General features: G+C 67.2%; 48 protein-coding genes and 12 pseudogenes (1 of these 60 running past the window's edge). 33 read left to right on the forward strand and 27 right to left on the reverse strand.

Annotated elements, in window-relative coordinates:
• Positions 1–133 precede the first annotated feature (133 nt).
• Positions 134–539 (reverse strand): annotated as a pseudogene (locus OG978_RS46980) (type II toxin-antitoxin system PemK/MazF family toxin).
• A gap of 167 nt (positions 540–706) precedes the next feature.
• Here OG978_RS46980 and OG978_RS46985 point away from each other — a divergent pair.
• Positions 707–1,938, forward strand: a pseudogene (locus OG978_RS46985) (IS701 family transposase).
• A gap of 178 nt (positions 1,939–2,116) precedes the next feature.
• On the opposite strand, the gene OG978_RS46990 reads toward OG978_RS46985, so the two are convergent.
• From OG978_RS46990 to OG978_RS47020, 7 genes and pseudogenes are all read right to left on the reverse strand, one after another.
• Positions 2,117–2,635, reverse strand: coding sequence for a DUF6262 family protein (locus OG978_RS46990; RefSeq protein ID WP_326763291.1), 519 nt, complete (start codon positions 2,633–2,635; stop codon positions 2,117–2,119).
• Positions 2,632–3,240 carry a hypothetical protein gene (locus OG978_RS46995; protein WP_326763290.1) on the reverse strand — a complete coding sequence of 203 codons (609 nt, stop codon included), beginning with the start codon at positions 3,238–3,240 and terminating at the stop codon, positions 2,632–2,634. The genes OG978_RS46990 and OG978_RS46995 overlap by 4 nt, the downstream gene beginning before the upstream one ends.
• 12 nt (positions 3,241–3,252) lie before the next feature.
• Entirely contained in the window at positions 3,253–3,678 is a 426-nt protein-coding gene (locus OG978_RS47000) for a hypothetical protein (protein WP_326763289.1), read from the reverse strand.
• Between the two features lie 6 nt (positions 3,679–3,684).
• Positions 3,685–6,141, reverse strand: coding sequence for a site-specific integrase (locus OG978_RS47005; protein ID WP_326763288.1), 2,457 nt, complete (start codon positions 6,139–6,141; stop codon positions 3,685–3,687).
• Positions 6,138–6,479: a helix-turn-helix domain-containing protein gene (locus OG978_RS47010; RefSeq protein ID WP_326763287.1), complete on the reverse strand. Its 342-nt coding sequence runs from the start codon at positions 6,477–6,479 to the stop codon at positions 6,138–6,140. Before OG978_RS47010 ends, OG978_RS47005 begins: the two co-directional genes overlap by 4 nt.
• Positions 6,479–7,514: pseudogene (locus OG978_RS47015) on the reverse strand (tyrosine-type recombinase/integrase). The gene OG978_RS47010 and the pseudogene OG978_RS47015 overlap by 1 nt, the downstream one beginning before the upstream one ends.
• A 151-nt stretch (positions 7,515–7,665) precedes the next feature.
• The gene (locus OG978_RS47020) at positions 7,666–8,184 is read right to left on the reverse strand and encodes a tyrosine-type recombinase/integrase (protein ID WP_326763285.1); all 519 of its coding nucleotides are present in this window, start codon (positions 8,182–8,184) and stop codon (positions 7,666–7,668) included.
• A 115-nt stretch (positions 8,185–8,299) separates the two neighbouring features.
• On the opposite strand from OG978_RS47020, the gene OG978_RS47025 reads away from it, so the two are divergent.
• On the forward strand, positions 8,300–9,163 hold the full coding sequence (locus tag OG978_RS47025; protein WP_326763284.1) for a hypothetical protein: 864 nt from the start codon (positions 8,300–8,302) through the stop codon (positions 9,161–9,163).
• Positions 9,164–9,176: 13 nt separating this feature from the next.
• Here OG978_RS47025 and OG978_RS47030 read toward each other — a convergent pair whose 3' ends face one another.
• Both OG978_RS47030 and OG978_RS47035 read right to left on the reverse strand, forming a co-directional pair.
• Entirely contained in the window at positions 9,177–10,181 is a 1,005-nt protein-coding gene (locus OG978_RS47030) for an IS3 family transposase (RefSeq protein WP_326763270.1), read from the reverse strand.
• 20 nt (positions 10,182–10,201) lie between these two features.
• Positions 10,202–10,585, reverse strand: a complete 384-nt coding sequence (locus tag OG978_RS47035) for a hypothetical protein (protein ID WP_266726502.1) — start codon at positions 10,583–10,585, stop codon at positions 10,202–10,204.
• A 1,250-nt stretch (positions 10,586–11,835) separates the two neighbouring features.
• Here OG978_RS47035 and OG978_RS47040 point away from each other — a divergent pair.
• A complete protein-coding gene (locus OG978_RS47040) occupies positions 11,836–12,078 on the forward strand; it encodes a hypothetical protein (RefSeq protein WP_326763283.1) in 243 nt (80 codons plus the stop codon).
• Positions 12,079–12,344: 266 nt separating this feature from the next.
• Positions 12,345–13,394: an IS110 family transposase gene (locus OG978_RS47045; protein ID WP_326763282.1), complete on the forward strand. Its 1,050-nt coding sequence runs from the start codon at positions 12,345–12,347 to the stop codon at positions 13,392–13,394.
• A gap of 131 nt (positions 13,395–13,525) precedes the next feature.
• Here the strand turns inward: OG978_RS47045 and OG978_RS47050 are convergent, their stop codons facing one another.
• The gene (locus OG978_RS47050) at positions 13,526–14,614 is read right to left on the reverse strand and encodes a serine hydrolase domain-containing protein (RefSeq protein ID WP_326769876.1); all 1,089 of its coding nucleotides are present in this window, start codon (positions 14,612–14,614) and stop codon (positions 13,526–13,528) included.
• Positions 14,615–14,638: 24 nt separating this feature from the next.
• Positions 14,639–14,770 (reverse strand): hypothetical protein, encoded by a 132-nt coding sequence (locus tag OG978_RS47055; RefSeq protein WP_326763281.1) that lies wholly within the window; start codon positions 14,768–14,770, stop codon positions 14,639–14,641.
• A 171-nt stretch (positions 14,771–14,941) separates the two neighbouring features.
• Between OG978_RS47055 and OG978_RS47060 the strand changes: the two genes are divergently transcribed.
• A complete protein-coding gene (locus OG978_RS47060; protein ID WP_442817630.1) occupies positions 14,942–15,661 on the forward strand; it encodes an IS6 family transposase in 720 nt (239 codons plus the stop codon).
• Between the two features lie 335 nt (positions 15,662–15,996).
• Here OG978_RS47060 and OG978_RS47065 read toward each other — a convergent pair whose 3' ends face one another.
• Complete coding sequence (locus OG978_RS47065) at positions 15,997–16,350, reverse strand: nuclear transport factor 2 family protein (protein ID WP_326763279.1); 354 nt, start codon at positions 16,348–16,350, stop codon at positions 15,997–15,999.
• Positions 16,351–16,503: 153 nt separating this feature from the next.
• Between OG978_RS47065 and OG978_RS47070 the strand changes: the two genes are divergently transcribed.
• Positions 16,504–17,124 carry a TetR/AcrR family transcriptional regulator gene (locus OG978_RS47070; RefSeq protein WP_326763278.1) on the forward strand — a complete coding sequence of 207 codons (621 nt, stop codon included), beginning with the start codon at positions 16,504–16,506 and terminating at the stop codon, positions 17,122–17,124.
• 105 nt (positions 17,125–17,229) lie between these two features.
• On the opposite strand, the gene OG978_RS47075 is transcribed toward OG978_RS47070, so the two are convergent.
• Both OG978_RS47075 and OG978_RS47080 read right to left on the reverse strand, forming a co-directional pair.
• On the reverse strand, positions 17,230–18,261 hold the full coding sequence (locus tag OG978_RS47075; protein WP_326763277.1) for a nitronate monooxygenase: 1,032 nt from the start codon (positions 18,259–18,261) through the stop codon (positions 17,230–17,232).
• Between the two features lie 217 nt (positions 18,262–18,478).
• Complete coding sequence (locus tag OG978_RS47080; protein WP_326763276.1) at positions 18,479–19,192, reverse strand: SDR family NAD(P)-dependent oxidoreductase; 714 nt, start codon at positions 19,190–19,192, stop codon at positions 18,479–18,481.
• A gap of 202 nt (positions 19,193–19,394) precedes the next feature.
• On the opposite strand from OG978_RS47080, the gene OG978_RS47085 reads away from it, so the two are divergent.
• The 6 genes and pseudogenes from OG978_RS47085 to OG978_RS47110 form a co-directional block, all read left to right on the forward strand.
• On the forward strand, positions 19,395–19,697 hold the full coding sequence (locus OG978_RS47085) for a muconolactone Delta-isomerase family protein (protein ID WP_326763275.1): 303 nt from the start codon (positions 19,395–19,397) through the stop codon (positions 19,695–19,697).
• Between the two features lie 149 nt (positions 19,698–19,846).
• Positions 19,847–20,455, forward strand: coding sequence for an NAD(P)H:quinone oxidoreductase (gene wrbA, locus OG978_RS47090; RefSeq protein ID WP_326763274.1), 609 nt, complete (start codon positions 19,847–19,849; stop codon positions 20,453–20,455).
• A 266-nt stretch (positions 20,456–20,721) separates the two neighbouring features.
• Positions 20,722–20,910: a hypothetical protein gene (locus OG978_RS47095; RefSeq protein WP_326763273.1), complete on the forward strand. Its 189-nt coding sequence runs from the start codon at positions 20,722–20,724 to the stop codon at positions 20,908–20,910.
• A 1,032-nt stretch (positions 20,911–21,942) separates the two neighbouring features.
• A complete protein-coding gene (locus tag OG978_RS47100) occupies positions 21,943–22,170 on the forward strand; it encodes a hypothetical protein (protein ID WP_326763272.1) in 228 nt (75 codons plus the stop codon).
• A gap of 111 nt (positions 22,171–22,281) precedes the next feature.
• Positions 22,282–22,911, forward strand: coding sequence for a hypothetical protein (locus tag OG978_RS47105; protein WP_442817629.1), 630 nt, complete (start codon positions 22,282–22,284; stop codon positions 22,909–22,911).
• A gap of 435 nt (positions 22,912–23,346) precedes the next feature.
• Positions 23,347–23,544: pseudogene (locus tag OG978_RS47110) on the forward strand (ISL3 family transposase); the annotation flags it as partial.
• Between the two features lie 33 nt (positions 23,545–23,577).
• On the opposite strand, the gene OG978_RS47115 reads toward OG978_RS47110, so the two are convergent.
• Positions 23,578–24,582: an IS3 family transposase gene (locus OG978_RS47115; protein WP_326763270.1), complete on the reverse strand. Its 1,005-nt coding sequence runs from the start codon at positions 24,580–24,582 to the stop codon at positions 23,578–23,580.
• Positions 24,583–24,602: 20 nt separating this feature from the next.
• Positions 24,603–24,986 carry a hypothetical protein gene (locus OG978_RS47120; RefSeq protein ID WP_266726502.1) on the reverse strand — a complete coding sequence of 128 codons (384 nt, stop codon included), beginning with the start codon at positions 24,984–24,986 and terminating at the stop codon, positions 24,603–24,605.
• Positions 24,987–25,057: 71 nt separating this feature from the next.
• Between OG978_RS47120 and OG978_RS47125 the strand changes: the two are divergent.
• Positions 25,058–26,476, forward strand: a pseudogene (locus OG978_RS47125) (ISL3 family transposase); the annotation flags it as partial.
• A gap of 41 nt (positions 26,477–26,517) precedes the next feature.
• The gene (locus OG978_RS47130) at positions 26,518–26,913 is read left to right on the forward strand and encodes a GNAT family N-acetyltransferase (protein WP_326763268.1); all 396 of its coding nucleotides are present in this window, start codon (positions 26,518–26,520) and stop codon (positions 26,911–26,913) included.
• A gap of 189 nt (positions 26,914–27,102) precedes the next feature.
• Here the strand turns inward: OG978_RS47130 and ltrA are convergent, their stop codons facing one another.
• Complete coding sequence (gene ltrA / locus OG978_RS47135; RefSeq protein ID WP_326763267.1) at positions 27,103–28,557, reverse strand: group II intron reverse transcriptase/maturase; 1,455 nt, start codon at positions 28,555–28,557, stop codon at positions 27,103–27,105.
• 648 nt (positions 28,558–29,205) lie between these two features.
• Between ltrA and OG978_RS47140 the strand changes: the two genes are divergently transcribed.
• Entirely contained in the window at positions 29,206–29,469 is a 264-nt protein-coding gene (locus OG978_RS47140; RefSeq protein ID WP_326763266.1) for a hypothetical protein, read from the forward strand.
• Positions 29,470–29,515: 46 nt separating this feature from the next.
• A complete protein-coding gene (locus OG978_RS47145; RefSeq protein WP_326763265.1) occupies positions 29,516–29,644 on the forward strand; it encodes a hypothetical protein in 129 nt (42 codons plus the stop codon).
• A gap of 106 nt (positions 29,645–29,750) precedes the next feature.
• On the opposite strand, the pseudogene OG978_RS47150 reads toward OG978_RS47145, so the two are convergent.
• Positions 29,751–31,410 (reverse strand): annotated as a pseudogene (locus OG978_RS47150) (transposase domain-containing protein).
• A 186-nt stretch (positions 31,411–31,596) separates the two neighbouring features.
• Here OG978_RS47150 and OG978_RS47155 point away from each other — a divergent pair.
• Positions 31,597–31,812 (forward strand): annotated as a pseudogene (locus OG978_RS47155) (IS6 family transposase); the annotation flags it as partial.
• Positions 31,813–31,879: 67 nt separating this feature from the next.
• Here the strand turns inward: OG978_RS47155 and fxsT are convergent.
• Positions 31,880–34,159, reverse strand: a complete 2,280-nt coding sequence (fxsT, locus tag OG978_RS47160; protein WP_326763264.1) for an FxSxx-COOH system tetratricopeptide repeat protein — start codon at positions 34,157–34,159, stop codon at positions 31,880–31,882.
• 77 nt (positions 34,160–34,236) lie between these two features.
• Positions 34,237–34,665, reverse strand: a complete 429-nt coding sequence (locus OG978_RS47165; RefSeq protein WP_326763263.1) for a hypothetical protein — start codon at positions 34,663–34,665, stop codon at positions 34,237–34,239.
• Positions 34,666–35,030: 365 nt separating this feature from the next.
• Between OG978_RS47165 and OG978_RS47170 the strand changes: the two genes are divergently transcribed.
• The gene (locus OG978_RS47170; protein ID WP_326763262.1) at positions 35,031–36,053 is read left to right on the forward strand and encodes a DNA-directed RNA polymerase subunit alpha; all 1,023 of its coding nucleotides are present in this window, start codon (positions 35,031–35,033) and stop codon (positions 36,051–36,053) included.
• A 139-nt stretch (positions 36,054–36,192) separates the two neighbouring features.
• On the opposite strand, the gene OG978_RS47175 is transcribed toward OG978_RS47170, so the two are convergent.
• Positions 36,193–36,480 (reverse strand): hypothetical protein, encoded by a 288-nt coding sequence (locus tag OG978_RS47175; RefSeq protein ID WP_326763261.1) that lies wholly within the window; start codon positions 36,478–36,480, stop codon positions 36,193–36,195.
• A gap of 179 nt (positions 36,481–36,659) precedes the next feature.
• Between OG978_RS47175 and OG978_RS47180 the strand changes: the two are divergent.
• Positions 36,660–38,352, forward strand: a pseudogene (locus tag OG978_RS47180) (ISAzo13 family transposase).
• A gap of 1,023 nt (positions 38,353–39,375) precedes the next feature.
• Here the strand turns inward: OG978_RS47180 and OG978_RS47185 are convergent.
• The 3 genes from OG978_RS47185 to OG978_RS47195 form a co-directional block, all read right to left on the reverse strand.
• On the reverse strand, positions 39,376–39,954 hold the full coding sequence (locus tag OG978_RS47185; protein WP_326763260.1) for a hypothetical protein: 579 nt from the start codon (positions 39,952–39,954) through the stop codon (positions 39,376–39,378).
• 1,100 nt (positions 39,955–41,054) lie between these two features.
• On the reverse strand, positions 41,055–41,417 hold the full coding sequence (locus tag OG978_RS47190; protein WP_326763259.1) for a hypothetical protein: 363 nt from the start codon (positions 41,415–41,417) through the stop codon (positions 41,055–41,057).
• A 497-nt stretch (positions 41,418–41,914) separates the two neighbouring features.
• The gene (locus OG978_RS47195; protein ID WP_326763258.1) at positions 41,915–43,624 is read right to left on the reverse strand and encodes a GH25 family lysozyme; all 1,710 of its coding nucleotides are present in this window, start codon (positions 43,622–43,624) and stop codon (positions 41,915–41,917) included.
• Between the two features lie 223 nt (positions 43,625–43,847).
• Between OG978_RS47195 and OG978_RS47200 the strand changes: the two genes are divergently transcribed.
• The 5 genes and pseudogenes from OG978_RS47200 (at position 43,848) to OG978_RS47220 (ending at position 47,005) form a co-directional block, all read left to right on the forward strand.
• The gene (locus OG978_RS47200; RefSeq protein ID WP_326763257.1) at positions 43,848–45,026 is read left to right on the forward strand and encodes a peptidoglycan-binding protein; all 1,179 of its coding nucleotides are present in this window, start codon (positions 43,848–43,850) and stop codon (positions 45,024–45,026) included.
• 55 nt (positions 45,027–45,081) lie between these two features.
• A complete protein-coding gene (locus OG978_RS47205; protein ID WP_326763256.1) occupies positions 45,082–45,336 on the forward strand; it encodes a DUF6332 family protein in 255 nt (84 codons plus the stop codon).
• 382 nt (positions 45,337–45,718) lie between these two features.
• Positions 45,719–46,066 (forward strand): annotated as a pseudogene (locus tag OG978_RS47210) (Tn3 family transposase); the annotation flags it as partial.
• Between the two features lie 177 nt (positions 46,067–46,243).
• Positions 46,244–46,373: pseudogene (locus tag OG978_RS47215) on the forward strand (5-methyltetrahydropteroyltriglutamate--homocysteine methyltransferase); the annotation flags it as partial.
• Between the two features lie 209 nt (positions 46,374–46,582).
• Complete coding sequence (locus OG978_RS47220; RefSeq protein WP_266767452.1) at positions 46,583–47,005, forward strand: RICIN domain-containing protein; 423 nt, start codon at positions 46,583–46,585, stop codon at positions 47,003–47,005.
• Between the two features lie 221 nt (positions 47,006–47,226).
• Here OG978_RS47220 and OG978_RS47225 read toward each other — a convergent pair whose 3' ends face one another.
• Positions 47,227–48,357, reverse strand: a complete 1,131-nt coding sequence (locus tag OG978_RS47225; RefSeq protein WP_326763255.1) for an alpha/beta hydrolase family protein — start codon at positions 48,355–48,357, stop codon at positions 47,227–47,229.
• Positions 48,358–48,474: 117 nt separating this feature from the next.
• Here OG978_RS47225 and OG978_RS47230 point away from each other — a divergent pair, with 117 nt between their 5' ends.
• The 9 genes and pseudogenes from OG978_RS47230 to OG978_RS47270 all read left to right on the forward strand — a co-directional run bounded on the left by OG978_RS47230 (position 48,475) and on the right by OG978_RS47270 (position 54,040).
• Positions 48,475–48,663 (forward strand): hypothetical protein, encoded by a 189-nt coding sequence (locus tag OG978_RS47230; RefSeq protein WP_326763254.1) that lies wholly within the window; start codon positions 48,475–48,477, stop codon positions 48,661–48,663.
• 403 nt (positions 48,664–49,066) lie between these two features.
• A pseudogene (locus OG978_RS47235) lies at positions 49,067–49,294 on the forward strand (transposase family protein); the annotation flags it as partial.
• Positions 49,264–49,650, forward strand: a pseudogene (locus tag OG978_RS47240) (hypothetical protein); the annotation flags it as partial. The pseudogenes OG978_RS47235 and OG978_RS47240, both read left to right, overlap by 31 nt.
• Positions 49,651–49,693: 43 nt before the next feature.
• A complete protein-coding gene (locus tag OG978_RS47245) occupies positions 49,694–50,239 on the forward strand; it encodes an ISAs1 family transposase (RefSeq protein WP_326763253.1) in 546 nt (181 codons plus the stop codon).
• Between the two features lie 94 nt (positions 50,240–50,333).
• Complete coding sequence (locus tag OG978_RS47250; protein ID WP_326763252.1) at positions 50,334–50,972, forward strand: GrpB family protein; 639 nt, start codon at positions 50,334–50,336, stop codon at positions 50,970–50,972.
• Complete coding sequence (locus OG978_RS47255) at positions 50,969–52,219, forward strand: MFS transporter (RefSeq protein ID WP_326763251.1); 1,251 nt, start codon at positions 50,969–50,971, stop codon at positions 52,217–52,219. Before OG978_RS47250 ends, OG978_RS47255 begins: the two co-directional genes overlap by 4 nt.
• A 503-nt stretch (positions 52,220–52,722) precedes the next feature.
• Entirely contained in the window at positions 52,723–52,893 is a 171-nt protein-coding gene (locus OG978_RS47260; RefSeq protein ID WP_326763250.1) for a hypothetical protein, read from the forward strand.
• A 182-nt stretch (positions 52,894–53,075) separates the two neighbouring features.
• Positions 53,076–53,273, forward strand: coding sequence for a hypothetical protein (locus OG978_RS47265; RefSeq protein WP_326763249.1), 198 nt, complete (start codon positions 53,076–53,078; stop codon positions 53,271–53,273).
• Positions 53,274–53,320: 47 nt separating this feature from the next.
• Positions 53,321–54,040, forward strand: coding sequence for an IS6 family transposase (locus tag OG978_RS47270; protein WP_326763248.1), 720 nt, complete (start codon positions 53,321–53,323; stop codon positions 54,038–54,040).
• Between the two features lie 345 nt (positions 54,041–54,385).
• Here OG978_RS47270 and OG978_RS47275 read toward each other — a convergent pair whose 3' ends face one another.
• Positions 54,386–56,768: the 3' portion of an NACHT domain-containing protein gene (locus OG978_RS47275; protein ID WP_326763247.1), read on the reverse strand. It continues 641 nt past the right edge of the window; the window shows 2,383 of its 3,024 coding nt (coding positions 642–3,024); the start codon falls outside the window, past its right edge; its stop codon occupies positions 54,386–54,388.

Consider the following 56,768-nt stretch of genomic DNA (forward strand, 5'->3'; position numbering starts at 1 on the left):
CTGGCGCATCACACTAGTACTCCAGCCGTAGTTCGTGATCTCGATCGTGAGGGGCGCCGAGGAGGCAGCCGGCAGCGTCGATCATCTGGATGAGACCGACCACGCCGTCGCGGGCGTTCGTTTCCTTCTCCGCCTACCCGAGTCCACCGAGACGGAGGGCGTTCCTTATCTCGCTGAGCTTCGCGGTCGTCGCCGGGGTCCACTCCTTCGCCTGCTCACCGAGACGGAGGGCGTTCTCAATCTCGCTGAGTTTCGCGGAGGACAGGGCGCCCGCCCGCTCGATCAGGTCGTCCCGGGACACGGTGGTCAGCCACGTGCAAGGGGTAAAGCCCCGGACGCGGGAACGCGAACCGAAGCACGCCTTCAAAGGGCAGTCCTTCCACGGCGCCTACTGCCACTTCGACGCCCAGATCGGTGATGTCGACACCCGCCCGAGCGACGACCTGCATCACCCGGATCCCGGACGCGTCGTCTCCCGACAGCAGCACGACCGGCCGCCGCTCGTCGAACTCCACCCACCAGACTTCGCCACGTTGCACATGTCCTCCTGACACAGGACGGCGGGCGGGCGCTGCGCGACCCCGACGCGCTGTGGAGACGGGTGCGGCCACCCGTTGATCATCGGTGTGTGAAGACAAACGATCACGCGGTGGCCGCAGGTCACAGCGTAGACCCTGCCCGCTGGCAGGAGGCGTTCGAGGGCCTGATGAGCCGGATAGCGGGACGGTTCACACGGGTCGAACCTCGGTTCCGGGTCCGGAAGTTGGTGCTCGGACTGCTGTCGGACCTGCCGCGCAAGAACTGCTGGACCATCGCCGAATGGGCCGGGGAGAGGACCCCGGACGGCATGCAGCATCTGCTGGGGCGGGCCAAGTGGGACGCCGACCGGGTCCGCGACGATGTGTGTGACTACGTGGTGGACCACCTGCACGACGACCAGGCGGTACTGGTGGTCGACGAGACCGGGGACGTGAAGAAGGGCACCGGCACGGTCGGCGTTCAGCGCCAGTACACCGGCACCGCGGGCAGGATCGAAAATGCCAGGTCGCCGTCTACCTGGTCTACGCCGGCCGGCGCGGGCACGCGGCAGTGGACCGGGAACTGTACGTCCCGCGTTCATGGACCTCCGACCCTGACCGCTGCCGGGATGCCGGACTCGACCAGGACACCGCCTTCGCCACCAAGCCGGAACTGGCCACTCGTATGGTTGCCCGGTTCCTGGACGCCGGCCACCAGGCCGCATGGGTCGCCGGCGACGAGGTCTACGGCGGCAACCCCAGGCTGCGAACCGCACTGGAGGAACGCGGCACCGGCTACGTCCTCGCGGTGGCCTGCTCGCACGAAGTCACCACCGGCGCCGGGAAGTTCCGCGCGGACACCCTGGCCAAGAAGGTGCCCAAGCGGGCCTGGCAGAAGCTCTCCACAGGGGCCGGGGCCAAGGGCCACCGTTTCTACGACTGGGCAGTCATCGACCTCGCCGACCCCCGACCCGGGAGTCGTCAGCTGCTGATCCGCCGTAACCGCAGCACCGGCGAACTCGCCTACTACCGCTGCTACTCGCGCGCACCCGTGCCGCTGACCGTGCTGGTCAGAGTCGCTGGATCAAGATGGCGGGTGGAGGAGTTCTTCCAGTCGGGCAAGGGCCTGGCCGCGCTCGACGAGCACCAGGTCCGCCGCTATGCCTCCTGGTCCCGCTGGGTCACCCTCGCCATGCTCGCGCACGCCTTCCTCGCCGTCGTACGCGCAGACGAGCACACCCGCCCCGCACCCGATGCCCTCATTCCGCTCACCTGCAACGAGATCCAGCGCCTGTTCATCACACTCGTTGTCCGACCCGTCCACGATGCCGCCCACCGGCTCGGTTGGTCCGACTGGCGGCGCCGCCACCAGGCCCGATCCCAGGCCAGCCACTACCGTCGACAAGCCACTCAGGCATGAAGATCACGATCTACGGCTGGAGTATTAGCCATATGCCCCCGACCTGGAGATGGAGGCGCCGGCTGCGGCATCGGAGGCTACCGATCGGGTAACGTGCCCCGGTTCTCGACAGACGCAGGACGCCGAGAACCGGGGCGGATGGTCTGACTGGCTCAGTTCAGACAGTGGCCGGTCGTGATCAAGGCCGGTAATTTAGGGATCGGGTCAACTCCCGGTTGGCCGCCCGCGAGGCATCCAACTCTTCTGTTCGTTCTTCAAGTTCGCCCTGCTTGGTGGCGAGCTCTTGTTCGAGGAGGGCGATGCGGTGTTGGAGCCGGTCGATGTCGACCGGGGTGCCGAGGCCGGATTCGGCCCAGATGGCCTCTCCGAGTTGGGAGGACAACCGGCTCTCTAGATGTCGGACTCGTGCCGCAAGGCGCTTGTTACGGTCGAGCGCGTTTGTGAGGTCAGCCTGGAGCGAAGCCCGGCTGACCGCGGCGATTCGCCCCTCATTGACAGGGGTGTTGGCGGCGGCATGGACGCGTTCGAGTAGGTCGCGGTGGCGATAGAGGAAGGTGCGATCGACTCGGGCGGCTCTGGCGAGACCGGAAACGGTGATGTCTCCGCCGTTCTTGGCGGCGGTGTCGATGGCTTTGAGGACGCGTTCGCGGCGGCGGGCCGAGTCTGCGCGTTTTCCATCGATCATGGGATTGGTCATCCTGCGGGCCTTTCGGGACGGAGGCCCTCGGGTGGTCCAACGCGGGGCAGGCCGAGTGAGACGACGCGACGGGTGCGGCGGACCACAGTGACGGCTTCCTTGATCTGAATCTGGTCCTCCTCGGTGAGGTCGCCCAGGTCCTCCCGAACGCGTTTGATCAGGCGGCGGACCCGCGTGATCTCCTCGTCGGAAGGCATGGCCTCGTCCTTTGCCCAGGAATCGGCTGCGAATGCGGCGAGGCGTTCGCGGCCGCGGAGGAGATCGGCGAGGTATGCCTCCAGGTCGGGAAGGTAGGAGACGTCGGTGCGGTAGTGGTCGCAGCCGACGCAGCGGAATCGGACGGGGCAGTCGTGGCCACCGGCCTGGACGTTGGTGGGTTCGGTGCAGAGCCCATAAGGGACCTGGACCTCCCCGATGGCCCGGCGGGCATGCTCGGAGTCGAGCAGGGCCTGTGCCTTGCGCCAGACACGGTTGCCGTTCCGGTCGAACTGCATTGAGGTGACCCGTTCCACCGCCTCACGCTTGCGCTTCTCGCCGACTAATGGTGACGTCGGGTATTGGAACTGTCCGAATGCCTTGGGCGTGATCGCACCCGATGACACCATTGGCCATGTAGGTCACTCATCACAGTCCAACGTGAACTCGCCGGTAGCGCTGTCGCGAGTGGCGTGGCAGCGGCGGGGTGCCAGAGAGAACTCCGCTTCGGCCCACCTGGCGATCGCCGGCGCGAGGGCCACCTCTGCGTAATCGACCTCGAAGATCTCCAGTGCTCGGACTGCGATCAGTATGTAAGGGCTGCTTTCGACGAGTTCGATGTCGCCAGAGACCTTGCCCAGGCCGACTCGCAGCGTGGCGACTTCACTCTCGGTGAGTGTCAGCCGACTGCCGTAGTAGGCGTTGTTGACCTCGGAAGCGTCTAGCCAGACCCGGTCGCTGACGGGGGCGCCGGCAGTTGGCGGGACCGTCAGCCGGATGGCTTCGGCTGCGATCCCGAGAAACAGTCCGAAGCCACTCTTCTGCACTTTGTAGCGATAGGTTCGCATTGGATCTCATTCGTGTCGTGAGTCGCGGCACCGGTCGCCGGACGCGATTTCGTGGTCGTGGCGACTTGTTCTGTGGCTGATCTCGGCTGCGTAGGTGGCCCAGTCGCCCGCGGAGAGACGTTGCCAGGCGACAGCGACATCGGTGTGGATGCCGAGCGTGCGGGCGAGGATCCCGGCCGGGATCTCGGTGGCGAGCTGGAAGAGCGCGGTGCTGCGGGCCTGATTGGGCCGGATCCCGAGCTGGTTCAGCCGCTGGGTCAGCTGTGTGGTGCTGATCGGCCGTCCGGGCTGGCCGCCAGGGAAGAGCCATGGAGACGGAGTCAAGGCCCCGATGGTGGCGTGACCCTTGCGGTTCGCGGCAACCAGGCGGGCCAGTGCGGCGACGGGCTCGGGCAACCGGACGGGGGCATCGCCAAGGTGGAGACGTACTTCCTGGGCGCTGGCCTCGACGTCCTCGGTGGTCAACCGGCTGATCGCTGACGGTCCTTGGGCGTAAAGGAGGAGAAGGAGTCCTGCGAGGCGGTCTTCTGGTTTGAGGGTGTCGTCGTGCAGGAGTCGGCGTGCGACGTTCCATCGATGCTCGTCATCGAGTGGCTGGGTGGGGCCGTGCCAGCGGACGGCGGGGACGTGGACGGTGGTGAGCTTGTTGGTGCGAGCCCAGCGGATGAAGTGTCCGGCCGTGTGGCGGTAGGTGGCGGAGTCGTCGGTGAGCCACTGGTCGAGGTCGGCCTGCTGGCAGGTCTCCAAGGCGAGGTCGTGAGCTTTCAGCCAGGTCAGGAAGGCGACGGCCGCGTGGGTTCGTTGACGCGCGGACATGAACTGCTGCGGGGTCAGGGGTCGGCTGTTGCTGCGTCGACGTAGTCGCCGGACCAGGTGCCATATCGCGTACCGGTGCAGGACTTTGCGCTGTTCGGGGTCTTGCTGTGATGCAAGAAGGCCGGTGAGGAAGCGTTCGAGGCGGACCATGTACTCGTCCCGCTCGGACAGTGCACCGACGCCGACGAGGACTTGGCGGAGGTGAGCGAGAGGTGGGCTGTCGGGCAGCTCGTCGAGGGCCTCGTGAGTCAGGGCTCGTCTGCTGGCCGCGAGGTCGGCCAGAACCGGAGACACGGACGGCTTGTTCAGCCACCGCTTGGCGGTGATGGGGTGCTCGGCGGTGGCGATGTTGTTCCGCAGGACTTCGAGAGCGGGGTGGAGGGCATCGGATGGAGGGCCCAGGAGCTCGTTGAGGCGCCGGTTGATGAGACAGCGAGCGCACTGGCCGGGGTGCGGGTAGTCGGGATCGCTGCAGGTGGGACAGGTGTGCCAGACCTCAAGCGCGGTGCAGTCCGTGCAAAGGGGCTGGTCGAGAGTGCCGGAGACGACCGCCGCGACGCCGCCGCAGGCCGAGCACGGCGCTGAGCGATGCTGGCAGTCCAGGCACCATGGCCGACCCGTGGTGCGGGAGGTGCCGCAGGGCTTTTCCGCGTCGCAGATGCTGCAAGTCGCGGTGGGCAAAGAGGGGCAGCTCGCGCAGAGCGGACCGTCCGGTGTGCGGGTGTTCACGACCTTTCGCCGGCCGCAGTTGATGCAGGTCTCCAGGTTCGCCGGGGCACTGACCAGGCAGTTCGGACACACTGGCCGGCCTTGGTCGTCGCGGGTGGCGGGCTCTCGGCGGGCTCCGCATCCCGAGCACTCCTCGATGCGGGAGTGGGAGATGCACATGCGGCAGACCCGCTTTCCGTCCAGAGGCTTGTCGATGCGTACGACTCTGTGGCAGCCGGGGCAGGAGGGCCGGACGATCCCGGCGATGCCGGCCTCGTGCAGCAGGTCGATCAGTTTGAGGACCGCGCGGTGGGGTGCAAGGTGGCCTTCCCCGGTCAACAGAGCGGGGTTGGATTCCAGGGTCCAGGCGAGTTTCTGCTGGTAGGAGGGACGAGGCGCCGATCGGCGGACCGCGTCGGCGATCGTCTCTCGTCCGGCCTGCGGGTCCAGCGCGGCGATCAGGGCGCCGATCACTGCGATGGGGTCACGTCCGTCGGTGTCCGGGCACTTGCCGCATCGTGGCCGCCCGGCCCGGTCGCGTGAAGCGACCCGGCGGGCGTTTCCGCAGGCAGCACATGGCTCGGGCTGCGGCCCGCAGTTCCAGCAGTACCAGTCCTGACCGCGGCGCTGGAGAGTTCGCATCTGCCTGCCGCACTCGGCGCAACACGGCGGCGAGACCCTCTGGGCCCCGGCCTCACGCAGGGCGATGAGCAGGTCGCCGACGGCCCTGGGCGCCGGCGAGCGACCGTCGTTCAGCACGCGAGGATGCTCAGAGAGATGTGCCGCGAGGCGGCGTGACTTCGAGCGGCCGCCCGCGACGCTGGCGACCACGGCACGGATCCGGTCAGGCTCCAGCTGATGTTCGACGGCCGCGACCAGGTCCACGATGAGCCCGATCGGGTCGCAGACGGCCCGATCGGGGAGCCCGGGTGTGGTCACGGCCGCTCGAGACCGCGGATGCGGGCTCGCTTGGGTCGCAGGTCACCGACACCTGTCTCGGCACCAACGGCCTTCCTTGTCCGGGTAGTTGGTCCGGAACCTGCTGCGGCGACGGGCTCGATGAGGTCGTCCATGGTGCAGTTAAGGATGTCGAGCAGGGCCATGAGGATCTTCAGGCTGAGCCGCTCGGGGCGCTCGACGACGAGCCGGTAGACCTGGCTGGACGACAGGGTGATGCCCCGTTTGTCCAGTAGCGGGATGAGGTCGGTGGTGGAGAAGAGCCCACGGTCGGCCATGACCTTGCGCAGGTGCCAGTGGTAGTCGAGCTTCGCGGCCATCAGCGGTCCTTGTCTGCGGGGATCGGGGCGAGCGCGGGAGCAAGTGCCTTGTGGAGCATCGTGTTCATGAAGTCGTCGCTGACGTGGGTGTAGATGGCGGTAGAGCTGTCATTCTCGTGACCGACTTGCTGCTGCAGAAACCGCCGGTCAACCCCGTCCTCCGTGAGGTGGGTGACGTAAGAATGGCGAGCGGAGTGGACCGTCAGCGCCTTCGGGAGCTTCAGTGCGTCGCGGTAGGCGACGAACCGGGCATTGATCTCCGCCGGCTTGACCCGGCCGCCCCTCTCGGTCACCCACAACGCGGGGTGGTCCTCGCAGCCGAACCGCGGCCGTACGTTCTCCACGTAGTCGGCGACCGCATCCACCGCCCAGTCCATCACCGACAACACGTTCCGACGACGCGGTGGCTGACCCTTCTTCGCTTTGCCGTAGCGGACGTTGAGTGTGCCGTACCGGCCGAACTGCGGAGCCTTCGCGTTCCGCCCGAAGTCCACCACATCCAGCTTCGATGTCTCGGTCCGGCGCAGACCCCACCCGTAGATGACCTTGAAGAGGGTGGCGTCGCGGTAGGCGGCGAGGGCTCCCTTGCGCTTGGCCCGGACCGCCCGTTCGACCTGGTCGTCGGCGTAGTCGAGGAAGCGCTGGATCTCCTCGCGGGTGAACGGCCTCGCCTCGGGGCGCCCCTCGTAGTCATTGAGGTGGGCGATGGTGTTCCACCCGGTGGCAGATGGCCACCGGGTGAGTGCCGAAGGCGTCCTCGCAGGCCACCGACCAGCCGTAACGACCGTCGATCAAGAACTCGCTGAACAGGCGCAGACTGCCCTGATAGCTGCGGATCGTGGACGGCGCGAGGTGCTTCTCGCTGGTCAGCCACAGTGACCACTCGTCCACATGGCCAGGAGCCCAGGCCCACGGATATTCGTTGGTGTACTCCAGGAACCGGCGTACGAGTCGTTCCCGGGCGGTGACCGTGTCCTCGCGGAGCCCACGAGCGGCCTGTTGGGCCCTCCAGCCCCGCACCATCGCCTCGACCATCGCGTCCTGTGGACGCAGCTGGGCCACCCCGGAGACCAGCTCCAGTTGAGCCGCCCCCGCCAGGTCGGCACGTCGCTGTAGACCCACTTTCACCCTCCCCTTCAGAGGGCAAATCCTGCATCAGACGGGATCTGATCGCCAAACTCCCAGCTCAGGACGCCAAGTTGCAGGAGGATGGAGTCCTTGTCAGGCCCCGCCCTGACCTCGCGACCTGCGGTTTCTCGCCCGTCTGATGCAATTCCTGAGAGTTCCGGTAGTACTGCTGGGTGGTCGTCAGTTGACGATGGTCCATGAGTGACTGCAGAGCATCGGGAGCGACGCCGGCGTCAGCGTGCCGCTGAGCGTAGGTGTGTCGGTAGGCGTAGGGAAAAATCTTAGCCTTGTCGAACGGCAGCATCTGGGTGACCTGGCGGTCCTTGACTGTGACCACGGTGGGGACCAGGAACTCGGGCAGTGAATCCACCCAGGTTCGACGGCGCCCGACCGCGCCGCGGACGAGGACGTAGAGAGTCACACAGAAGGCACCGATGTTGCAGGCGACGAGCATGGTGATGAACAGCCAGTAGGTGAAGCCGTGGCCGTCGGACGAGGCGATGAGGGATCCGTAGGTGAGGCTGATGAAGATGCCGGTGCCGGTGAGCCCGACAGCAGGTCCCGGCTCGTCGGCCACTACATGACCGGCACCTTCGACGACTGGAACGCCGTGTCTGTGGTTCGAGGGCAGGGCTCTGGATGCTGCCGAAAATAGGTGACTTGCCCTGTCTGCGATATGCGAGCATGCGGCCATGAACAAGCAGTGTGAGCCGGAGCCGGAGCCGGAGGACGAGACGCTCGGAGGAATAGACCTTTCCCGGATTGTCCTGCCGGACCTGTCTGGCTTCTACAAGTCGATCCTCAATCCGTACCGTGAGCAGCAGAGTCATCTGTCAAGGCTCGTTGCCGGGCTTGCCGTCCCACGTGTGGCCATCCCAACCTCGGAACTCACCGCCGCGGTAGAGGCCATGCGTTTCGACATGGTTGACCTGACTGGTTTCAACGACGCGATCACACGGGCCCTCGCACCGCTTACAGCTGCGACCTTCCAGACCGCGCGTTGGCACCAGGTCTTCTCCTCGCTGGCCGAAGCAGCCCGGAGTATCTACCCGGAGAACCTGCGAGAGCTGGCGCCCAGGCTCGACGAGATGGAGACGCTCCTTGTCGATGAGGGGATCCCGCTCATGTGGGTTCCCGGACCAAGCACGGTTCAGGTTCTCCTGGAGGCTCCCGACGCCGCTGCCCGCAGACGGCTCATCGGGCAGCGCTGGAATGGCATCGTCAACAGCTGCGAGGATGCCCTGGAAGAGGTTAGGCACCCCGACCTTCAGGATGTCCGTAGCTTCGCCCTGGACGTCGTGGACGCGTTGCGGGACGGCCACACCAGCGCGGCCCAGGCCCTGGCGACCAACCTGCTTGACTCCATCCTCCAGCGCCACCTCAGCCAGGCACTGAGAGTCGAGCTCACGAGGAACGACTTCAAGAAGAATGGTGCCAAGTTCAAGCTGGACGCCTACAAGTTCAGGACGGCCTGCACGTTCGCCCCTGTCTGGTACGCGCACGCCAAGTACTTCCCGGCGAACGGAGGCACGATCGGAAGATTTCAAGTCCAGTGAGACGGTCGTGACGCTATGAGGTTTGTGGTGCGGGTTCCCTGCGTTTGGCCGGGTCGTTGATCCAGGCCGTCTGGGGTATCTCGGGTGGTCTGGGGCGGCGGCCGAAGCGTTCGGGGTGGCGGGCGTATGCCTCGGCGAGGGTGACCGCGCGCTGGTCGCGGACTTCCTCGGCGGTCCCGAAGTGGACGGAGGCTGGTGTGTGCCAGCCGATACCCGAGTGCCGGTGCTCATGGTTGTAATACGCGATGAACGCGTCGAACCACTCGCGGGCGTGGGCCAGCGAATCGAACCGTTCAGGATAATCCGACATGTACTTCGTGGTCTTGAACTGGGCCTCGCTGTAAGGGTTGTCGTTGGAGACCTTCGGCCTCGAGTGCGACCGCGTCACGCCCAGATCGATCAGTAGTTGGGAGACCTTCTTCGACGTCATCGAGGTGCCGCGGTCCGCGTGCACGGTCTGGGGCACGATGCCGTTGCGGGCGATGGTCTCGCGGATCAGCTCCTCGGCCCGCACAGCTGATTCGGCTCGCTCGACGGTGTGGCCGACGATATACCGGCTGAAGATGTCGATGATCACGTAGGCGTGATACCAGACGCCCTTGGCCGGCCCGGCCGCCTTGGTGATGTCCCAGGTGAACACCTGCGAGGGCCCGGTGGCGACCAGCTCGGGCACCGCCTTGGCGGGATGGGTGGCCTGCCGTCGGCGCTCACCGGACTGATCCTGCTCGCGCAGGATCCGGTACATCGTCGAGACGGAGCAGTGATAGCGCCCGGCATCCAGCTCGCGGGCCCAGATCTGCGCGGGCGCCAGCTCGGCGTACTCGTCGCCGTTCATCAACTCGAGTACCGCAGAACGCTCTTCGGCCGTCAGGGCCGACGGCTGCATCTGTGGGGCACGTGTTCTGCGTGGTGGTGGGGGCCGGAGCCGACGGTAATGCGTGGCGCGGGAGCGGCCGGTCAGCCGACAGGCGGCCGTGATGCCCAGCTGAACCTCGACGCTGGTGAACGCCTCGTCCACGACAGGGTCGGCGGCAGGCTTCAGTCCGCGCTCTCGGAGATCATTTCCAAGAGCGCGGAAGCTTTTCCCATCACCTCGAGTGCGGCCTTGTTCCGTGCCAGGTCCCTCTGCAACCGCTCCACCTGCTGCCGCAGCTTTTCGTTCTCCACCTCCGCGGCGGACTTCTTCGCACGGGCCGGGCTGGTCCGGCGGTCGACCAGGTTTTCCAGGGCCCCGGCATCCCGGGCGGCCCGCCACTCCTTGACATGCGAGTGGTAGAGCCGTTCCCTGCGCAGGACCGCACCCTTCTCGTTCCTGGGCGCGGCGTCGTACTCGGCGACGATTCGCAGCTTGTACTCCGAGGTGAAAGTGCGGCGCTTCGGCCTCGGCGCCGGCTCGGACCCGACGGGCTCTGTACTGGGCATAAGGGACGGTTCTCCTGTCGTGCCCTCTCAGGCTAACCCCGCAGAACGGGATGTCTCACCCAAGGCTGACAGAGAGGGATCCCCCGCACGTTCGGTAGACACCCCAGTGCCCACGGAGTCTCCAAGGCCCAGTACTCGCGTATCAACACCGTGTACGCCTTGATGCTCGTCACCTCAGTGACCAAGCTCTTCGACACCGAGCTGCCTCACTGAGGCGGAAGCGCCGGCAGTGGGATGGCTGACATGGGCCGGTCTTTGCTGGGGCAGGGGAAAAGGGGACTTCGGGCAAGACCGGTCGTACGGGGCCGGCACACGGCACGGGCCCGGTCCTTCGACGGAGCGGAAGGCCGGGCCCGAAGTCTCACGGAGGCGGGGGATCAGTCAGAGCCCTTTCGACGTGACCCAGGGCCAGAAAGGGCACGAACGGCGTGGCGCCCCCTTGGAATTGAGATCTGCCGGATGCCGAAGGGGAACTCGAAGAAGTTCCTCTGGGAGCTGAGGATCCAGTACGGCGACGTCCGCGTCGCCGTACGGGGCGGCCCGCAGCGCCGGAAGGATGTCGAGCACCTTCTCGCCGGAGGCGAGCAGCCGGGCCTCCTCGTGCGAGGGGCCCCGGGGCGGGGGGCGTCGTCCGGGTCCTCTGTGTCCCACGGGTACGCCTCGGTCTGCAGCACCGCACCGACGGGAGGCCGGTCCCGGTTGGCCTGGCCGCTGACGCTGCCCCAGTTGAGGCTCGCGTTGACGCAGAGGTTCCCCGCGAGGAGCGCCCACGGGGTCCGGACCACACGCTCTCGCGCCAGCTCGACCGCGAGCCGGCCGAACGCCTCCGACCGCACGAGAGTTGGTGCCGGGGGCGGGATGAAGGCGTCGGTCCAGATTCCCATGCCCCTTCTTATAGCAACGGGCCACGGCCCGGCGCGCCGCGGCATCACGTGAGGCTGAAGGAGAGGGTGTCCTGCGTGTACCCGTCGGCTCTGTGCTTTGCATACGACCACTGCTCATGCTCGAATTCGAGTTTCTCCGTGAGCTCCTTCCGGTTGCGCGGCCAGCAGCATGCGTGCCACCCGACGTGCCGAGCGCTGGCCTGCGGTGGCGTATACGGGACAGCCCTAAGGCGTTGTCCAATAGTCTATGCAGGTAGGTGACGGCGGCTCAGCTCTACCAAGCGTCCGAGTGGCACGATCCGGTGTCTGTGCTGTTCGCCAGGAGCCAGAAGGCGGCCGCATGGGGTTGTGACGGAGGGGGAAGCAGTGACTGACAAGCAAGTAGGGTTATTCCTCTTAGTTAGCACCGCAACATTTCTCGTCTTGCATTCTTTGGATAAAGGTGACGGATCCCTAGCAATCTTCATCGGTCTATTGGCGGCAGTCGGTGTATGGCTCTACCCGGACAATATCGACGAGGGCCCTAAGCGCTCTATTTTTACCGTAGCTGCTGAAATCGCAGGGGTCGTCGGAGTGGTGTTAGCCGTTATCGAGTTTGCCAAGAAATAGGCAATGGGGAGGTCTGAACCGCCGACTTATATGGGGAAAGCGGGACGCGGTCGGGTTGGCCGCTCGTAGCGTGCCGTAGGACGCCAGTCCGGGTGACTCGTGAACCGTCTGCCGCTCTTCGGGGCTGGCTCTCCCGGGGTATGTCGCCGGTCCGGTGTCCGTCCGCGGTCTGACTCAGCAGAGGCGTGTCCCGGCCAGGTTGGTTCCGGAAGTCGGCGTGTCGACCGTGGCTGTCCCCGTCGTCCGACTGTGAGGAATCAGGTCCCGTGATACTGCTCGGTGTCGACCCACACAAGTCCACCCACACCGCCACCGCCGTCGAGCCGGTCTCGAACCAGCAGGTCGGGTCGATGCGGATCGAGGCCAGTCTGGCGGACTACCGGCGGCTGCTGGCCTGGGCCAAGCGGTGGCCACAGCGGAAGTGGGCTGTGGAGAACGCCAACGGCCTGGGCCGGCATCTCGCCCAGTGGCTCATCGCCCGCGGTGAGAGCGTCGTCGACGTGCCTGCCGCGGCGACCAGCCGGGTGCGCGAACTTTCCCGCGGTGGACGGCGTAAGAACGACCAGATAGACGCAGCGGCCGCAGCCACCGTTGCTTATCTGCAGGGAGAAGGGCGGGATCTCGCGCCCGAGGATCACACCACGGCGCTGGCCCTCCTGGACGAACGGCGTGTGAACCTGGCCCAGGCCCGGGTGCGCACGGTCAACCAGCTCCACGCGCTGCTGCGTGACCTGCTGCCCGGCGGCGCCCCGCCACAGCTGTCCGCGGACCTGGCCGCCAAACTGCTGCGATCCGTCCGCCCCGCCGGCGATATCGAGACCGTCCGGAAGGACATCGCCTGGGACCTGGTCGCCGAGATCCGGAAACTGGACAAGCAGCTCACGGACAACGCTGCCCGGATGCAGAGCCTGGTAGAGGCATCGAGCAGCACGCTGATGGACACCCCGGGCATCGGGCCGGTCATGGCCGCTCGGCTGATCGGCCGCACCGGACGGGCTCACCGCTTCTCCACCTCGGCGGCATTCGCGAACTATGCCGGTGCCGCCCCGGTGGAGATCGCCAGCGCGGACAAAGCCCGCCACCGGCTCTCCCGCTCCGGCGACCGCCAGCTCAACTCCGTCCTCCACACCATCGCGGTCGTGCAGATACGGATGCCGAAATCACCCGGACACGCCTACTACCAGCGCAAACTCTCCGAGGGTAAGACGCCGAAGGAAGCGAAGCGGTGCCTGAAACGCCGCCTGGCCGACCACGTGTGGCGCGTCATGATCGCCGATGAGCGAAAAGCCAAGCCGCTCCCTATCCAAGGGACTTGACAAGACACAGAGGCACCCCGGGTTCGGTAGAGATCTCAGCTTGTTGTTGGGGCTCGATCTGTCCAGTTCCACCCTTCGATGCCTGTCCGGTCTGCTGAGCGCCCGGCGTCGCGAACGCGGCACGCGGCTGCTCAGTTGCCGACCAGGGCGTCGTGGATGGCCCACCCCATGTCGCCGGCGCACCAGCTGATGTTGCCGAGGACTGCGACGTCCAGGCCCTGCTGCGGGTAGTGATAGAGGCGGGCGCTGGCCCCGTCCTCCTCGCCCGTGTGGCCCCAGCGGACGATGGTTCCTTCGTCGTCGAGGATGTGGGTGAGGCCGAAGCCGTACATCCACTGGTAGCCGCGGACCTTCTCCTCACGCTCGTCGACCTGCGGGGTCAGAGCCAGGCGCGTGGTCTCCTCGTTCAGCAGCCGCCCGTGGCGCAGTGCGTGGGCGAAGGCCGTCAGATCGGCGGCGCTACAGGTAGCCCCTCCGTCGGCGGCGGCCCCGGGGGTGGTCGCGTAGTGATTGGTCCGGTACGGGGTGGGGCTGCCGGCGGTGGTGAGGTATCCCTCGGCAATGTCCGGCCCCAGGTCGTCCAGGGCCGGGAATCCTGCCGCGCTCATTCCGGCACGGGCGAATACATCGTCGGCGATGACCTCCTCGAAGGAGCGGCCGGTCACCGATTCGATGAGCAGGCCGAGCAGGATGTAGCCGGCGCCGTTGTACAGATGACGCTCCCCGGGAGGGAAGTGGGGCTGCTTACCGGCGAACAGCGACAGGTAGTCCTTGTTGCTCCGCAGCAGGTAGAGCGGGTGGGAGGAGGTCAGGGCGGCCCATTCGGCCTCCCAGTCGTCGCTGCCCTCCTCGAACCAGTCGCCGATGCCCGCCGTCATCGTCAGGGCGTGGTGGACCGTGACACGCGGATCGAGCTGGGGCATGTGCTCTTTCACGAAGCCCACCAGCGCGTCGTCGAGGCAGACCTGCTTCCGCTCGACGAGCTGCAGGACGGCCACCGCTGTGAACATCTTGGACACCGACGCCACCCGGAATCGCGTGTCGCACGTGTTCGGTATGGACCACCGCCGTGACGCCATCCCGAACGCGCGGGTGAATACCGGCTCCCCGTGACGCGTGACCCGGACCGTGCCGGAGAACCCCCTTTCCTGCGCCACTGCGGAGACGGCCTCCTCCAGGCAAGCCGGATCGAATCCGTCAGCCCTCGTCACGATCGTCACCGCAGACCCCTCACAGAAGAAAGTTCACCAGTCATCGGTGATGATGATCGTCACCAGTCCGCCTGCGAGCAACCGCTTTACCCTGACCGCACGCGCCGCGGGGAGAGTGTCGCCCCAACCCGCCTCGGCCGCCGGTCCGTTGACCGCGACGTACATTCCGTCACCTCGCGGATCGCGTGTCGTCGGTATCCCCTCCGGCCCCGCGGTGGAGCCGCTGCCCCCCGAGCCCGCGACCGCCTTCAAGGGCCGCAGGTCGACGGACGGCACTGTCACGTTGGCTGACGGGTGGGATGATCTTCGGGTTGATCATGGTGGAGGGGGTTGTCCGTGGACAGTACGCCGCCGTCGTACAAGGGGCACCGGTACCCGGTCGAGGTGATCTCCCACTGCGTGTGGCTGTACTTCCGGTTCCCGCTCAGCTTCCGCGAGGTCGAGGAGCTGATGCTCGAGCGCGGCGTCATGGTGTCCTACGAGACGGTGCGCCGGTGGTGCCTGAAGTTCGGCCAGGCCTACGCGAACAGCCTGCGGCGCCGCCGTCCTCGGCCCGGCGATAAATGGCACCTGGACGAGGTCTTCATCAAGGTCAACGGCGAGGTGAAGTACCTGTGGCGGGCCGTCGACGTCGACGGCAACTTGCTCGACATCCTGATCCAGAACCGCCGCGACAAGGCCGCGGCCAGGCGTTTCTTCCGCAGACTCCTCAAAGAGACCGGCACGGTGCCGCGGGTGGTCGTCACCGACAAGCTCCGCTCCTACAGCGCCGCCCACCGCGAGGTGATGCCCTCGGTCGAGCACCGCTCCCACAAAGGACTGAACAACCGGGCGGAGAACTCGCACCAGCCCACCAGGCAGCGCGAGCGCGCGATGAAGGGCTTCCGCAGCGTCGGTGGCGCCCAAAGATTCCTGGCCGCGTTCAGCGGTATCTCGCCCCACTTCCGACCCGGCCGTTACCACCGCACCGCACCCGACCACCGCCTCGAGATGACCGTCCGCTTCACGATCTGGGACCAGATCACCGGCACCGCCGGCCTGCCCGCCACGGCCTGACCGACAGCCGACAGCCGCCTCGACCACGCCCTGACGCACCGCCAGACGCCTATACCCCCGACAACGTGACAACGCCCGATGCGGCCCAGGCCGCCAATCGGGAACTGACCAGCGCGCTGAAACATCGTGATTGACGGGGAGTTATATGCGGCGAGAATCAGCCATTCTGCTACATGTGTTCGGCAACCGACGAATCAGTCCTCACGGAAATCATACAGGTTGTGCCCTATCTCGGCGCTGATCCGCTCTCGCGAGCGCTTACGGAAAGCAGTCAAGCGTGATCGTTGAGTGGCCGCAGAATGTTCGATCCACGTCATCACGACTCCAGGCAGGCCCTAGTGCTCGGCGTCGACGCGGGAGACGTGGTACTGGCGGATCTGCCAGCCGGCGTTGTCGAGGCGGAGGACCAGCGACAGATGTACATGGGCCTCCCAGTCGTGCGCGTCGCCGAACGTGACGTCCGCGAAGCCTCCGGCGACCTGCTCGCCGATCGTGTATGTGTGCAGGATCGTTGCCTCGGCCCTTCGGTCGGCCGGTACGGCTGTGTAGTAGCCCCGCACCGCGTCCCGGCCGGTGAGGACGGCGGGTCCGAAGCCCTGGAAGAGGGTGTCCGGGGTGAACAGATCGGCCATGGTGTCGGGCTGGTGGCCGTCGAAAGCGGCCTTCCAGCGCCGAAGGACGTCATGCATCGGGTGGGTCATTGCTTTAGCTCTCATCTGCGCGTGGGTGTGCGGGCAGCGGCTCCAGCTGCGGACGGTCGCGGATTGCGACCGAGTGGTCCCGCGGAGTTGCTAGCCGACCGGTCCAGTACAAAATAGTCGAGCGGTCGTATACTTGCAACCATGGGACGGACCAGTGACGCCAGGGAAAAGATCATCAGCACCGCGCAGTCGCTCATCGAGCTGCGTGGCTACTCGGCGCTGGGCGTGGCCGAGATCTGCAAGACGGCCGGGGTGCCCAAGGGGAGCTTCTACTACTTCTTCGAGTCCAAGGAGGCTCTGGCGCTGACTGTGCTCGACGAGCACTGGGCCGACCAGCGTCGCGAGTGGGCCCGTGTTCTGCGCGGCGACGCCGACCCTCTGCAGCGGCTGCGGCAGCTCTTCGAGGAGACCGAGGCGATCCAGCGCGCGGGGCAGAAGAGCTGTGGCACCGTCTCCGGCTGCTTGTTCGGGAACCTCACGTTGGAGCTGAGCAATCAGACCGAAGCGATCCGCCGACGCCTGCAGGAGATCTTCGACGCCCAGGTCGACATGGTGGAGTCGGTCGTCGCCGAGGCGCGTGAGCGTGGCGAGGTCACTGTCGCCGACACCCGTGAGGCGGCGCGATCGGTCGTCGCGCAGCTCGAAGGACAGGTGCTGTTCGCCAAGCTCTACAACAGCACGTCCCAGCTGAGCGTTCTCTGGGCGAACTGCCTGGCTCTGCTGGGCGCCCGGGCGCCGCAGGAGGCAGCGGCCGAGGCATGAGCCCCGGTCCGCTGCCGGCGGGTCGGAGTGTCGGGCGCCAGAGTCCCGTTGGCCCGGAGGTCCCGGACTGCCGGTGCCTTGGTGTGCGTCGGGCGCCGAGGGCGTTCAGACGTGGGAGGCCAGTCTCCGCAGGATCTGGGCGGCGGGCTCGGCGGTGGCCTGGCGGTACCCGGTCCCGGCCCACAGATTGATCCGCTCGGGGTCGCCGGCCGCGGCGGCGGCCTGGCGCATCGGCCTGGTCAGATGGTGCAGGGCGGGGTAGCCAGAGGGGGCGAGGCCGCTGTAGTGGTCGGTGAACCGGTTGGCCAGAGCCCGTGCGGGCCGGCCTGTGAACGCCCTGGTCACCACGGTCCGGCGGCGCTTCGGGTCGGCCAGGGCCGCCTTGTGGGGGAGCGACGTACCGGCTTCGTCCGCCCGCAGCAGGACCGTACCGACCATTACCGCCTCGGCCCCGGCGCGTAGTGCCTCGGCCACGCCGGCCGGGGTGGCCAGCCCGCCCGCGGCGACGAGCGGCAGCGACACCGCCTCCCGTATCTGCCCCAGCAGATCGGTCAGTGGGACGGAGGCCGGAACACGTTCTGGGGTGAGTGTGCCTGAGTGCCCTCCGGCGGCCGACGCCTGTACGGCCAGTACGTCGGCGCCCGCGTCCGCGGCCAGGCGGGCCTCCGCCGGTGACGTGACCGTCTGGACGACCAGGGTTCCGGCGGCGCGCAGTGAGGCGATGACGGCTGTGTCCGGGATGGCGAAGGTGAAGCTGACGACCGGTACCGGTGCGGACAGCAACAAGTCGATCTTGTCCGACCAGTGGTCGTTGTCCTCGACGATTTCCGCTGCCTGGATGTCGAGTTCGTAGACCCGGGCTTCGGGGGCGATCGCGGCGGCATAGCGTCGGAAGGCCTCCGGATCGACCGGCAGGGGGTTGGGAGCGAAGAGGTTGACCCCGAAGGCGATGTCGTGGCGTCGGACCTCGGCGATCTGCTCGGCCAGTGCGTCGGCGGTCTTGTATCCGCCGGCGAGGAACCCTAGTCCGTTCGCACGGGCCGCCGCCACGACCAGTGCGGGGGTGCTGGGACCGCCGGCCATCGGCGCGGCCAGAACCGGGTTGTCCACGGCGAGGCCGTCGAGTGGCGAGGTCATGGAGTGTCTTCTCTCCTCGTGAGATGGGGACGGACTTGGTCCGGCAGGAGGCAGTGGCCCGCCCCGGGCCGGTCCCCGAGGGGGCCGGTGCCGGCCGGTTCGTCGTCGGCGCCGGGCCGTCGGCAGCCGGTTCCGGGGCGGCTGGCAAGGGCACGGGCACGGTGGCGCGCCCCGCCTCGGGCCCGCGCGGGCGAAGCCAGGCGTTGAGTGCCCGCGCTCAGTACCCGGCGCTCTGGCCGCCGTCGACGTGGAGGATCTCGCCTGTGACGAACGGGGCGTTCTCGAGGTAGACGACCGCGTCGACGATGTCGCTCACCTCGCCCATACGGCCGACCGGATGCAGTGCCGCGAGTGCCGCGTGATGCTCCTCGGGGTGCATGGGTGTCTTGATGGTGCCCAGCGCCACGGCGTTGCTGCGGATGCCGCGGCCGGCGTACTCGATGGCCAGCGCCTTGGTGGCGGACTGCAGTCCGCCCTTGGTCAGAGAGGCGAGTACGGAGGTCACACTGGAGCTGGCCTGGTCGGCGAGCGTGCTCGTGATCTGCACGACGTGACCGCCGCCCTGCTCGAGCATGCGCTCCACCGCGAGCTGGGTGATGCGGAAGAAACCGTCCAGGTTCACGCCGAGCACCGCGTCGTAGTCGTCCTCGGTGTAGTCGGTGAAGGGCTTCGCGACGAAGATCCCCGCGTTGTTGACCAGCGTGTCGATACGGCCGAACTGCTCGACGCCGGCGGCGATGACGCGCTCTGCGGTCGCGCGGTCGGCGATGTCGCCCTGGACGGTGACGACGTCGGGGTCGTCCGACGCGGGGATGCGGCGCGAGGTGGCGACGACGCCATAGCCCAGCTTGCGGTAGGCGGTGACAATCCCGGCTCCGATGCCCTGCGACGCACCCGTGACGACCGCGACCTTCTGAACCTGCGTGCTCATGATGACCTTCTTCCAGGGAGATGAGGATGAGATGACTAGCCGACCGGTCACTTATGTCAAAGTAGACGACCGGTCGAAATATTTCAAAAGGCGTGCGTACCGTCGTGGCGGCAGGGTGTGCGCCCGCGGAAGGGCGGCTGCGCCGCCTCGTGTGCGTCGTCACGAGGGGCCGGTAGGCCCCGCAGAGAGAAGGAGAAGTGCCATGAAGGAGTTCCTGGTCGAGCTCACCACCACCGTTCCCGAGGGCACCGACCCGGCGGAGGTCGACCGCCGTCGCGCCGAGGAATCCGTAAGGGCTGGGGAGCTGGCCGCGGCCGGTCACCTCGTCAGGCTGTGGCGCCCGGTGGGCGAACTGCGCAGCATCGGTCTGTGGCGGGCCGCCGACGAGGGTGAGCTGTACGAGAAGGTGCTCGGCGCACTGCCGCTCTGGCCGTGGATGACCTCGGTGGTGACGGTCCTGCAGTCCCACCCCAACGACCCGGGCAGGACTGCCGTCACCGCCTGATCGCACGGGCCTCGTCGCTCCCGCCGTAACCGCGGCACCCGGCCTTGAATCATCTGGACCGGTCGTCTACCTTGAATTAGTGGACCGGTCGTCTAGTTCGGTCTCGCGACAACCCCACCAGAATCCCCACAAGGAACGGAGCCGCTGCCGTGGCTACTCCCGTCAAGCTTTCGATCGTCTACTACTCCTCCACCGGCACCATCGCCGAGATAGCCGAGGAGCTCCGCGATGCCGGTGTGAAGGCCGGTGCCGAGGTCCGCCTGGTGAAGGCCGCCGAGCTGGCCCCGCGGGCGGCCATCGAGGCCAATCCGGCGTGGGCAGCCAACCACGCCGCCACCGCGGGCATCCCCGAGGCGACACCCGAGGACATCGAGTGGGCCGACGCCGTACTGTTCGGATCCGCCACCCGGTTCGGCAACCTCTCCTCGCAGCTCAAGCAGTTCATCGACACCCTCGGCGGGCTGTGGGCACAGGGGAAGCTGGCCGACAAGGTCTACAGCGGCTTCACCTCGTCCGCGACCCTCCACGCCGGACAGGAGACGACGCTCCAGGCGCTCTACACCAGCGTCCACCACTTCGGCGGCATCGTGGTCGCCCCCGGCTTCACGGACCCGGTCAAGTTCGCCGACGGCAACCCTTACGGCACCTCGCACGTGGACGGGCAGGGCACGAACCCGGTGGACGACACCACCCGCGCCGCCGCCCGCCACCAGGCCGAACGCGTCGTGAGGATAGCGGCCCAGCTCAAGGCAGCCTGACCCGTCCACCAGCCGCGTCAGGCAGGCCGGCGCCGCCACACCGGCGGCGCCGGCCGACGCGTCACCGCGCCGGCGCAGGGCGCGGACCCGGCCGGGCCTACAGCGACTCCGGTCGCTCGCCGCCCGACGGCGGCAAAGCGGTGCTGTGGCCCCATCGCCGTGCGCGAGCCCGAGAATCTGCCCGCAGCAGGTGACCCGACGCCCACCCGTGGGCGACGGCCGGTGCACCAGGATCGGCGCGCTGCTCATGGCCCAGGGTGCGATGGGTGGCCGGTCACATCGTGCTCTACCGCAAGGAAGCCGGTATCGACCACAGCGAGCTGCGCGTGCTGACCAAGGGCAGGCACGCGATGACGTACTCCAATGACGCCGGCTCCACTTGGACGGACACTGGCGCGGGAGCCGCCCCGCTGCGCGCCGCCTTCCACGCCCTGTACTTCCACTCCCGCTGGTGACCCCCATTCAGACCGAATGGTAGAGGGCCGCGGCTCAGGGTCTCGCACCTGGATGCGTGCGAGGCCCTGAGCCATAAGATCGCCTCTCCTTCGAACGCCGCAGTTCGCGAGGCCTGGTGTGGTGGCACTACCACGTCCAGCGGAACCTCACATGAGGTCAGGCATCCGGTGCGCCTTGCGCCCGGCCGGGGGTAGAACCGTCACCGGCGAGGTCGGTGCACTGCGCCAGCACGGCCCGGTGGACCGTGAGCGGGGCCGTCACCCGCGCCGAGCAGCCCTGTCGATCGTTCGGCTGGAGCCCCATGGAGCCCTCCGCCGAGAGGTGACCACCCTCCGCACCCACACACCTCACGGTCCCGGCCGGTCTTCCCCGGCCAGCCGGGGCTTTCCCGCGCTCAGGCACCGCTGCCGCTCGGACGGGGACTTCCTGGCCCGGTTGGTGGATCGGCTGCGGAAAGGGGGTGCTGCCCGTCGGGGGAGGGGGAGTTCGTTATGCCGTGGGTGAAGCCGTATGTGTGCAGGGACAGATTCCATGAACCGGTTGACTGCTTTGGCTTATGAGGGTGCGGAGGGTGGCCGCATCCGGTGAGGATGCGCCACCCTCTGGGGCGCCGCGCTGGAACGCGGTGATGCCCGGTCCCTGTTCCATGGTGCAGCCACGACGCCAGGGAGACCTCGGGTACGAGTACCCGAGACAGCGTTGCTAGGAGGGTGTCATCGCGTGCGTGCCTTCGGCAACGCCGGATGGACGGAAACGAATGAAAAAATTGGTTTCATTCTCCTGACCTGCAGCCTCCTGGTAGCCGGCTGCCGGCTCGTCCACCCGTTCGCCCGCATCGCGGACCCGGGCTCTGGACGTTCATGAATCAACGCCCTTGCCCGAAGGGCCACGCATTGTGATGGTCGGGTTACTGGTGAGAGGATCGCCGAACGTTGACGGACCGGACCTGGAAGTCCCCGTCAGCTGTTCACGGTGCAGCCCAAGTCCGCGCCCTATTCAGGGTTCTGACGCGACGCCAGTTGGAGACACGCATGCGTTCATCACTCTTCCCGCCGTCCTCGCCCAGCGCCTACCCGGGCGCGCTGACGCCCGGCGAGGTGGTCATCATCCTCGTCGTCATCCTCGTGGCAGGAGCCCTCGCCCTGGCCGGCCTGCCGATGTTCGGCGCTCTTGAGTTCATCGCAGGCGCCCTCTACGTCGCCGTCAGCTCGCTGAGGGCGATGCGCACGACGACAGCGCCCTCGCCCGAGGCAGTCTGACCCACCTATGGGACGGCGTGAGAACGCCGTCGCCGCAGAACCCGGCAGTCCGAAGCGCTCGCGCTGTGGCTACGTGCCCAGCGCGAGCGCCGAGGCGTCACCTACGCGGCGATGGCCAAACTGATCGGATACCGGTTCACCGCGACCATGCTCTCGCGCGGCGCCAGCGGGAAAGTCCCCTCCCGTAAACTCGTCGAAGCCTACGCACAAGCCTGCGACGCCGATCCCGCAGACGCGATCCGCCTGTGGAAAGCCGCCCGCCGCTCCGAGGAAGAACTCCGGCGTCGAGAGGAGACCACCACAGAGTTCCAGGACCTGGCCACCTCGGTGCGCTCCGCACTCACTCACCCGGAACTGATCGAGACCTTCGGTCAGTTACGCCGGGCGATGATCCAGGTCCGTGCCAGGGAGGGCCAGCCGTCTCTGGGCTACTTGCAATCCGAGGCCGGGCGGACCGCTGATGGCCGGCACTTCCGGCTCCCGAAGAGCAGTCTGAGCGCCGTTCTGCGGGGGGAAGCGGTCCCCTCCCGCGAGCACGTCACCGCGTTCATGGAAGCCCTCGGCGCTTCCCCCCGCAAAGTCAGACCGTGGGAACGAGCGTGGGACCGGATCGCGCAAACCCACGCCCGCCAGCCTCCGGCTGTCGTCGAGATCCGCGTCGCGGACGGCCGTGCCACCCCAACCCCCCGTCCTACTGATGACCGCAGCCGCGAACGGCCCCGACTACGACTACCTCCGTGACCAAGTGGTGAGCGACTACATGAACACCGACATGCCCCGCATCTGGAAGGGCCCGCAGCGCCCCTACCCGCCAGCAGGCCAGACTCGCTCCGGCCTGCCCATCCGGATCCCGCGACGCTACGAACGCCCAGCCCACCGCCTTCAGCCTCACAAAAAACCCAGCCCAACCAGCGCCACACCCGTCCTTGCCGCATTTGGCCGCCCACGCCCGGCCGCTTCCCAAGCCCTGGAGAAGACCCTTCAACTACGCCTGCTCCGTGACGCGTAGCCCGGGCGGTGCAGCCGTAAGCCCGGTGGCTTTATTCACCAGTAGTGGTTCTGGCTCAGGTTGTGTGGTCCGTGCACTGTGAGTAACGACTGAACTCCCTGGGGCGGCCAGGTAAGTTGCCTCAAAACGAGCAGTGGCATGCGTGGCTGGGCCGATAGTTCGTGGCTGTGAATGAGATCTTGTTCCGGCTGGAGGAGCTGTTGTTCCCGTCGATCGCGGATGTCGCGGTGCTGTCGGTAGACGTGAACATCGCGATAGTGCGTGTTGATGTGCGGTGCACCGCAGCTGGTGCCTCGTGTCCGGGTTGTGGGGCATGGTCAGCCAAGGTGCACGGCTCCTACCTGCGATTTCCCGATGATGTTCCGGAAGATTTCAAGTCCAGTGAGACGGTCGTGACGCTATGAGGTTTGTGGTGCGGGTTCCCTGCGTTTGGCCGGGTCGTTGATCCAGGCCGTCTGGGGTATCTCGGGTGGTCTGGGGCGGCGGCCGAAGCGTTCGGGGTGGCGGGCGTATGCCTCGGCGAGGGTGACCGCGCGCTGGTCGCGGACTTCCTCGGCGGTCCCGAAGTGGACGGAGGCTGGTGTGTGCCAGCCGATACCCGAGTGCCGGTGCTCATGGTTGTAATACGCGATGAACGCGTCGAACCACTCGCGGGCGTGGGCCAGCGAATCGAACCGTTCAGGATAATCCGACATGTACTTCGTGGTCTTGAACTGGGCCTCGCTGTAAGGGTTGTCGTTGGAGACCTTCGGCCTCGAGTGCGACCGCGTCACGCCCAGATCGATCAGTAGTTGGGAGACCTTCTTCGACGTCATCGAGGTGCCGCGGTCCGCGTGCACGGTCTGGGGCACGATGCCGTTGCGGGCGATGGTCTCGCGGATCAGCTCCTCGGCCCGCACAGCTGATTCGGCTCGCTCGACGGTGTGGCCGACGATATACCGGCTGAAGATGTCGATGATCACGTAGGCGTGATACCAGACGCCCTTGGCCGGCCCGGCCGCCTTGGTGATGTCCCAGGTGAACACCTGCGAGGGCCCGGTGGCGACCAGCTCGGGCACCGCCTTGGCGGGATGGGTGGCCTGCCGTCGGCGCTCACCGGACTGATCCTGCTCGCGCAGGATCCGGTACATCGTCGAGACGGAGCAGTGATAGCGCCCGGCATCCAGCTCGCGGGCCCAGATCTGCGCGGGCGCCAGCTCGGCGTACTCGTCGCCGTTCATCAACTCGAGTACCGCAGAACGCTCTTCGGCCGTCAGGGCCGACGGCTGCATCTGTGGGGCACGTGTTCTGCGTGGTGGTGGGGGCCGGAGCCGACGGTAATGCGTGGCGCGGGAGCGGCCGGTCAGCCGACAGGCGGCCGTGATGCCCAGCTGAACCTCGACGCTGGTGAACGCCTCGTCCACGACAGGGTCGGCGGCAGGCTTCAGTCCGCGCTCTCGGAGATCATTTCCAAGAGCGCGGAAGCTTTTCCCATCACCTCGAGTGCGGCCTTGTTCCGTGCCAGGTCCCTCTGCAACCGCTCCACCTGCTGCCGCAGCTTTTCGTTCTCCACCTCCGCGGCGGACTTCTTCGCACGGGCCGGGCTGGTCCGGCGGTCGACCAGGTTTTCCAGGGCCCCGGCATCCCGGGCGGCCCGCCACTCCTTGACATGCGAGTGGTAGAGCCGTTCCCTGCGCAGGACCGCACCCTTCTCGTTCCTGGGCGCGGCGTCGTACTCGGCGACGATTCGCAGCTTGTACTCCGAGGTGAAAGTGCGGCGCTTCGGCCTCGGCGCCGGCTCGGACCCGACGGGCTCTGTACTGGGCATAAGGGACGGTTCTCCTGTCGTGCCCTCTCAGGCTAACCCCGCAGAACGGGATGTCTCACCCAAGGCTGACAGAGAGGGTTCCGAGCGCGGGACGAAGCGTGGTTCTCCAGTTGCGGGTCCGCCGGTTCACCTGCGGGAACGTTGAGTGCGGACGTCGCACGTTCGTCGAGCAGATACCCGGCCTGACCCGGAGAAACGGTCAGCGGACCGAGCGGCTCCGCTCGACCCTGGCCTCGATCGGTCTTGCCCTGGCCGGCCGGGCCGGTGCCCGGCTGGCTGCCATCGTGGGCGGGGCGGTCAGCCGCAGCACGGTCCTGCGGTTGGTCGACGCGCTTCCCGAGCCGGAGGTGCCCGCTCCGCGGGTGGTCGGCGTCGACGAGTACGCCACCCGCAAGGGCCGCCACTACGGGACCGTTCTTGTGGACGTCGAGACCCGCCGGCCCATCGACCTGTTGCCTGACCGGGAGTCGTCGACCCTGGCTGCGTGGCTGGCCCAGCGGCCCGGAATCGAGGTGGTCTGCCGGGACCGCGCGCCGTTCTTCGCCGAAGGCGCCGCCGTCGGCGCCCCGCAGGCCGTGCAGGTCGCAGACCGGTGGCACCTCTGGCACAACCTCAGTGAGGCAGCCGAGCGGAGCATCGCCCAGCACCGGCGATGCCTGCGTGTCCTGGTGCCCGAGACACCTGAAACGCCCGAGGCGGAGCCAGGACCTGTGCAGGAGTCCTCCGACTCGCCTTGGCCGACCGGCCACCGGTTCGCCGACCGAACCCGGACCGTTCACGCCACGGTCCACGCCCTGGTGGAGGCGGGGCACAGCCGCCGCGCGATCCAGCGGCAGCTCGGCATGACCAGCCGAACCGTCAAACGGTACGCGGACGCTGCCAGGCCAGAAGATCTTTTCACCGGTCAGTGGCAAGCACGGCGCTCGGTTCTCGACGAGTACAAGCCCTATCTCGACGACCGCTGGAACGAGGGCGGAACGAACGCCTGGAAGCTGTGGGAGGAGATCGTTCCGCTCGGCTACACGGGCAGCTACCAGCGGGTTCGCGCCTACCTCCGCCAGAAACGCACTTCACCAGGGCCGGTGACGGCCCGTGCGCCTTCGCCCCGGATCGTCGCCGGGTGGGTCCTCCGCCGACCGGAAAGCCTCTCCGAGACTGAACAACTCCGCTTGAAGCACGTCCGGGCCAACTGTCCCGAAATCGATGCACTCACCAGGCACGTCCGGTCCTTCGCGACCATGCTCACCGAGCGCCAGGGCGAGCTCCTGCCGGACTGGCTCACCGCCGTGAGACAAGACGATCTCCCCAGCCTCCACACCCTCGCCGCGGGCATCGGCCGCGACCGTGACGCCGTCATCGCCGGCCTGACCCTCCCCTGGAGCTCTGGTGTCGTCGAAGGCCATGTCAACCGGATCAAGATGCTCAAGCGCCAGATGTTCGGCCGTGCCGGCTTCCGTCTCCTCCGGAAGCGGGTTCTCCTCGCCCAGTAGTCGATGCGGACCAAGTACCTTCTCGGCACTAGGATCTGGACGTGGCGATCAAGTATGAGTGGCAAGGCGACTTCGACAACGCATCCCTCAACAGATTGCACGCCGACGGTTTCGGATCCCCGGTCGCTCAGACCGACTGGCAAGCACGGCTTGAGCGCCACAGCCTTGGCTGGGTCTGCGCGAGGGAAAATGGCGATCTGATCGGATTCGTCAACGTTGTCTGGGACGGCGGAGCACACGCCTTCATTCTGGACACGGTGGTCGCCCAGCATCTTCGGTCGATAGGGGTTGGCGCCGCGCTTGTCGCAGTCGCAGCCAAAGAAGCCCGTGCCGCGAAGTGCGAGTGGCTCCACGTCGACTTCGAGGAACATCTGCGCTCGTTCTATTTCGACGCCTGTGGCTTCCGGGAGACAGCAGCAGGGCTGATCGCCCTGTAACACCACGGCCCGACCCCCTCAGCCCCGGTGCACACCGCCCCACTCATTCCCAGCTGTCACTCACCGTGTCGGCACCGCTGAGTAGGCCCGGAGCGCGGTGCCGGGATTGCTCCCGGTCCGTTTCTCCGGACCTCTCGCCGAACCCGCCGTGCGCCTCTCAGCGCAACGGGCTCTCCACGGTCTCTGCCGTCAGACGGGGTTCGCAGGGTGCCATGGGTTGGGGATCCTGCTGGCCCGGTATCGGTAACGGCTGACCGTGACCGATGCGATCTGGAACAGTTCGGCCCCGTCCGCCGCGATCGGTAGCCACCGCCCGGTGGGGGTGGTGAACCGGCGGCGGACTTCGCCCCAACTCCAGTGGTGACGTTCCCGCAGCATGCGGATCAGACGCCACCACACGAAGGCGTCAAGCTTCGTGAAGACATGCTTGGCGACAGCGTGCTTGAAGTAGTTGGCCCAACCGCGCATGATCTGAGTGAGTCTGATCAGCACGGTGGCGAGATCCTGCTGCGATGTCCTGCCTGTCACAGCACGGACCTTCGCCTTCAAGGACCGGATGGGCCGGTCCGCGATGAAGGTGTAGACGTGCCATCTGTCCGTGCCTCCTTTGCGTTTCCACTGGATGCGGAAGCCCAGGAAGTCGAACCCATCACTCATGTGCGCGATCCGGGTCTTCGCCTGCGACAGGCGCAATCCCAGAGGTTCGAGCACGTCAGCGACTTCTTCGCGCAGTGCCGCAGTGTCGGCCTCGGTGCCGTGCACCAGGACGACGAAGTCGTCCGCGTAGCGGACGACCCGCCACGTCGGCCGACCCTTGCGGCGCCGGTGGGCGCGTTTACCTTCGGTGGCCATCGTCCCGCCCGGCTCCCACGTCTCGTGCAGGTGCTCATCGAGCGCCGACAGAGCAATGTTCGCCAGCAGCGGGGAGAGGATGCCGCCTTGCGGGGTGCCGGTCAACGTCTCCTTGTTCTCACCGAGTTCAGTAAGAATCCCGGCCTTGAGGAAGGCTTTGACCAGCGACAGGACACGCTTGTCCTTCACCCGATGACGCACTCGGTCCATCAGGGCCGTGTGGTTGATCGAGTCGAAGCACGCCTCGATGTCCGCATCCAGCACCCAGCGATATCCCCGGGTGCCGAAATAGTGGATCTCGGCGATGGCGTCCTGGGCCCGCCGTCGGGGCCGGAACCCGTAGGAGACCGGCTTGAAGTCGGCCTCGAAGATCGGTTCCAGCACCAGTTTCAGCGCTGCCTGAGCGACCCGGTCCGCGATCGTCGGAATCCCGAGTTTACGGACCTTTCCCGAGCCTCCCGGCTTGGGAATGCTGCGTTCCCGCACCGGCAGAGGACAGAACGCACCGCCCTTGACGGCGACCCGCAGGTCGTTCAGGAATCCGGGGACACCGATGGATTCCTCGACGTCGGTGGCGGTCAGGCCGTCGACGCCGGGAGTCCGGGCTCCCCGGTTGCCCGCGACCCGGTCGAACGCCACCAACAGCGTCGCCGGATCGTGCACGAAGTTGAACAGGTCATCGAACCGGCGGCCGGGATCGGCCACCGCCCAACGGTGAAGCTTGGCCTGCATCTCCAGTACCCGGGCCCGAGGGCCCGGGGCTCCGCCATTCGGCGGGGCATCTTCCGGCATTGCAGCGTCCTTCCCTTCTCGATACCGCTGCCGCCCTTCCCCATGCGGCCGGCTTTCCCGGCCTCGGAGTACTACGGCGGCTCCGCCCCGTCCCGGACCGATCGGCGGTCGATGCGCCCAGCCCCGGCAGCCTGCTGGAGACAGGTAGCGGGGCGAGGTTCGGGACGGTTCCCGTGTTCACTGTGGTTCGCTCGACGGAGTAGGAGCCCGACTGTGTCCCTGCGGCATCGCCACGAGTACGCCGCAGGCTTTCCTCGTGGCCTCCCGGCCAGCTTTCGTAAACCGACCCAGGAGTTGTCAGACCACCCGAAAGGATGACCCGAGTACGCACCGCTTCCGGCCCAGATCCACCAGGTTGGAGCCGGAGGCTCGTTAAGAGACGTAAAACGCCGGTTCCTCGCGTACTCCTCTCCATCACACTTGCCGGACCCGCCCCATCTGGCAGTACTGGTCACGTCCCGGCTTCGTCAGGGCCGCTCTCACCCTCCCCGGCATCACCCGGATCAGGCTGCCCTCAGCTTCAACCCAGCTGCTGCGACAGCGGGTTGGTGCAGGCCTTCCACCTCCACTCGAACCAACAGCGCCTCACGGCGCAAACAGAAGTTGAGCCAGAACCCGTTTTCATGAACAAAGCCAGCTGGCCGCGCGGTGGCGGACCGGTCCGCAGAGGCAGCCGCCTGGCTGCGCGAGCTGGTGGCCGGCGGCGAACTCGCCGCGGACGAGGTTCTCGACGAGGCGGTCGACTCCGCGGTGCTGACCGGTCTGCTGGCGCTGCAGGAGGCGCGCACCGCGACCGATCCGAGCACGGCGGCGGAACTCTGCCTGAACGCCGTCCCTCACATCGCGCTCGTCACCCTGGCCAGCACCCATGGCCGAGGCCAAGGCGACCAGGGCGGTGCCACGTCCGGGTGACAGCGCCCGCTGGTGGGGCGGTACAACCTGGCGAGCCACGGTTCACGTGAACGAGGAGAACGCCAAGGTCGACACCGACACCCGCAACAACATGATCAAGCATTATGACGACGGCCAGAGACAGATGTACGCCATGTTGCGCGGGATGGCGACGAAACGCGGGCTCACGGACTAGGAGCTGGACGCGAGCCCCGGCGAGTACGAGGACCAACTCCAGACGCTCGCTGAACTTCTGAGTCGGCACTGTCAAGTTGAGTGAGTGGTCTCCCAAGGCCACGAAGTTAAGGACGCAGGGGAAACTGCAACTCGCCTGACAGCTGGGGACCTTGGGACGAGGTGGGAGCGATCAACTCCGCAGCGAGTGTGTAGCGCCCGCGTCCGAGGCGTTGCAGTATCCCTTCTTTGGTCCATTGTCCCAACTGGGCACAGAAGCTGCGGTAGTGGCTGATTTCTAGAGCGGCGGCGAGTTCGATGGTCCGCCAGGACCGGTCTGGCTCGGTGCGCAGGAGCTGGAGGGCCCGGTCCCAGCGGCTCGTCCCGGAGCGGGCGTTCATGGTCTCTGGCAGCCGCGGGGAGGGTCGTGAGGCGGCACGGGCAAGGACGTCGACGGCGATGGACACGATGTTCTGGCTGCGTGCGGGGCGCTTTTCGTTCTGTTCGACGGGGTAGCGCGAGACAGGGCACTTCACTTTCCGGGCGCTGAGGCGGGCGCGGCGAGGCGGCAGGAGGTTGTTCAGGATGGCTTTACCGATGGCTTCGGCCCGAGGGGTGGCGGTGGCCGGGATGATGCCGCTCGCGGTGATGACCTGGTCGCGGGTGGCCTGGAGGGCCACGGTGAAGCCAGCGCGGTCGGGGTCGGTCCCCGGTGCGGACTCCACGGCATCGACCATGGCGCGGCGCAACGTCTGGTAGAGGGCGAGCTGGGCCCAGAGTTCTTGCTCCAGGCCGAAGGGGTCGGCCGATCGCAGGACTCGGCCGGCGAACAGTGTGTGGCGCAGGGCCAGGAAGGATGACTCGACCTCCCAGCGTTCGTGGTACAGGTGCACGAGGCGCGCGGCCGGGTCGGCCCGGTGGTCCAGCAAGGTGGTGGCGAGCCGGTAACGGTCGCGGATGCGGTGCCCGTCGCCGCACATGACGGTCACGTCTGCGTCGATGATGCGGAAGGTCCGGCCGTCGATGCGAGTGAGGAAAGAGCCGTCGGGCAGCGCGGCCCAGATGGCGGATCAGCATCTGGGCTCCGGTGTCGCCCACCGCGGTGAGGAAGCCGCTGCCGTCGAAGGCCCGGTCGGCGAGCAGTAGCATGCTCGGGTTCAACAGCGGCAGCAACCGACGGGCGTAGATCGTCTCTCCGGTGTTGGTCGGGCCGAACACCGCACCGAGCAGTCCGCGGGTGCCCGTCTCGCACAGGGCCATCAGCCGCAGGTGTGGATAGCCCTCCAGGCCGCCACGGGTACGCCGGATCTTGCCCAGAAGAGCGCGGATACGGGGCTGGTCAGGGGCTTCAATGGAGCTGCAGCCGTCGAAAGCGACCGTCCGCCATCGCCGATAGCACACCCCCGGCGTCGCGGGCTGAGCCAGGGGCCCGGCCATGACCTCGAACAGTGCCTTCAACGGAGCGGGCCCCAGCCGTCGGCGTAGATCGCGCAGGGCCTTCTCCGACGGGGCCGGTAGTGGTAGTCCGTGCAGGCCAGCGACCAGCTTGTCCCACACCCGCGCGTACCCGAGACCGGGAAACAGCCCCAAGGCCAGCACGAAGTACACACCCACCCGGGACGGCAGCTGTCGCAGCCGGTGCTGCACGGCTCGCGTCTGTTCCAGCACGTCATCGACGAGCTCGAAGGGTAGGTACTGGGTCAGCTCGCCCAGGTGGCCAGGAGCGAAGACACCATCCGCAACCGTGATGGTACGGGTGAGCGTCGTGGTGGCAGACTGGTCGGACAACGGGACCTCTCGCGGCAGGAAGACTTTGGTCGGTCTCCCGCTTCTACCAGAGGTCCCGTTCTCGCATCCCCAAGGTCCCCAACCGTCAGGCGAGTTGCAGTTTCCCCCACGCCCTTAACTTCGTGGCCTTGAGTGGTCTCCGGGCCGGAATGGTAGCCGGGTTTGTTGATCGTTCGGGAGTAGCTGGTGGCGGAGGGCGCCGGGGAAGGGCCGTCGTACAAGGGGTTCCGGTTTCCGGCGGAGGTCATCTCCCACGCAGTATGGCTGTACCACCGCTTCCCGCTCTCCTTCCGCGAAGTCGAGGAGCTGCTCCTGGCACGCGCGATCACCGTCTCCCATGAGGCGATCCGCCGGTGGTGCGACCGGTTCGGCCCCCGCTACGCGGCCGCCCTGCGCCGCCGCACCCGCACGACCGCCTCATGCACGACCAGAAAGACGCCCCGCCCACCAGGATCTTCGCGGTCCCTCTTTACAACGGAGGCTCCCCAAGACCATCCCCCGCCGACCGCCACCGGGACAGAGCATCACGAGCAGAACAAGTGTCGGGGTGTTCGTTGCCAAGCAACCGCTCGCGATCGGCGAGCACGCGCTCTTCGATTTCGATGGCGTCGTTGGTGCGCCCGGCCTGCCGGTAGGAGGCGGCGAGGTTGGCGCGGGCGCTCAGGGTGTCGGGGTGTTCGTTGCCGAGGAGTCGCTCGCATTGGGCGAGGACGGGCTCTTCGATTTCGATGGCGTCGTTGGTGCGCCCGGCCTGCCGGTAGGAGGCGGCGAGGTTGGCGCGGGCGCTCAGGGTGTGGGGGTGTTCGTTGCCGAGGAGTCGCTCGCATTGGGCGAGGACGGGCTCTTCGATTTCGATGGCGTCGTTGGTGCGCCCGGCCTGCCGGTAGGAGGCGGCGAGGCTGGCGCGGGCGGCCAGGGTGTCGAGGTGTTCGTTGCCGAGGAGTCGCTCGTACTCGGCGAGGACGTGTTCGAGCAGGTTGATGGCGTCGTTGGTGCGCCCGGCCTGCCGGTAGGAGGCGGCGAGGCTGGCGCGGGCGGCCAGGGTGTGGGGGTGTTCGTTGCCGAGGAGTCGCTCGTACTCGGCGAGGACGTGCTCTTCGATTTCGATGGCGTCGTTGGTGCGCCCGGCCTGCCAGTAGGAGGCGGCGAGGCTGGCGCGGGCGGCCAGGGTGTCGGGGTGTTCGTCGCCCAGCAGCCGCTCGCAGTCGGCGACCATGTGTTCCCAGTACGTCGAGGAGGCGCTGTGCAGGTGAGCATTGAGGAGGCTTGCTCCCGTGCGGTAGAGCACGGGGTGGGCGTCGGGCGTCCATAAGGACTCTCCGGCATGGGTGGTGAGGGAATCCGTGTTGGCGCGTAGCGTGCTGGCCAGTTCGCGCTGGGTGTGGTCGGGGTCTGGCCATATTTCGACGAGGGTGTCGGCGGCGGTGACGGCGGTCGTCGGCTGCTGGTCCTGAGGAGTGGTCTCGCGCACGGCGCGTGCGGTGAGCGCGTGGATACGCACCGCTCGGGGGTTGTCGGCGGAGTCGTACGTGATCAGTCCGTACCGGTCGAGGAGCCGCAGCGCTGCGGCTGCCTCGTCACCCGTGACGGTCCGCACCGCGCTCCTGCGCCGTCGGCGCAGGCCGAGGTTCCGCCGAGCCGGGACGGCGGCGCGCTGTTGCTGGATGAGGTAGGTGAGGAAGGCGTTGGTGGTCCATAGGGCGGCGGGTTGTCCGGCGGGGTCGAGGTAGGCGGTGATGCGGAGGGCGGTGCGGGCCAGGGGTCCGTGGGGGTCCTGGTCGGTGGCGTCGAGGGCGAGGAGCAGGGTGGTGGTGACCTGCCGGCCGTAGCGTTCGGCGTCGGCCCAGTGGGGCAGGAGTTTGTCCAGGTGCGTGGCGCGGTCGGTGAACTGTTCCAGGTAGGTGCTGCAGGAGGTGTTCTCGCGAAGCATGTAGGCGGCGGCGTGTCCCAGTGCCAGCGGCAGGTGTCCGAGTGCCTCGGCGAGGGCCGGGGCTCGGTGGTCGGCCAGGTGGGCTTTGTGGTCGTGGGTGAGGCGGGTGGTGAGGTAGTCGGTTGCTTCGGTTGGGGTGTAGACGTCGACGTCGATGCGGGTCCGGCCGCCGCCGGTCAGGCGCGGGTCTTTGAGGCGGGTGGTGGCAAGGGTCCAGCCGGTGCCGCGCTGGCTGTCTGGCCACCAGGGCTCGATCGCATCCGGGTTGGTGATGTCGTCCAGGATGACCAGCCATCGTCGGTCGGTGGCCGCCAGCCAGCTGAGGAAGGCTCGTGCGTCCGTTTCCAGGTCCGTGCCGGTATGGCCGGGCGCCTGCACGAGCGCAGCGGCCTGCGCATAGACGGTCAGAACCTGTTGGATATCGGTTGCCGGCGTCCACACCACCAGATCGGCGCCGTCCGTGACCGCTTCACGGGCGTAGGCGGCGGCCAGCTGCGACTTGCCCACCCCGCCGCCGCCCGACATCACCTGCACAGACGCACGCGTACCGGACCGCGACCGCTCACCGTGCGGGGTGTCACTCGCCAGCACGACGCTCCGGCCGTGCCCGCGGGCCTCGTCGACCGCCTGACGCAGTACCTCGCGCGGCTGGAACGCGGACGCCAGCACCGGCACCGTCCCCACCACCACCGGCCACCCCACCGGCACGCCGGCCTCTGCCACGTACTGCTTGTCCACATACGTGACCCGGCTGTTGTCACCCAGCGCGGAACCGGTGATCCCCCCGCCCGCCGCGACCCCACCTGCCCCAGCGGACACTCTGCGCGCCGCCCCCGCCCCTGGGGGAGTCGCACCGTCTCCAGACTTACGCCCGCGACGGGCCCGAGGGAAAAGGCTCACCGCTCGCTTCCCTCACCCAGGGCACTGTCGGTGATGTCGCCACCAGCCGCGACCCCGTCCCGCCCGGCACGCACATCATCCCCATCCCGCCGCGAGGAGCCCATCCTCGGCGGGGTGCGGGGACCGGTCACCTTCGAGTCCTTTCCGAGAGCGGAGCCCGTGATGTCACCACCGGCCACGACCGCACCACGACCACCACGCACACGGCGCCCGCTCGCGGATCCACCGCCGCGGAACAGCGCGACCACCGACACCAGCAACGCCACCAGCGCCACCATCGAACCCACCACGCTCGCAGCCTGACCAGCCGTGTCCAGATCAGCCAGAACCGCCACCAAAACCAGCCCCACCGTTCCCAGGAACGCCACCACCGCCGTCACCCACACCCACACCCGCGCCACCCCCGCCGAAGCCACAAAGCTCACCGACCTTCCCGCAACAGACCACATGAACAAAGCAGTTCAAATCTCAAGAGCCGAGAATCCAATGTGCCGTCAGCTCTACTGAGACCGTAGCGGCCCAGCGCTCCCTCGCCCCAGCCAAACAGGAAAGCCCACCCCCCGCCGACGCATCCGTGCCAGCTGCCGTCCTCCCGCCGATGGCGCTGCGGCTACCAGCTCATCCCGAGGGCATCCAGGTCCGCACTCACTCCTGTGCGCCGTTCCATCCTGCGGAAATCTGTGCTTTGCCCCGAGCCGGGCGGTGCGGCCTCTTGTGAGGTCGTATTGCCGATACCGTGCGGTGTCTACGGCGTCAAATAGCGGGCGCCGAAAAATGGAGGCAGCACCCTATGCTGATTGCTCAGCGTCCCGCGTTGACCGAAGAGGTTGTCGATGCGTTCCGCTCCCGGTTCGTGATCGAGCCGCTGGAGCCGGGCTTCGGCTACACCCTCGGCAACTCTCTCCGCCGTACGCTCCTCTCCTCGATCCCCGGCGCTGCTGTCACCAGCATCCGGATCGACGGTGTCCTGCACGAGTTCACCACCGTGCCGGGCGTCAAGGAGGACGTCACCGACCTCATCCTCAACATCAAGCAGCTGGTCGTCTCCTCGGAGCACGACGAGCCGGTCGTGATGTACCTGCGCAAGCAGGGCCCCGGCCTGGTCACCGCTGCTGACATCGCCCCGCCGGCCGGTGTCGAGGTCCACAACCCGGACCTGGTCCTGGCCACGCTGAACGGCAAGGGCCAGCTGGAGATGGAGCTGACCGTCGAGCGCGGTCGCGGCTACGTCTCCGCCGTCCAGAACAAGCAGGCGGGCCAGGAGATCGGCCGTATCCCGGTCGACTCCATCTACTCGCCGGTGCTCAAGGTCACGTACAAGGTCGAGGCGACCCGCGTCGAGCAGCGCACCGACTTCGACAAGCTGATCGTCGACGTCGAGACCAAGCAGGCCATGCGTCCCCGTGACGCCATGGCTTCGGCCGGTAAGACCCTGGTCGAGCTGTTCGGTCTTGCCCGCGAACTCAACATCGACGCCGAAGGCATCGACATGGGCCCGTCCCCGACGGACGCCGCCCTCGCCTCTGACCTCGCGCTGCCGATCGAGGAGCTGGAGCTCACGGTCCGTTCGTACAACTGCCTCAAGCGCGAGGGCATCCACTCCGTGGGTGAGCTCGTGGGCCGCTCGGAGGCCGACCTGCTCGACATCCGTAACTTCGGTGCGAAGTCGATCGACGAGGTCAAGGCGAAGCTGGCCGGCATGGGCCTGACTTTCAAGGACAGCCCGCCCGGATTCGACCCGACGGCCGCGGCGGACGCGTTCGGCGCTGGCGACGACGCCGACGCCGGGTTCGTCGAGACCGAACAGTATTGACAGGGCGATTCACGAGGTTCGGCGCTGGCGCCCGTCCGCGCCGGATGCGCGCCACCGCTTGGGCGTCCGCCCCTTCCCCGCTGGGGCCTTCACGGCCAGGCAACCAACGACCCCGGTCCGTGCAACGCCGCTCCGCTCCTCAGTACCGGAGTGCCTGGTTGAGTTCGTCGATGGTGGTGGCCCGCAGTTCTGGCGTGTACGCGTTGGTCACCTCGTCCGGGGTGACGCCGAGACCGCGGGCGAGCTGCCCGGTCTGCGCGGGAGTGAGCCCGTTGGTTAGTGCGATCGACGCCCACACGAGGAAGAAGCGGCGCCGCGGGACGGTGACACCGTCCAGCTCGTCGACCGCGTCGAGGTCCCAGTTCATCAGCCGGGCGTGGTGAAGCAGCCACCGGTAGAACTCACTGTCTCCCGCACTGATCCGCATGAATTTCTCCCTGGTCGCCGTGGTGCCCTCAGGCCGCGACTCCGCGGCCGCGGGCATGTGTTCAGCCTGCATGGCACGCTCGTGGCCGCGGGCGCGGCTTACGGATGTTTCCTGTTTCGTATTTAGGGCTCGTAAAGAATCAACACGTTGCTTCACGGTCTCCCTGTCGTTGGTGTGGTATGCGCATACCGAGTGAGGTTCGTGACCAACTTGCCCTGAGATTCGGAGTGTTGTTCCCTCATCTGAATGAGCGGCAGCAGCGGCTGGCGCTGGCCGCCGAGGCCCGGCTGCTGGGGCACGGTGGGGTCCGGGCCGTCGCGCGTGCCGCAGGGGTGAGCGAGACGACGGTGCGGAAGGGTGTCTTCGAGTTGGAGGGCGGTGAGGACCCACTGCCCGATGGCCGGGTCCGCCGGGACGGCGGCGGTCGCAAGAGCGCCGAGAAGCTTGACCGGCTGCTCGTTCCGGCGTTGCTGGCGCTGGTCGAGCCGGATGAGCGGGGGGATCCGATGTCGCCGCTGCGGTGGACGACCAAGTCGCTGCGGTCTCTGGCCGGGGAGCTGACGCGGCAGGGCCATACCGCGTCGGCGCCGACCGTGGGCAGGCTGCTGCGGGAGAACGGTTTCAGTCTGCAGGCCAATGCCAAGACCCTTGAGGGCGCTCAGCACCCCGACCGGGACGCGCAGTTCCGGTACATCAACGACCAGGTCAAGGACCATCAGGCGGAGGGCGAGCCGGTGGTCAGTGTGGACACGAAAAAGAAGGAAGTCGTCGGGGATTTCAAGAATGCGGGACGTCAATGGCGGCCGGCCGGTGAACCCGTGCGGGTTGACGTCCATGACTTCCCCAGCGATGCACTGGGCAAGGCCCTGCCTTATGGCATCTACGATCTGGCGGCGGACACCGGCTGGGTGAATGTCGGTACGGATCACGACACCGCAGCCTTCGCGGTCGAATCGATCCGCCGTTGGTGGAACGGGCAAGGACGCCTCGACTACCCGCAGGCCAGACGTCTGTTGATCACTGCCGATGCCGAGCGGCTCCAACGGCTACCGCACCCGGGCCTTCAAGACCGAGTTGGCCGCGTTCGCCGCCCGGACCGGCCTGGCCGTCACGGTCTGCCACATGCCGCCGGGCACATCGAAGTGGAACAAGGTGGAGCATCGGCTGTTCTCCGCGATCACCATGAACTGGCGCGGCAGAGCGCTGAACAGCCACGAGGTCGTCGTGCAGTCCATCGCCGCGACCACCACCCGCACCGGTCTCACCGTCCACGCCGAACTCGACACCGGCACCTATCCCACCGGTGTGAAGGTCAGCGACACCGAGCTGAACGCGGCGCCGGTCACCGGACATGCCTTCCACGGCGAATGGAACTACACCGTGCACCCCCACCCCGCCAGCCCGGCAGACCCCACCAGGCCGACGCCCGGGCCGGCGGCGGTCTTCGACCGCGGTGCCCTGTCACATCCCGCGCTGACCGGCATGACCTGCACCGCACTGGCCGAGCTGACCGAGACCCTGACCCCTGGCTGGCAGGCGCTGCAGAAACAGGACCCGGCCACCCGACGCGACGGCGGCACCCGGCGCCGGGCCCCGGGCGGCGGCCGCAAAGCCAAACTCGACCTGGCCGACCGGGTCCTGGCCACCGTGCTGCAACAAAACCTCGCTCTGCCGCCTACCGTGCTGGCCCACCTCTTCGCCGTCAGCAAGGACACCATCCGCCACACCACCAGCGAGATCCGACGACTGATGGACCAGCACGCGCACACACCCCAGCCCCCAGCAGCACACCTCAGCACCCTGGCAGGACTCCTCGTCCACGCCACCGCACACGGCGCGACCCTCACGACAGAGACCAAACCAACGTGTTGATTCTTTACGAGCCCTTAGCCGCAGCCCAGGCAATGAACGGAGTATGCCCCTGGCATACTCCGTTCGCTGGAAGTTGGTAGCTGTGCAGTGCCCGCGTGCGTAGCATCGGCGGTGTCGTCGTGAGACGCAGGAACGGGGCCGTCCCCTGAAGGAACGGCCCCGCGGAGCGGTCGCCGGGCTACAGCGGGAGCCGACTGAGTAAGTCGAGCAGCAACTCGACTGCACTCAGGTAGAAGCTCCACGCGGCGTAGTCCGGCGCATCGTCCCACTTCATGATCTGCCTCCTCGACAAGGCCGGGAGAGGCACTTCCTCCCTCCAGCCAGCTGGTCCGGAGGGAAACCCGCGAAGAGGGACACCGCGCGATCGCACTCTAAGCGCCGGGGCACGGCCACCCTCCGCCATGAACGAAAGTGCACGCTCGGTGCCCCTTCCTGACCGAGTACGAAACCGCCGCGATGGCAGGACCGGAGCGCCGGGAGCACGCTGGAGTCATGACCAGCGCGCCGATCACCGTGCACCAGCCCGCCGGCACGGGCGGCCGACGCGTCACCGTGCACACCCACGGCCGTGCCCTTGGCGCAGGCCCCCAGGCTCCCGCGCCCAGCATTCGCGCCGCCCAGGCCGACCTGCTCGATGTTCTTCCCGGAGAGCGTCTGTCCGACCTCGATGAACTGCGAGCCCGAGGCGTGCTCGGTTCTCGCCCGGCGGCGCCCCGTCCCCGCGGCGGACCTTCGGAACCGGTGGCCGCACCGCCGAGGAACAGCCCTGCCATCCCGCCTGACACTCCCTCAGCGATGGTGCGGCACCTGAGTGCTGCCGCGCCCGCGAAACGCCCGGTGGGCGGCACTCCACCCCCTCCATTGGCTGACGCGCCGAACGGGCTGATGACTCGTTCCGCCTGTCGTGAGGAGCGGGGAGCGGGGAGCTGCCAGCCCGAGTGCGAAGGAGCCCTGACGGCTCGTGTAGGCCGTCAGGGCTTCGTGTCGTTTGCCGCCGGGGTGAGGCTGGCTGGGGTGAGGGGGTCAGGGTTGCGGTCGCAGGACCTTCCAGAAGGCGACGTCGGCGTTGGCGCGGTTGGAGTAGGCGCTGGTGTCCACGTCGTACCGGGCGCCGGTCGCGGTGCTGACGTCGTTGGTGTCCAGGAAACCGCCCCTGTTGTGGTAGGTGCTCCACAGCTGGACGGTGTCGTTGAAGCGGACGAGGCCGTCCAGGGGCGCGGAGGTGGTGTCGAAGATCTGCCAGCGGCTGCTGTTCTCGTCGCGGTCCTTGCCCCAGGCGGTAGTGACGTCGTAGATGCCACCAGAGCTCTGCTGGCCAGCACTGGCTGCGCCGTTGACGTCCAGGTAGCCGCCGTTACCGTCCCAGAGATTGCGCAGGTAGACGATGTCGCCACTCCTCACCGGGGAGCCGGCGGCCTGGCAGGAACCGGAGACGATCTCCCAGGTACCGGTGCCCGGCGCGCGCGTGGCGGTGGGGGCCGTGGAAACTGCCAGCTTGGCCCCTGGCGCGCTGGAAGTGCCATTGGTGTCGAGGTAGCCCCCGTCGCCCTGATAGAGGTTCTGCAGGTGCAGCCGGTCGCCGTAACGCAACTCGTTCGCCATCACTGGTTCCTCTCTTCGGTGGATCCGCGCTGAGCCGGTTCCCGCTCTGGACAGCAGGCGGGGCCCGACACTTCGGATGGTGTCGGCGGCGGCGACGACGCGCCCGGGCAATACATGCAAAGCACACCTTCAGATGAATTGAACTGATAGCGCGCGTACTGGGCGAACAGTCTTTTCAGGACAAAGGTGCGAGCGGGTGCATCCTCTTGCCGACCGCGTGCGGACACGAAAGAAGTGGCGGATACGGCCCGCCCTGCGCCCTTCGGTGTATGTGGAACTGGTCAGCCAGAGGTCTGGGACCGGGGTCCCGTGTGGGATAGCGCGAGTTCATAGGCCCAACCAGCTCGCCAACTGCGGTGCATAGCACCGCAAACAAGGCACTACGCGTTAACGGCGGCAATCAAATCTTCCGGTACGCCGGGGACCAGGGGGCTTCGAACCCGCGGGTGAACGTCTCCGGCAGCCTCAAGCGCATCGCGGTGGGCTCCCGGACGAACGTGTGGGGCGTCGATCCCGCCAGCATGTGCTGGGAGTGGTGTGGGCTGGGGTGTTGCGGGTTGGTTGAGAACCAGTCGGGAACGGGCTGGTCGGGGTGGTGGGTGGTCTGGCCTGGGAGTGTCTCATCTGTGACCTGCTGTGGTCGGGGCCTGGGTCGTGCCGTGGGCGGCCGCCCCGTCGCTGTCGTGATCGTTTTTCATCTCAAATTCGTCCTTCTTCCTGCTCGGATTCAAGGGATTCTTTATGGGATTCCCGCAGGGTGGATTCTGAGTACGTTTCAGGGCCCGAGAGAGGGTTTCTCTCGGGCCCTTCGGGTGTTGATTGCGGGTCAGTTTTTGATGGTGGGTGAGTGGTGATTCTATGGGGTTGTCGGGATTGGTGCGCACGGCCCTGGGCTGTCGGTGCGGCGCATCCTGAAGGGTATGGGTGAGAACGACGAGGTCCAGGGCGGTGTCGCCGGACCGGTGTCGGCGCCGGCGGTGTTCGTCGTGGGGAGAAGTTGGACCGTGGCCGGTGGCCGGTGGCCGGTGGCCGGTGGCCGGTGGGCAGGCCGGTGCCCCGGTCCGGCTGGTGGGCCGGGCCGGGGCACCGGTGGGGGTGTGTCAGGTTCCGAGGTATTCGAGGAGCCAGCTGATAGGCACGTCGTCTGCGGAGTCTCCGCCGTCCTTCTTCATGCGGCCGATGACGACTTTCTGGGTGCCGGCGGGGAGCCGTTCGCCGAGGCGGTTGCCGTTGTCGGGGACGGTCCGGGGCTGGACACCGCCCCAGGTGCTGCCGGTGTAGATGCTCACGCCGAGTTTGGTGTCCGCCCAGGCGCAGCCGAAGCTGAGCCAGCAGTCGCCCCACGGGCCGGCGTTGGGCGGCGGCACGGTCAGGATGATGGTGTGCTTGTAGTGGATGAGACCGCCGGTCTCGGTGAACGCGAAACCGTGCGGGATCTCACCGAGTTGAAAGTTGTTGGCCACAGATACTCCTTGCTCAGCAGGGGTGCGGCACATCACACGGTATGAGCAGGACCGATCTCTTGATCTCCTGCCGGAGACAAACCCCCGGTTCGAGCGGACCTGAAGTACGCCCGGCGGCTTCCACCGCGCCCGTACGCCTCTCCCCACCAGCCAGGTTCGGCACCCGCGGACCAGGGCCACCCATCTGACTGGCGGCGGCGTTGAGCACCAGGCCCAGCCAACGGATCCTGGTTCTCGCCACACCCGCGCCGGACCGTCGACGACCTCGCCTCCCACGCCCACGCGATCGGCGAGCTGCTGCTCGAAGCCACCCCCGCAGTACCTCGCCAACACTGCGGCCACCGGCATCCTCACCCCCGGTCCTGCGACGACATCGACCCCGAACCTGACCACGGCCTCGCCGCTACGCCCGTCTGAAACGTCCGGTGGGCGGCACCCGCATGGGGTGCCGCCCACCGGACGTTGGTGGCGCAGGTGTCAGTCGACTTGGAGGGGGATCAGATGAGGGTGATGTCCCAGTGGATGCCGCCGCTGCGGGGGATTTCGTAGACGTACTCGGCGGAGATCCCGTTGAGGGTGCCGTGCCAGCGGGCGTCGTTGCCCCGCGGGGCGCCCTTGCGCTGGGTGGTCTTGATCCAGTTGGTCACGCAGCGGCCCTCGTCACGGGTACGCAGGTCGAGCTTGTAACCGTTGGCGTGGGAGTGGTTGCCCCGGGTGCTGTGGCCGGACTCGGTGCCGCCGGTGATGACGATGGTGCAGCCGCTGGCCTTCTTCAGAGCGATGACGCCCTGGATGGTCCGGGCACGGACACCTGCCAAAGAGGTCCGCCCGACCGGGGCCTTGATACCGGCCGCGGCGAGCTGCGTGAGGGCCTGGCGCTGGGTCAGCCTACCGTTCGCCGGAGCGGGCGTGGTCGGGGCAGGCGTGGTCGGGGTGCTCGTCTTGGTTCCGTTGACGAGCTTGTTCCACGTCTTCGGGCCGATGATCCCGTCGGCGGTCAGGCCGTGGGACCGCTGGAACGCGGCAGCCGCGGCCTGGGTGGCCGGGCCGAACGCCCCGTCGACCGCGATGCGGTTGCCATACCCGGCCAGCTGCGCCTGGGCCGCCTTCACCGTGGATCCCTTCGAGCCCTGGCCAACGGTGCGGACCAGCTTGTTCCAGGTGTTCGGGCCGATGATGCCGTCGGCGGTCAGGCCGTGGGAGCGCTGGAACGCGGCGGTGGCGTTCCGGGTGTTCGGGCCGTAGATCCCGTCGGCGGTGACGGACTGGCCGCCCGCGGCCAGCAGGTGCTGGGCGGTGGTGACGTTGACGCCGCGCGTCCCGTTCTTGAGCAGCGGCCAGACGGCCGTGGACGGAGCAGATGGCGTCGTGGACGGAGCAGGCGGCGTCGTGGGCGGAGCAGGCGGGGTTGTCGAACCTGTTCCCGGGCGGGTGGGGGTCTGGCCGGGGCTGAGGTGGGCGAGTGCGCGGAGCTGGGTCAGTGTGCCCTTGTAGACGTTGATGTCGGCTTTGCCCCGCAGGCCGGGTACCGTCCCGTTCTCGGTGTACTGCCAGATCGACCAGTACCTGCCGCCGACGGGAGCGGGCTCACGCGTTCCGCTCTCGTAGCGGGGCTGCCACAGCGGGCTGTTGGCCAGGGCGCCGGTGTTGCCGCGCAGGCAGGTGTCGGCGAAGTCCTTCGAGGTGTAGACGATGGGGTTCACCCCGAACGCCTGACGGGCCTTGGAGAGGAACGCGGCGACCTGGGTGTTGTTCACCCCGGCCGGGCACCGGCCGCGGATCTTCTCCAGGTCGACCACCGGGGGAAGTTGCCCGGGCCGCTTGCCGTCGTAGCCGGCGGCCCGGGCCGTACGGACGAAGTGGTCGGCCTGGGCCACGCCGGAACCGGAGTCGTAGAAGTGGTAGGGCGCGGCCATCAGCCCGGCCTGCGAGGCGCCTGCGAAGTCACCGGCGAACTGCGGGTCGCGGTAGCCGGTGCCCTGGGTCGCCTTCTGGAACACGAACGAGTACCCGGCCCTCGCGGCTGCCGACCACTGGATCGGGTGGGAGTTGTGGTGGCTGGTGTCGAAGCCCTTCACGCTGTACGCGGCCGGGCTGTTCGCCTGCGCCTGCTCGTTGCCGGAGTAGCTGATCAGGCCAAATCCGGCGGCCGCGACCGCCACCATGGCACCCGCCTGAAGACCCGTCTTCTTGCTGATGATGCACACGACTTCACCCCTCGTCAGACCCACCGGCACACATCCGGAGGGCGATTCACACGGCGCCTTTGCGGCGTCGACGAGATGAAGATTCGGGGTACCGCCGTCCCACCGGTAGCCTGATCGCCATTCCAGCCGTACTGCGCCGTCCCGGCCGTCCCACAAGGCCCCTGACCTGCGAAAAGGAACGGCTCTGGAACACGACGATCACATCGGCACCAGGGGGAGACCTGTGCAACCCAACCAAGGCGACAATTCACCCGCACAGCCACTGCCGGAAGTCACCGCACTGCTCCAGGCACTACGGCAGGTCAAGACATCCAAGAACCTCTCCCTGGACGCCTTCACCCACGACACCGGCTACTCACGCTCCTCGTGGAACCGGGTCCTCAAAGGCACCGCGTTCCCACCCCGGGCAGCCGTGGAACGACTCTGCTCCCGCCGCGGCCTGGACAAGAACACCCTGCTCGGCCTCTGGGACACCGCCGACCAGGCCCGCCGCGCCGCAGACACCCAGGACGAAGCACCGTCCGAAGCAGCGCACGTTCCGGCACCGGCGGACTCCGCACCAGGCGTACCGGACCCCACACCGCCGACAGCCCTTGCACCGGACCCCACACCACCGACAGCAGCCCCAGACCCCACACCGTCGGCAGCCGCGGACCCCGTGCCGCCGACAGTCCCGGACACCGTTCCTGGCACCGCAGCTCCGAAACCCGCAGCGGCCACCCCGGCTCCCGCACCATCCACGCCCGGCCCGGCCGAACCGGCAAGGCCGGCCGCTGCTCCCCGAAGCAGGATCAAAATCCTCGCGCTGATCGCCGCTGCCCTCGCCGCGCTGCTGCTGGTCGGACGCTGGTACTCGGTCCACGAGACGAAGGACTCCGCCGTCTCCCAGCCCGAGACCGGCGGCGACAACCGCCCCGGCGACGACCAACCAGTGGCCGACGAAACCCCCGTGCCCCCGAAGAGCAGCACCGCACCGACCAAGACTCCGCCGGACGACGAGAAGAAGGACAAGGACCAGGACTCCACGGGCGAGGAGGACACGAACACGAAGCCACCGCGCCCCAGCAGTTCAGCCAAGGACCAGGCCTCTTCCCCGGCCTCTGCTTCTGCCTCTCCCAGTACGGCCGCCTCGCCCGGCGCCGCCGGCCGCGCCAGCTGCCGCTACAACTGGGACCGCACCCAGGTCATGGCTAAGGGCATGGTCGGCTCGAAGGTGAAGCAGATCCAGTGCCTGCTGAACTCCAACTACGACTACACACTCACCGTCGACGGCAAGTTCGGAGAAAGTACCGACGTCGCCGTACGTGCCGTGCAGAGCTGTAGCGGTCTCAATCCCGACGGCCAGGTCGGACCCCAGACCTGGAAGTACCTCGACACCCCCATGTCCGGCTGCGGCCACTGAGCCAGGTGCTGTTCGGTCCAGGCGCAATGGCTTGACGTGATGTGAGACTTGCAGCATGGATATGGGGCGTGAGTCGCGGTGGGAAAAGGACGCAATGACGGTGGAGATCGTTTTTGCTCTGGTGACTGCCGTCGTGCTGGCTGCGGCGGTCTTTGCCGTCGCTCTGGCTCTCGCACTGGCTTTTGGCGTCTCTGGTCCAGCGGGGAAGGGCGCGTTGGTGGGGGGTGCGCTGCTCGGAGCGGCGGCCGGAGTGTGGCGTCTGGTCCGGGTGCTGCGCCGGTTCGACGCACAGCGCCGTAAAGGTCACTGACCGCAGGCCTCCTCCTTGAGGTCGGTAGCCCACCGGCGGTTGTTCCAGCATGTGGTGCCGGAGGCACCCCCCGCGGCCTCAGGGTGGCGGTCGGCGTCGGCATGGCGACCGTGCCCTGGGCCCGCCGATGTCCCGGAGCCGGAATCTCCTGCGGCACCTGTTGCGTCATGCCCCGCGGGTTCTCCTGCGGTATCTGTTGCGCCCTCTCACCAAGGCGTCGGGTGTTTGTGCAGGTCACCATGCCTGTAGGGGCGTGGTCGGGGTGCTGGCATCCCCTCTGCGCACCCCCTGCTGCCCGAACTGCCGAAAGAGAAAGGGGTGGGGGTGGGGCGGGCGGGAGCGCCTCGGGGATCGGCGGCCGGCCAGTCTGTTCGGCCGCGAGGGGCACCCCACACCGCTGGGGGCGGCGTTCGCCGAGTACGGGCGCATCGACAAGACCATGCACCTGCTCGCCCTGGTCGACCCGGTGGACGACACCTACCGGCGCCTGATGAACCGGCAGCTCACCGTCCAGGAGTCACGCCACCGCCTGGCCCGCGCGATCTGCCACGGTGGCCGCGGGCAGATCCGCCAGGCGTACCGGGACGGCCAGGAGGACCAGCTCGCCCTCGGACTCGTCCTCAACGCCGTCGTGCTGTGGAACACCCGCTACCTGGACGCCGCCGTCGCCCAGCTCCGCGCGGAGGGCCACGACATCAAGGACGAGGACATGGCCTGGGAGTCTTCGCTTCTTTGTCTGGGGTGGTTCTCGGTTCGGTGTCCGGTCTTGGGTGCTGTGGGCCGGGCTGATTCGGTTTGTTTCATTGGGGTGTTGAGCGCTGATGACCGGGCGATGATGTTGGACAAGTCGTGAGGATTAGCTGGTCACTGGGTGAGGATTACCTGGTCAGGGGAGTGAGAGCTCCCACTGGGCACCTGCTGTGACCCGGGCTTCGCTTCCCTTCGCGGACGACACCTCCACCTCATGGGAGACGGCGTTCGCCAAGATCGAGGACCGTCTGCAGGGCACCGAACTGGCCGCCCAGGCCATCGGGCTGGTAACCACGCCCGGAGCCGGGCGTTTCGCGCCGCCTTGCCCGATCGACTGCTGGAGTCCGGCTGTCGGGAACCGACGGCTGTTCGAGCCGGCCGATTATCCCGAGCCCTCACAGGGCGCTTTCTGGTCATACAGCTTGTTGATCACGACGGAGGCGGGGCAGTGATCGTTATGCCGGTGGTCGAATTGATCACTGAACGAGGAGAACTCATGGCCGTTTTCACTGCCGCTCTGGTGGCCCGTCACAGCGACAAGCTCGTGTCCGTCACCGCCTCGGGGACCGAGGACGGCGCCGAGGTCGTCCAGTGGACCGACAAGAACAAGCCCAACCAGCACTGGAACCTGGTGGCGACGACGGGTGGCTACTACAACGTGATTGCCGTGCACAGCGGAAAGGCCCTGTCGGTCACCGCCTCGGACACCGAGGACGGCGGGACCGTCGTCCAGTGGACCAACAAGGGCAAGCCCAACCAGGAGTGGAAGCTCGTCCAGAAGGACGACGGGTACTTCTCCCTGGAGGCACGCCACAGCGGCAAGCTCCTGTCCGTCGTCGGCGAGGACACCGCGGACGGTGCCAAGCTCGTCCAGTGGACCGACAAGAACAAGCCCAACCAGCATTTCCGCCTCGGCTGAGCCACGCCTTCGGAGCCCCTGCCGGAAAGCACCCCGGCGGGGGCCCCGCTGCGAAATGGGCTCTTGGACGGAGTGGTCGCCGCGACTACGAGTGGGGCGGGAGTGAACGAAGCCACCGCGTCACGCCCACCGGCTGCGGCCAGCGCTTTCAGGTGAACCTGGCATTCGTGAAAACGGGCTCGACAGGAGCGATGCGGGCCACCCAATCCCGTCTCGGGTCACTAGCTGCTGACCGGTGACCAGGTGGGTACGTTGTTGGCGGCCCCGAGGAGATGGTGGTCGAGCCAGGCGAAGGCTTCGTCGAGTGTCGGGGCGGTGTCGCTGAGCGGGACGGTCAGCCCGGCGTGTTCAGGTGCGGGCCGGCTGCCGTTCTGCAGGCTCAGTCGCTTGGGCACGGTGAGCTGCTCGAAGTGCTTGGTGATCTGCCTGAGCGGGAACAGCGCATCGCTCCCGGCGTGGGAGATGAACGTCGCGGTGCCACGGGCATTGGTTTGCCCGACGTAGGAGAACGCAGCCCGCTGCATCGCCCACGAGGCGACATCGTCGGGGTTTTCTCCGGCCTGGAGGTCCGCGAGGATCTGCTGCGTGTCCTCATCGAACTTGTGCTTCACCGGTCCGCCGGTGAAGTTGGTCAGGTCGGCGACCGCGGCGAGGTGTCCGCGGTCGTTCTGGTGGCCGGCGACCAGGTCCTCCCACGTGCTCAGCGCGACGACGGCGTCCACACGGGCGCCAGGATCGTGCGCCGCGACGAGCTGGCTGATGAGCCCGCCGTAGGCCCTGCCGAAGAAGGCGATACGGCTCGGGTTGAAGTGCTGTTGAGCGTAGTCGATCACGGTCGAGCCGTCGGCCCAGTCCAGGGGGCCGGCCACGTCGATCGTCCCTCCGGAGGTGCACGGGCCGTCCATGTACCCGCCGCCGTGCACGTCTGCCGTAAGCCCGAGCCCGCGGGGGGTGTAGGCCAGCACGTGGTAGCCGCGCAGCGCCAGCTTGAGATACGTGTGCTCGAACAGGGGCCAGCCGGCAGGCGTCCAGTCGGACGGCACGATCACCACCGGCCGGGGCTCTGGGGCATTGAGCTTGATGGTGTGTGCCGACAACCGGATCCCGTCGGCGGAGGTGATGCGGGGGAAGCCGATGGTGGCCTTCTGCCGCACCTGCTCCGTGAGCCGCTGGAGGTCATCGGTCAGCAGCGGCTTTTCCGCCGCGCCTTGCAGCGTGGCGATCAGCGCATGGCCCACATTGACGGCTTTCGGGTCGAGCGAAGTCGGTGTCGCGAAGACACCCTGCTTCGCGATCCGGGCCACGTCTGCCGCGGTGACCGTGGTGGTCGCCTCGTCCTGTTCAACGCTCATGGAACATGCCCTCTCGATTCCGTCGACCGGATGCACTGAGCAGGCCGACGGGGCTTTCCGCCGGACAGCCCGACGTCTTCCAGATCATTTCTCGCTCTGCAAGAGCCTGACCAGGGCGTGCAGGGGGACACGACAGCGCACCCACGTCCACCGCGCGCCCCCACCCAGGACCAATGGGCAAGCGCTCCCCACCGCGGCTTCTGCGAAGTCGCGGGGATCGGCGGCGGCCCGGCGCTCCTGACCGACTGGATGGCCGCACGCCGCATGGACGTGGTGATCCTCTCCGAGGACGGCCCCGACTGGTGACCGACCGCTTCCACTGGCCCCGCGCTACCAGCCCCGGGGCTGGGGCGATGAACTGCGCCGCCGCCTGCACAACGCGGGCCTCTCCGTATGGGAACTCGCCGACCTCCTCGGCGTCCACGAGCACGACGTCACCATGGACGCCCTGCCTAACCAGCCGCTGCACGTCGTCCTCGAACTCGCCCGGCGCCTGGACCTCCACCCCGCCGACCTCACGCCGTACGCCAGGGGCATTGCATAGTCGCGATCGGTCCGGTTCGTCTGCCTCATGCGTGACGTGGCGTCATGTCCCGGCCTGGTCTGAGATGCCCCCGGGAAGCAGAGCAGGCACGGTGCCGGTGATCATGTGGTTGTCGAAGACCCATGAGAACCGAGCGAGACCGTGCCTGCCCGGACATCATCGCCCATGCCCGCCGGGCTGGGGAATCTGGCCCTCCCGAACCTCTGCGCCACTACGCAGGACGCCGCTGACCTGCGACGCTTCCTAGTCTGGGTGCCCGATCCGCGTGGCCTGCGAGGACGACGGTATCCGCTGCTCCCCCTGTTGTGCGCGGCCGCGGCAGCCGTCCTGACCGGTGCCCGGTCTCTCATCGCGATCGGTGAATGGATCGGCGATGCCCCGCAGCCCGTCCTGGGTGTGCTCGGCTTCCCGGCCGACCGTTCACCGGCATCCGGCCGGCGCCGCACGCCGCCACCGTCCGTCGCCTGCTCCAACGCGTCGACGGCGACGCGCTGGATGCGGCCATCGGTGCTTACCTCCAGGCCAGAACGCCACGGCCGGAAGAGTCCGAGCCGCCGCCGAAGCCGGCTCTGCGGGCGATCGCGGTCGACGGCAAGACAGTCCGCGGCTCCCGCACCGCCACGACCACTGCGGTCCAGCTGCTGGCCGCGATGGACCACCACGGCGTGGTCCTGGCCCAGCGTCAGGTCGCCTCCAAGAGCAACGAGATTCCATCTTTCCAGCCACTTTTGGACACCATCAACGTGGAGAACACCGTGCTGACCGGCGACGCCCTGCACACCCAACACAGCCATGGTGCGTACCTCCGCCGACGACTACCTGGCCATCGTGAAGAAGAACCACCCCGGACTGTATGCGCAGGTCACCAAGCTGCCCTGGGCCGAGATCCCGCTGGACCACCGCACCCGGGACCGGGCCCACCACCGCGACGAGATCCGTCGGATCAAGGTCGTCGCCTTCCACCACCTCGGCTATCCCGGCGCCCGCCAGGCCATCCAGATCGTCCGGTGGCGGCGCGAGCTGAGCACCGGGAAACTGACCACCGAGCGCGTCTACGTGATCACCAGCCTCGACGTCTTCGACGCGACACCGGCCCAACTCGCCACCTGGATCAGAGGCCACTGGGGCATCGAGAACCGCCTGCACCACGTCCGCGACCGCACCTTTTGCGAGGACGACTCCAAGGTCCGCACCGGCCACCTGCCCCGCACCATGGCCGGCCTGCGCAACCTCGCCATCAGCGTCTTCCGCCAGAACGGCGAGACCAACATCGCCGCCGCCCTCCGCCGCACCAGCCGCGACTACCACCGGCCGCTGTCGACCCTCGGCCTCACGTGATCAACCCGGACAGATCGCGATCAGGCAACGGCCCTGGCTAACTACCCTCTAGCCTATTGGAGTTGACAAGCGAACCGAACAAGGACGAAATGTCATGATGCCACAGGAACGTCAAGAGCAGGAGATCCCCCGCGTCTCGATGACTGACGAGGAGATCGAAGCGGCGAACCTGAAGACGCCCCCCCTACTCAACAGCAACATCAAGCTGATGGAGTACACGCCGGAATGGGCCGCCGCGTTCGCGGAGGAGGCCCGCCGGATGAGCGACGAGCTGGGCGCGCTGCCACACCGGATCGAACACACAGGGTCCACCTCGGTACCCGGGTTGCCCGCCAAACCGGTCATCGACATCCTGCTGATCGTTCCCGACTCCGCCGACGAATCCGCCTACGTGCCCAGCCTGGCTCCCCTCGGTTACGCGCTCGCGGTCCGGGAGCCCGATTGGTATGAGCACCGCGTCCTGCGCAAGCCCGACCTCGCGCCCAGTGCCGAATCAGCCAATCTGCACGTGCTCTCCACCGGCTGCCCCGAGATTCAGCGCATGATCCTTTTCCGCGACTGGCTGCGCGCCCACACGAACGATCGCGACCTCTACGCCCGAACCAAAAGGGACCTCGCACAGCGGACATGGACGTACATGCAGCACTACGCCGACGCGAAGAGCGAAGTCATCGCGGACATCCTCGAACGTGCCATGAGAGCTGAACCTCCCAGCGCCCATGGCAGCTCATGAAAGGTGATCTCAGCCTGCTGCGGGAGCGGAATTTCCTCCTGTTCTTCCTCGCCCGCACATCGTCCCTGACGGGCAACGTCATCGCACCGCTGGGCCTCGCCTTCGCCGTGCTGGCCTTGCCTGACGGCTCCCCGTCCCAACTCGGACTACTGCTGGGGACCCGCACAGTCGCTCAGCTCGGTCTGATTCTGCTGGGCGGAGTCCTCGCGGACCGGTTCCCCCGCCAGCGTCTGATCATCGTGGGGGAGACCGCCGCCGGATGCTCCCAAGCGCTCACCGCCGCCCTGTTTCTGCACGGCAGCGTGCCGATGAACCTTCTGATCGTCCTCGCCGCCGTCAACGGCGCGTCCTCCGCTGTCAGCCAACCAGCCGCCACCGCGCTCGTACCCCAGCTCGTCGACGCCGAACGCATTCAGCCTGCGAATGCGTTGCTGCGCCTAGCGGCCAACCTCTCGCGTATCGGAGGCGTGTTCGCCGGCGGAGTACTCGTCGCGGCCGTCGCGCCTGGCTGGGCCTTGGCGGCCGACGCCGCCACCTACTTCCTGTCCGCCGTGCTGCTGATGTTCAGCCGCCCTCGTACGGCATCGCGGGCACTCACCGCGACAGAGGCGCCGACCAGTCTCCTCAGCGAACTGCGCAGCGGCTGGACAGAGTTCTCCTCCCTGCGCTGGATGTGGCCGGTCGTAGGCCAGTTCGCCATCGTCAACGCCTCCTTCGGAGGAGCCATCATGGTGTTGGGCCCGGCGGTGGCCAAGCAGGAGCTGGGCGGGGCGGTCGCCTGGTCGGTCGTTCTCGGCGCCCACTCGGCCGGTTTCGTCCTCGGCAGCCTGATCGCGATCCGCATCCGTCCCCGTTACCCCCTGCGTACGGGCGTTTTCGTCACCTTCGGCTTCTTCCCGGCCTACCTGTTCCTCGCCGGGGGCTCCCCAACCTGGCTGATCGCCACCAGCATGCTGGTGGCTGGCATCTGCATTGATGTGTTCGAGGTCCTGTGGAGAACCACGGTCCACACTCATGTTCCCGAGCAGTCCATGTCCCGGATCAGCTCATATGACTCGCTGGTCTCCTTTATCTGCACGCCCCTGGGCCTCGCCGTGGCAGGCCCGGTGGCTGCTCACATCGGCATAGCCGAAACACTCCTGCTCAGCGGTGTACTCGTCCTCCTGGCCAGCACCATCCCTCTCCTCCTCTCGGCCGTCCGCAACCTCCCGGCTCGTTGCACTGTCCCGGAGCATGTACCCGAATAAGAGCTCGCAGAGGATCAATATGCCTTGACCACCCCACAGCTGGTCATCAGCGACGCCGCTTCAGCCCACCCGAAACGGCGAGGTTAGCTGTGGTCGGCCAGGGCCCAGGTCGTTGCCTGATCGCCGACAACCACATGATCACCGGCACCGTGCCTGCTCTGCTTCCCGGGGGCATCTCAGACCAGGCCGGGACATGACGCCACGTCACGCATGAGGCAGACGAACCGGACCGATCGCGACTATGCAATGCCCCTGCGCCGTACGCCGAGGCCGTCTACCGCCTGCCCCGCTACCGAGACGCCGAGCACCCGCCCGAGGACCCCGGCGCCGACGATCGTTATCTAGGTCTGTCAACTATCCCTAGAAGTCAGGTCGTTGCTTGCTTGTCAGGCAAGTAAGGCAAGTTAGGTGTCCTCCCCGGCTAACTCGAAGGACATGGGGGTGAGCCCAACTGACGGACTGCGGCCCCGTAACCGTCTGCCAGCCTCGTAGTTACATCCGCTATGAACACCACACACCGCATCATCGGGGCCGTGGCCCTGTCCCTCGGCGCACTGGCCGCCACCGCACCCGCGCACGCTGACGACGGCTCCAACGGCCCTGCCTACCTGCGGATCGACGCGTCCGATGTAGCGGGCTACTGGGACGCCATCGTCGATTCGCCGCCGGAGTAGCAGAAAGGAATCTCCCGCACGATGGTCAACGACAACCCCCGCTGACTATCAACCGGTCAAAACCGTTCAGGCCCCCGCGCGAATCCGCCGGGGCCTGAGCCCTGTGCGCCGGGCGAGTAGCGTGGTTCCCATGCGACTGACGTTGCCCTTGCCGAAAACGTCATCCATTGAGGTCATGCGGCATGTCGGTACTCGTGGAGAATGCCGCCGAGGCGATCGCGGCGGCGTATGTCGAGGCGGGCGATCTCGTCCGGAACAGTGATCGGCGTGGGCAATGGATACAGCGGGCGGGCATTCGCGATGCCCTGATGCGGCCGATGGGAGTTGTAGAACTGTTCGATCGCGCGCAAGGCGTGGAGCGGCACTGTCACGTTGACTGACCGGCCTGGGATGATCTTCTGGTTGGTCGTGCTGGGAGGGGGCGTCCGTGGACAGCGCGCCGCCGTCGTACAGGGGGCACCGGTACCCGGTGGAGATCATTGCGCACTGCGTGTGGCTGTGCTTCCGTTTCCTGCTGTCGTTCCGCGAGGTCGAGGAGCTGATGCTCGAGCGCGGCGTGATCGTCTCCCACGAGACGGTCCGCCGCTGGTGTACGAAGTTCGGGCAGGCCTACGCCAACGGCCTGGGCCGCCGGCGTGTGCAGCCGGGCGACAAGTGGCACCTGGACGAGGTCTTCCTCAGGATCAACGGTGAGCTGAAGTACCTGTGGCGGGCCGTCGACGCCGATGGCAACGTGCTCGACATTTTGGTCCAGAACCGGCGGGACACCGCTGCGGCCAGGCGGTTCTTCCGCAAACTGCTCAAGAAGACCTGCTCGGTGCCGAGGGTGGTTGTCACCGACAAGCTGCGCTCCTACGGCGCGGCCCACCGCGAGGTCATGCCCTCCGTCGAGCATCGCTCCCACAAGGGTCTGAACAACCGGGCCGAGAACAGTCATCAGCCGACGAGGCAGCGCGAACGCGCGATGAAGGGCTTCCGCAGTACCGGCGGGGCCCAGCGGTTCCTGTCCGCGTTCAGCGGCATCTCACCGCACTTCCGACCACGCCGCCACCTGATGACCGCCACCGAATACCACACCGAGACGACCACCCGCTTCGCCATCTGGGACGAGATCACCGGCGCCACCGACCAGCCCATCGCAGCGTAAGCCAAGCCCCCCCACCCGACCCCTACACACCCTGACACGCCCTCAATCGATCAACACCGCACCAACGTGACAACGCCGGCGTCAATACCCGAACCAAGAAGATCATGCGGCAGATGCGCGGCCGAGCAGGATTCGACCTCCTCCGTCACCGCATCCTCCTGCAATAAGGAGAACGCACCGTCACCACCGACGAACAGAGCCGCTCGTTTGACAGACCCCTACCAAGCACGAAACTCGCGCGCCCTCTCACGAGGCCAGGGCAGGCTCGTCACCGCTGGCCGACTATCTGCTCAGCCTCTATCTGCACGACATCGGCGTGGTCCTGGACGAGGCTGTGCGAACACCTCAACTGCTTGCTGTCCGCGGTCGCGGGTACAGCCTGACTGCGTCTGGGGCGAATTTTCCGAGACCGACGACATTGCTTGCGTAGCTGATGGAGATCTGGATTCCCTCGATATGGCTCAGTGGAGTGATGTCAATCATGGAAGTTCGTGCCGAGCGACAGTTAATGAAGAAGCTTTCGAGATTTGGGAAGAGGTCCGGGACTAGATCCAGCTGTATTTCTGAATTTGGGAGAAGGCGGAGATAGGTGATGCTGGGCATTGGGGCGGCGTGGTTGAGGTCGTATTCTGAAATGCACAGCTCAGTCAGGCGGGGGAGCGTGGAAAGTTCTTGCCACTCTCCGCTGCTGGGTGCGGCGTTAATTACTAACTCCTGCAGTTGCTGCCACCTGGAGATGCCGGCCAAGCGTGTGCCGACCCAGCCGCCAAGCTCTAGCCGCGTCAGACCTTTGGGTGCTGGCAGTTCCGCCAGGGTTTCCCAGGGCAGACGCGTGTAGAGGGTAAGATTGGTTATTTTGGGCAGGGAATCCAATGCGTCAAAGGAGAATTCGTCCGGTAAGTGAAGGAGGCTCAAATTGAGCAACGGAAGTCCTGCAAGTTCTTCTATCTCTGTGATTTGGGTGCATTCGGAGATGGTTAGTTCCTTTAGGGCTGGCAATCCGCGAGCGAAATTTAAGTCTTGGAGTAATTGGCCGGAGTAGATCCGCAGAGTTTCGGTGTGTTCAGGTGAGAGGTGTTCGACGATCTCGCCTGCGGTGAACTTCCCTCGGAAGGCGACGTTGGTGATGGGTTTCAGGAGTCGCAGCGCGTTCAGCTGATCAGCGGTGTGTACTTCCAGAAACAGACGTTCCTGATCCGGAAGGGGGAGCAGTAAGTCGCGGGCGTATTGATCAGCCTCGAAGTGCTCCCAGCGCCGGAATAGCGCGGAGGGCGTTGCGTCAGAAGGCATGGACTGTACGAAGCGGTAGAGGAAGGCGTAGGCCTGGTCGCCGCCGATGGCGGCTGCAGTTTCGATGACGGGACCCACTTCATCGTCTTCCAGGCCTTGGGGCCCCGGCAGCAGCTCCAAGACGCCCGGCCCCAGCGCGGCAAGCGCCTCCGCCTCCTCCGCGGAGCGGGGAGGCATCAGGACACGCGCACGCTGTTCGACCAGTCTGCGAGTGTCGGGCTCGATTTCGGTCGCGTAGTACAGGCTGGCTGCCGCCAGGAGGTGGAGCCTGGGACGGTGCTGGTTCTCAGCATCACCGCGTTCGACGAGGCGCCGTAGCAGATCGGCGCTTTCGACTGGCCTGGCGTGGGTGGCAGCCATGCGTACGACGTCCTCCCACTGGTCATCGTGGGCGTTGTTGACCAGGAGTGGGAAGTCGTGGGCTTCGATGGCGGCCTTGGCCCCGAGGTAGTCCTGGAAAGTGCGGTGCACGAAGTCGATGGTGTCCATGGTGGGCTGGCGCAGGAGCCCGCTGCGTCCAACCAGGTGAGTCAGAACCTGGTCGGCAGTGCCTTGCTCGGCCACGGCCTGCATGGCCGGCAGCGCGTCACTGACTAGGGCCAGCGCGGTTGCCCGGCCCATCTCTGTCTGGCGGTTGCGGATGAGCCAGTAGGCCAGACGCTGAAGAAGCTGGACGTTCTGGTGCTCGGTGAGCTGAATGCCCTCTGGGACGTCGATGCTGCGCTCAAGGTCACGGCGCACGAGGAGCATCGACAGTGCTGCCTCGTAGAGCTCCATACGACTATGAGGCAGATGACCGCGGCGGTCCCGGTGCAGCGCACAGATAAGCGCACACATCAGGGGAGTGCTGGACAACTGTGCCAGGTCACGCTGAGCACGTACCGTCACCAGGAGCACTGCTTCGAGATCACGCAGCTGCGAGCGTTCGGTGTCGGTCGCCGCACTGTGCCGGGCAGCGGTATGCCACCGACCGACGAACATGCCCGTGTCAGCGGCACTCATGGGCCGTACGGACAATTCGGTGAAGCGCGACGAAGCCAGCCAACCTTCGGGAACCGCTGACGGCCGGGTGGTGACCACAAAGTATGCGTCCTTGTAGGCCGCCAAGAGCTGTTCAAGCCAGTCCCGTGTGGCAGCCCGATCCTCCTGGGGGACTTCGTCGATGCCGTCGACCAGGACCAGGGCCTCACCTCTGGCGAGCACGCCATCGGCCCATCCCTCAGGCTGGGAGCTGGCCAGAGGTGTTCCGACCGCAGAGAGGAACTCATGTGGCTCCGGAAGGGGCCCACGCCGCACCAGTGTGCGCAGCGGCAGGACGAACGGAATCTTCCCCCGCCAGTCCGCCAGTTCATCCGGCAGCTCATCGCGCGCTGTGGCGACAGCCAACCACTGCAGCAGCGTTGTCTTTCCGCTGCCGGCGAGCCCTCGCAGAAGTACC

The organism is Streptomyces sp. NBC_01591, from assembly GCF_035918155.1.
In the GTDB taxonomy this organism is placed as follows: Bacteria; Actinomycetota; Actinomycetes; order Streptomycetales; family Streptomycetaceae; genus Streptomyces.

Bases quoted from the DNA above. Each gene is read 5' to 3' on its own strand.
- OG978_RS46990 (WP_326763291.1), bottom strand. From the start codon at position 2,635: ATGACCAATCCCATGATCGATGGAAAACGCGCAGACTCGGCCCGCCGC.
- OG978_RS46995 (WP_326763290.1), bottom strand. From the start codon at position 3,240: ATGGTGTCATCGGGTGCGATCACGCCCAAGGCATTCGGACAGTTCCAA.
- OG978_RS47000 (WP_326763289.1), bottom strand. From the start codon at position 3,678: ATGCGAACCTATCGCTACAAAGTGCAGAAGAGTGGCTTCGGACTGTTT.
- OG978_RS47010 (WP_326763287.1), bottom strand. From the start codon at position 6,479: ATGGCCGCGAAGCTCGACTACCACTGGCACCTGCGCAAGGTCATGGCC.
- OG978_RS47025 (WP_326763284.1), top strand. From the start codon at position 8,300: ATGAACAAGCAGTGTGAGCCGGAGCCGGAGCCGGAGGACGAGACGCTC.
- OG978_RS47035 (WP_266726502.1), bottom strand. From the start codon at position 10,585: ATGCCCAGTACAGAGCCCGTCGGGTCCGAGCCGGCGCCGAGGCCGAAG.
- OG978_RS47055 (WP_326763281.1), bottom strand. From the start codon at position 14,770: ATGTACGTCGCGGTCAACGGACCGGCGGCCGAGGCGGGTTGGGGCGAC.
- OG978_RS47065 (WP_326763279.1), bottom strand. From the start codon at position 16,350: ATGCATGACGTCCTTCGGCGCTGGAAGGCCGCTTTCGACGGCCACCAG.
- OG978_RS47070 (WP_326763278.1), top strand. From the start codon at position 16,504: ATGGGACGGACCAGTGACGCCAGGGAAAAGATCATCAGCACCGCGCAG.
- OG978_RS47075 (WP_326763277.1), bottom strand. From the start codon at position 18,261: ATGACCTCGCCACTCGACGGCCTCGCCGTGGACAACCCGGTTCTGGCC.
- OG978_RS47080 (WP_326763276.1), bottom strand. From the start codon at position 19,192: ATGAGCACGCAGGTTCAGAAGGTCGCGGTCGTCACGGGTGCGTCGCAG.
- OG978_RS47085 (WP_326763275.1), top strand. From the start codon at position 19,395: ATGAAGGAGTTCCTGGTCGAGCTCACCACCACCGTTCCCGAGGGCACC.
- OG978_RS47100 (WP_326763272.1), top strand. From the start codon at position 21,943: ATGCGTTCATCACTCTTCCCGCCGTCCTCGCCCAGCGCCTACCCGGGC.
- OG978_RS47105 (WP_442817629.1), top strand. From the start codon at position 22,282: ATGGCCAAACTGATCGGATACCGGTTCACCGCGACCATGCTCTCGCGC.
- OG978_RS47120 (WP_266726502.1), bottom strand. From the start codon at position 24,986: ATGCCCAGTACAGAGCCCGTCGGGTCCGAGCCGGCGCCGAGGCCGAAG.
- ltrA (WP_326763267.1), bottom strand. From the start codon at position 28,557: ATGCCGGAAGATGCCCCGCCGAATGGCGGAGCCCCGGGCCCTCGGGCC.
- OG978_RS47170 (WP_326763262.1), top strand. From the start codon at position 35,031: ATGCTGATTGCTCAGCGTCCCGCGTTGACCGAAGAGGTTGTCGATGCG.
- OG978_RS47175 (WP_326763261.1), bottom strand. From the start codon at position 36,480: ATGCGGATCAGTGCGGGAGACAGTGAGTTCTACCGGTGGCTGCTTCAC.
- OG978_RS47185 (WP_326763260.1), bottom strand. From the start codon at position 39,954: ATGGCGAACGAGTTGCGTTACGGCGACCGGCTGCACCTGCAGAACCTC.
- OG978_RS47205 (WP_326763256.1), top strand. From the start codon at position 45,082: ATGGATATGGGGCGTGAGTCGCGGTGGGAAAAGGACGCAATGACGGTG.
- OG978_RS47220 (WP_266767452.1), top strand. From the start codon at position 46,583: ATGGCCGTTTTCACTGCCGCTCTGGTGGCCCGTCACAGCGACAAGCTC.
- OG978_RS47225 (WP_326763255.1), bottom strand. From the start codon at position 48,357: ATGAGCGTTGAACAGGACGAGGCGACCACCACGGTCACCGCGGCAGAC.
- OG978_RS47245 (WP_326763253.1), top strand. From the start codon at position 49,694: ATGGTGCGTACCTCCGCCGACGACTACCTGGCCATCGTGAAGAAGAAC.
- OG978_RS47250 (WP_326763252.1), top strand. From the start codon at position 50,334: ATGATGCCACAGGAACGTCAAGAGCAGGAGATCCCCCGCGTCTCGATG.
- OG978_RS47255 (WP_326763251.1), top strand. From the start codon at position 50,969: ATGAAAGGTGATCTCAGCCTGCTGCGGGAGCGGAATTTCCTCCTGTTC.
- OG978_RS47260 (WP_326763250.1), top strand. From the start codon at position 52,723: ATGAACACCACACACCGCATCATCGGGGCCGTGGCCCTGTCCCTCGGC.
- OG978_RS47265 (WP_326763249.1), top strand. From the start codon at position 53,076: ATGTCGGTACTCGTGGAGAATGCCGCCGAGGCGATCGCGGCGGCGTAT.